The organism is Salmonella sp. SJTUF15581 (genome assembly GCF_043356775.1).
GTDB lineage: Bacteria > Pseudomonadota > Gammaproteobacteria > Enterobacterales > Enterobacteriaceae > Salmonella > Salmonella enterica.
Map to the genome: position 1 here is coordinate 115,343 of NZ_JBEUJY010000002.1, position 55,910 is coordinate 171,252.

At 50.1% G+C, this 55,910-nt stretch carries 61 protein-coding genes and 4 pseudogenes (2 of these 65 running past the window's edge); 16 read left to right on the top strand and 49 right to left on the bottom strand.

Annotation, left to right across the window (positions count from 1 at the left end; translation table 11 throughout):
* Together hilA and iagB are read left to right on the top strand one after the other, a co-directional pair.
* Positions 1–532: the 3' portion of a transcriptional regulator HilA gene (gene hilA / locus ABVN36_RS04040; protein ID WP_001120085.1), read on the top strand. It extends 1,130 nt beyond the left edge of the window; only the last 532 of its 1,662 coding nucleotides appear in the window; the start codon falls outside the window, past its left edge; it ends in the stop codon at positions 530–532.
* A gap of 17 nt (positions 533–549) precedes the next feature.
* Positions 550–1,032 (top strand): SPI-1 type III secretion system invasion protein IagB, encoded by a 483-nt coding sequence (iagB, locus tag ABVN36_RS04045; protein WP_023138963.1) that lies wholly within the window; start codon positions 550–552, stop codon positions 1,030–1,032.
* 53 nt (positions 1,033–1,085) lie between these two features.
* Here the strand turns inward: iagB and sptP are convergent, their stop codons facing one another.
* The 22 genes from sptP to invF form a co-directional block, all read right to left on the bottom strand.
* A complete protein-coding gene (gene sptP, locus ABVN36_RS04050) occupies positions 1,086–2,717 on the bottom strand; it encodes an SPI-1 type III secretion system effector GTPase-activating protein SptP (protein ID WP_033903660.1) in 1,632 nt (543 codons plus the stop codon).
* Complete coding sequence (gene sicP / locus ABVN36_RS04055) at positions 2,704–3,096, bottom strand: chaperone SicP (RefSeq protein WP_001147851.1); 393 nt, start codon at positions 3,094–3,096, stop codon at positions 2,704–2,706. Before sicP ends, sptP begins: the two co-directional genes overlap by 14 nt.
* A gap of 26 nt (positions 3,097–3,122) precedes the next feature.
* On the bottom strand, positions 3,123–3,383 hold the full coding sequence (locus ABVN36_RS04060) for a hypothetical protein (RefSeq protein ID WP_000692249.1): 261 nt from the start codon (positions 3,381–3,383) through the stop codon (positions 3,123–3,125).
* Between the two features lie 43 nt (positions 3,384–3,426).
* Positions 3,427–3,675, bottom strand: a complete 249-nt coding sequence (locus tag ABVN36_RS04065; protein ID WP_001055579.1) for an acyl carrier protein — start codon at positions 3,673–3,675, stop codon at positions 3,427–3,429.
* 18 nt (positions 3,676–3,693) lie between these two features.
* Positions 3,694–5,751 (bottom strand): SPI-1 type III secretion system effector SipA, encoded by a 2,058-nt coding sequence (gene sipA / locus ABVN36_RS04070; protein WP_023137852.1) that lies wholly within the window; start codon positions 5,749–5,751, stop codon positions 3,694–3,696.
* An 18-nt stretch (positions 5,752–5,769) separates the two neighbouring features.
* Positions 5,770–6,801 carry an SPI-1 type III secretion system needle tip complex protein SipD gene (gene sipD, locus ABVN36_RS04075; protein WP_000932245.1) on the bottom strand — a complete coding sequence of 344 codons (1,032 nt, stop codon included), beginning with the start codon at positions 6,799–6,801 and terminating at the stop codon, positions 5,770–5,772.
* A 70-nt stretch (positions 6,802–6,871) separates the two neighbouring features.
* The gene (gene sipC, locus ABVN36_RS04080) at positions 6,872–8,101 is read right to left on the bottom strand and encodes an SPI-1 type III secretion system needle tip complex protein SipC (protein WP_000909028.1); all 1,230 of its coding nucleotides are present in this window, start codon (positions 8,099–8,101) and stop codon (positions 6,872–6,874) included.
* Positions 8,102–8,128: 27 nt separating this feature from the next.
* On the bottom strand, positions 8,129–9,910 hold the full coding sequence (sipB, locus tag ABVN36_RS04085) for an SPI-1 type III secretion system needle tip complex protein SipB (protein WP_000245779.1): 1,782 nt from the start codon (positions 9,908–9,910) through the stop codon (positions 8,129–8,131).
* A gap of 2 nt (positions 9,911–9,912) precedes the next feature.
* Entirely contained in the window at positions 9,913–10,410 is a 498-nt protein-coding gene (gene sicA, locus ABVN36_RS04090; RefSeq protein WP_000386309.1) for a SycD/LcrH family type III secretion system chaperone SicA, read from the bottom strand.
* A gap of 137 nt (positions 10,411–10,547) precedes the next feature.
* The gene (gene spaS, locus ABVN36_RS04095) at positions 10,548–11,618 is read right to left on the bottom strand and encodes an SPI-1 type III secretion system export apparatus protein SpaS (RefSeq protein WP_000097721.1); all 1,071 of its coding nucleotides are present in this window, start codon (positions 11,616–11,618) and stop codon (positions 10,548–10,550) included.
* Entirely contained in the window at positions 11,605–12,396 is a 792-nt protein-coding gene (spaR, locus tag ABVN36_RS04100; RefSeq protein ID WP_000498965.1) for an SPI-1 type III secretion system export apparatus protein SpaR, read from the bottom strand. Before spaR ends, spaS begins: the two co-directional genes overlap by 14 nt.
* A 3-nt stretch (positions 12,397–12,399) precedes the next feature.
* Complete coding sequence (gene spaQ / locus ABVN36_RS04105; RefSeq protein ID WP_000342503.1) at positions 12,400–12,660, bottom strand: SPI-1 type III secretion system export apparatus protein SpaQ; 261 nt, start codon at positions 12,658–12,660, stop codon at positions 12,400–12,402.
* A gap of 25 nt (positions 12,661–12,685) precedes the next feature.
* Complete coding sequence (spaP, locus tag ABVN36_RS04110; RefSeq protein ID WP_000526016.1) at positions 12,686–13,360, bottom strand: SPI-1 type III secretion system export apparatus protein SpaP; 675 nt, start codon at positions 13,358–13,360, stop codon at positions 12,686–12,688.
* A complete protein-coding gene (gene spaO, locus ABVN36_RS04115) occupies positions 13,350–14,261 on the bottom strand; it encodes an SPI-1 type III secretion system protein SpaO (protein ID WP_000058734.1) in 912 nt (303 codons plus the stop codon). The genes spaP and spaO overlap by 11 nt, the downstream gene beginning before the upstream one ends.
* Positions 14,261–15,271, bottom strand: coding sequence for an SPI-1 type III secretion system protein SpaN (gene spaN, locus ABVN36_RS04120; RefSeq protein ID WP_023137851.1), 1,011 nt, complete (start codon positions 15,269–15,271; stop codon positions 14,261–14,263). The genes spaO and spaN overlap by 1 nt, the downstream gene beginning before the upstream one ends.
* Positions 15,271–15,714 (bottom strand): SPI-1 type III secretion system protein SpaM, encoded by a 444-nt coding sequence (gene spaM / locus ABVN36_RS04125; protein WP_001747512.1) that lies wholly within the window; start codon positions 15,712–15,714, stop codon positions 15,271–15,273. Before spaM ends, spaN begins: the two co-directional genes overlap by 1 nt.
* Positions 15,692–16,987 (bottom strand): SctN family type III secretion system ATPase InvC, encoded by a 1,296-nt coding sequence (gene invC / locus ABVN36_RS04130; protein WP_000856766.1) that lies wholly within the window; start codon positions 16,985–16,987, stop codon positions 15,692–15,694. Before invC ends, spaM begins: the two co-directional genes overlap by 23 nt.
* A complete protein-coding gene (spaK, locus tag ABVN36_RS04135; protein ID WP_001164066.1) occupies positions 16,984–17,391 on the bottom strand; it encodes an SPI-1 type III secretion system chaperone SpaK in 408 nt (135 codons plus the stop codon). Before spaK ends, invC begins: the two co-directional genes overlap by 4 nt.
* 23 nt (positions 17,392–17,414) lie before the next feature.
* Positions 17,415–19,472: a type III secretion system export apparatus protein InvA gene (gene invA, locus ABVN36_RS04140; protein ID WP_000927219.1), complete on the bottom strand. Its 2,058-nt coding sequence runs from the start codon at positions 19,470–19,472 to the stop codon at positions 17,415–17,417.
* Positions 19,473–19,496: 24 nt separating this feature from the next.
* On the bottom strand, positions 19,497–20,615 hold the full coding sequence (invE, locus tag ABVN36_RS04145) for a type III secretion system gatekeeper InvE (protein ID WP_000612171.1): 1,119 nt from the start codon (positions 20,613–20,615) through the stop codon (positions 19,497–19,499).
* Positions 20,612–22,300 carry a type III secretion system outer membrane ring protein InvG gene (gene invG, locus ABVN36_RS04150; RefSeq protein ID WP_000848101.1) on the bottom strand — a complete coding sequence of 563 codons (1,689 nt, stop codon included), beginning with the start codon at positions 22,298–22,300 and terminating at the stop codon, positions 20,612–20,614. Before invG ends, invE begins: the two co-directional genes overlap by 4 nt.
* Positions 22,297–22,947, bottom strand: a complete 651-nt coding sequence (gene invF / locus ABVN36_RS04155; protein WP_023166786.1) for a type III secretion system transcriptional activator InvF — start codon at positions 22,945–22,947, stop codon at positions 22,297–22,299. The genes invG and invF overlap by 4 nt, the downstream gene beginning before the upstream one ends.
* Before the next feature lie 456 nt (positions 22,948–23,403).
* On the opposite strand from invF, the gene invH reads away from it, so the two are divergent.
* The 3 genes from invH to ABVN36_RS04170 all read left to right on the top strand — a co-directional run bounded on the left by invH (position 23,404) and on the right by ABVN36_RS04170 (position 25,047).
* Positions 23,404–23,847 (top strand): SPI-1 type III secretion system invasion lipoprotein InvH, encoded by a 444-nt coding sequence (invH, locus tag ABVN36_RS04160; protein WP_000715096.1) that lies wholly within the window; start codon positions 23,404–23,406, stop codon positions 23,845–23,847.
* Positions 23,848–24,265: 418 nt separating this feature from the next.
* On the top strand, positions 24,266–24,715 hold the full coding sequence (locus ABVN36_RS04165) for an STM2901 family protein (protein ID WP_000381616.1): 450 nt from the start codon (positions 24,266–24,268) through the stop codon (positions 24,713–24,715).
* A complete protein-coding gene (locus tag ABVN36_RS04170; RefSeq protein ID WP_001555786.1) occupies positions 24,700–25,047 on the top strand; it encodes a DUF1493 family protein in 348 nt (115 codons plus the stop codon). The genes ABVN36_RS04165 and ABVN36_RS04170 overlap by 16 nt, the downstream gene beginning before the upstream one ends.
* Before the next feature lie 271 nt (positions 25,048–25,318).
* Here ABVN36_RS04170 and ABVN36_RS04175 read toward each other — a convergent pair whose 3' ends face one another.
* Complete coding sequence (locus ABVN36_RS04175) at positions 25,319–25,645, bottom strand: hypothetical protein (protein WP_000393297.1); 327 nt, start codon at positions 25,643–25,645, stop codon at positions 25,319–25,321.
* A 240-nt stretch (positions 25,646–25,885) separates the two neighbouring features.
* On the opposite strand from ABVN36_RS04175, the pseudogene ABVN36_RS04180 reads away from it, so the two are divergent.
* The 3 genes and pseudogenes from ABVN36_RS04180 to ABVN36_RS04190 form a co-directional block, all read left to right on the top strand.
* A pseudogene (locus ABVN36_RS04180) lies at positions 25,886–26,086 on the top strand (IS3 family transposase); the annotation flags it as partial.
* 269 nt (positions 26,087–26,355) lie between these two features.
* Positions 26,356–26,646 (top strand): DUF1778 domain-containing protein, encoded by a 291-nt coding sequence (locus ABVN36_RS04185; RefSeq protein ID WP_000855694.1) that lies wholly within the window; start codon positions 26,356–26,358, stop codon positions 26,644–26,646.
* Positions 26,643–27,170: a GNAT family N-acetyltransferase gene (locus ABVN36_RS04190; protein ID WP_000971653.1), complete on the top strand. Its 528-nt coding sequence runs from the start codon at positions 26,643–26,645 to the stop codon at positions 27,168–27,170. The genes ABVN36_RS04185 and ABVN36_RS04190 overlap by 4 nt, the downstream gene beginning before the upstream one ends.
* 72 nt (positions 27,171–27,242) lie before the next feature.
* Here ABVN36_RS04190 and ABVN36_RS04195 read toward each other — a convergent pair.
* A pseudogene (locus ABVN36_RS04195) lies at positions 27,243–27,457 on the bottom strand (IS5/IS1182 family transposase); the annotation flags it as partial.
* A 337-nt stretch (positions 27,458–27,794) separates the two neighbouring features.
* Between ABVN36_RS04195 and pphB the strand changes: the two are divergent.
* Positions 27,795–28,451 carry a protein-serine/threonine phosphatase gene (pphB, locus tag ABVN36_RS04200; RefSeq protein ID WP_000420449.1) on the top strand — a complete coding sequence of 219 codons (657 nt, stop codon included), beginning with the start codon at positions 27,795–27,797 and terminating at the stop codon, positions 28,449–28,451.
* Positions 28,452–28,695: 244 nt separating this feature from the next.
* Here pphB and ABVN36_RS04205 read toward each other — a convergent pair whose 3' ends face one another.
* From ABVN36_RS04205 to ABVN36_RS04220, 4 genes and pseudogenes are all read right to left on the bottom strand, one after another.
* Positions 28,696–29,190, bottom strand: a complete 495-nt coding sequence (locus ABVN36_RS04205) for a hypothetical protein (protein WP_000424947.1) — start codon at positions 29,188–29,190, stop codon at positions 28,696–28,698.
* Positions 29,191–29,216: 26 nt separating this feature from the next.
* A complete protein-coding gene (locus ABVN36_RS04210; RefSeq protein WP_023137848.1) occupies positions 29,217–29,885 on the bottom strand; it encodes a hypothetical protein in 669 nt (222 codons plus the stop codon).
* A 156-nt stretch (positions 29,886–30,041) separates the two neighbouring features.
* Positions 30,042–30,260, bottom strand: a pseudogene (locus ABVN36_RS04215) (hypothetical protein); the annotation flags it as partial.
* Positions 30,261–30,470: 210 nt separating this feature from the next.
* Positions 30,471–30,869, bottom strand: a pseudogene (locus ABVN36_RS04220) (cytoplasmic protein); the annotation flags it as partial.
* A 158-nt stretch (positions 30,870–31,027) separates the two neighbouring features.
* Here ABVN36_RS04220 and mutS point away from each other — a divergent pair.
* Complete coding sequence (gene mutS, locus ABVN36_RS04225) at positions 31,028–33,595, top strand: DNA mismatch repair protein MutS (RefSeq protein ID WP_001005802.1); 2,568 nt, start codon at positions 31,028–31,030, stop codon at positions 33,593–33,595.
* A 55-nt stretch (positions 33,596–33,650) separates the two neighbouring features.
* On the opposite strand, the gene ABVN36_RS04230 is transcribed toward mutS, so the two are convergent.
* Positions 33,651–34,031, bottom strand: a complete 381-nt coding sequence (locus tag ABVN36_RS04230) for a DUF4440 domain-containing protein (protein ID WP_023137846.1) — start codon at positions 34,029–34,031, stop codon at positions 33,651–33,653.
* On the bottom strand, positions 34,028–35,236 hold the full coding sequence (locus ABVN36_RS04235; RefSeq protein WP_023137845.1) for an MFS transporter: 1,209 nt from the start codon (positions 35,234–35,236) through the stop codon (positions 34,028–34,030). The genes ABVN36_RS04230 and ABVN36_RS04235 overlap by 4 nt, the downstream gene beginning before the upstream one ends.
* 87 nt (positions 35,237–35,323) lie before the next feature.
* Between ABVN36_RS04235 and ABVN36_RS04240 the strand changes: the two genes are divergently transcribed.
* A complete protein-coding gene (locus tag ABVN36_RS04240; protein WP_000216304.1) occupies positions 35,324–36,256 on the top strand; it encodes a LysR family transcriptional regulator in 933 nt (310 codons plus the stop codon).
* Between the two features lie 41 nt (positions 36,257–36,297).
* On the opposite strand, the gene ABVN36_RS04245 is transcribed toward ABVN36_RS04240, so the two are convergent.
* Genes ABVN36_RS04245 through ltnD form a run of 6 tightly spaced genes read right to left on the bottom strand, consistent with a single transcriptional unit; the run spans position 36,298 to position 42,376 of the window.
* Positions 36,298–37,794 carry a GntP family permease gene (locus ABVN36_RS04245; protein ID WP_000202725.1) on the bottom strand — a complete coding sequence of 499 codons (1,497 nt, stop codon included), beginning with the start codon at positions 37,792–37,794 and terminating at the stop codon, positions 36,298–36,300.
* Positions 37,791–38,741 carry a D-erythronate dehydrogenase gene (denD, locus tag ABVN36_RS04250; RefSeq protein WP_023137844.1) on the bottom strand — a complete coding sequence of 317 codons (951 nt, stop codon included), beginning with the start codon at positions 38,739–38,741 and terminating at the stop codon, positions 37,791–37,793. The genes ABVN36_RS04245 and denD overlap by 4 nt, the downstream gene beginning before the upstream one ends.
* A gap of 39 nt (positions 38,742–38,780) precedes the next feature.
* Positions 38,781–39,557, bottom strand: a complete 777-nt coding sequence (locus ABVN36_RS04255; protein WP_023137843.1) for an HPr family phosphocarrier protein — start codon at positions 39,555–39,557, stop codon at positions 38,781–38,783.
* Positions 39,558–39,561: 4 nt separating this feature from the next.
* A complete protein-coding gene (locus tag ABVN36_RS04260) occupies positions 39,562–40,200 on the bottom strand; it encodes an aldolase (protein ID WP_000153636.1) in 639 nt (212 codons plus the stop codon).
* Entirely contained in the window at positions 40,197–41,459 is a 1,263-nt protein-coding gene (otnK, locus tag ABVN36_RS04265; protein ID WP_001534269.1) for a 3-oxo-tetronate kinase, read from the bottom strand. The genes ABVN36_RS04260 and otnK overlap by 4 nt, the downstream gene beginning before the upstream one ends.
* Positions 41,453–42,376, bottom strand: coding sequence for an L-threonate dehydrogenase (gene ltnD / locus ABVN36_RS04270; RefSeq protein WP_000206958.1), 924 nt, complete (start codon positions 42,374–42,376; stop codon positions 41,453–41,455). The genes otnK and ltnD overlap by 7 nt, the downstream gene beginning before the upstream one ends.
* Positions 42,377–42,572: 196 nt before the next feature.
* Here ltnD and ygbI point away from each other — a divergent pair, with 196 nt between their 5' ends.
* Positions 42,573–43,337: a DNA-binding transcriptional repressor YgbI gene (gene ygbI / locus ABVN36_RS04275; protein ID WP_000613178.1), complete on the top strand. Its 765-nt coding sequence runs from the start codon at positions 42,573–42,575 to the stop codon at positions 43,335–43,337.
* An 18-nt stretch (positions 43,338–43,355) separates the two neighbouring features.
* Here the strand turns inward: ygbI and ABVN36_RS04280 are convergent, their stop codons facing one another.
* Complete coding sequence (locus ABVN36_RS04280; protein WP_000423343.1) at positions 43,356–43,760, bottom strand: MarR family winged helix-turn-helix transcriptional regulator; 405 nt, start codon at positions 43,758–43,760, stop codon at positions 43,356–43,358.
* Positions 43,761–43,930: 170 nt separating this feature from the next.
* Here ABVN36_RS04280 and ABVN36_RS04285 point away from each other — a divergent pair, with 170 nt between their 5' ends.
* From ABVN36_RS04285 to ABVN36_RS04295, 3 genes are read left to right on the top strand one after another with little or no spacing between them, the layout of a single operon-like run.
* On the top strand, positions 43,931–44,524 hold the full coding sequence (locus ABVN36_RS04285; RefSeq protein ID WP_001237180.1) for a non-oxidative hydroxyarylic acid decarboxylases subunit B: 594 nt from the start codon (positions 43,931–43,933) through the stop codon (positions 44,522–44,524).
* Positions 44,524–45,951, top strand: coding sequence for a non-oxidative hydroxyarylic acid decarboxylases subunit C (locus ABVN36_RS04290; RefSeq protein WP_000863168.1), 1,428 nt, complete (start codon positions 44,524–44,526; stop codon positions 45,949–45,951). The genes ABVN36_RS04285 and ABVN36_RS04290 overlap by 1 nt, the downstream gene beginning before the upstream one ends.
* A 10-nt stretch (positions 45,952–45,961) precedes the next feature.
* A complete protein-coding gene (locus tag ABVN36_RS04295; protein ID WP_000562964.1) occupies positions 45,962–46,198 on the top strand; it encodes a non-oxidative hydroxyarylic acid decarboxylases subunit D in 237 nt (78 codons plus the stop codon).
* A gap of 45 nt (positions 46,199–46,243) precedes the next feature.
* On the opposite strand, the gene rpoS is transcribed toward ABVN36_RS04295, so the two are convergent.
* The gene (gene rpoS / locus ABVN36_RS04300) at positions 46,244–47,236 is read right to left on the bottom strand and encodes an RNA polymerase sigma factor RpoS (RefSeq protein ID WP_000081498.1); all 993 of its coding nucleotides are present in this window, start codon (positions 47,234–47,236) and stop codon (positions 46,244–46,246) included.
* Between the two features lie 62 nt (positions 47,237–47,298).
* Entirely contained in the window at positions 47,299–48,381 is a 1,083-nt protein-coding gene (gene nlpD, locus ABVN36_RS04305; RefSeq protein ID WP_226985738.1) for a murein hydrolase activator NlpD, read from the bottom strand.
* On the opposite strand from nlpD, the gene ABVN36_RS04310 reads away from it, so the two are divergent.
* Positions 48,311–48,469 carry a peptidase gene (locus tag ABVN36_RS04310; RefSeq protein ID WP_223148970.1) on the top strand — a complete coding sequence of 53 codons (159 nt, stop codon included), beginning with the start codon at positions 48,311–48,313 and terminating at the stop codon, positions 48,467–48,469. The genes nlpD and ABVN36_RS04310 overlap by 71 nt on opposite strands.
* A gap of 138 nt (positions 48,470–48,607) precedes the next feature.
* Here the strand turns inward: ABVN36_RS04310 and ABVN36_RS04315 are convergent, their stop codons facing one another.
* From ABVN36_RS04315 to cysD, 10 genes are all read right to left on the bottom strand, one after another.
* Positions 48,608–49,234: a protein-L-isoaspartate(D-aspartate) O-methyltransferase gene (locus ABVN36_RS04315; RefSeq protein ID WP_000253545.1), complete on the bottom strand. Its 627-nt coding sequence runs from the start codon at positions 49,232–49,234 to the stop codon at positions 48,608–48,610.
* On the bottom strand, positions 49,228–49,989 hold the full coding sequence (gene surE, locus ABVN36_RS04320; protein WP_001221538.1) for a 5'/3'-nucleotidase SurE: 762 nt from the start codon (positions 49,987–49,989) through the stop codon (positions 49,228–49,230). The genes ABVN36_RS04315 and surE overlap by 7 nt, the downstream gene beginning before the upstream one ends.
* A complete protein-coding gene (truD, locus tag ABVN36_RS04325) occupies positions 49,970–51,019 on the bottom strand; it encodes a tRNA pseudouridine(13) synthase TruD (RefSeq protein WP_020899156.1) in 1,050 nt (349 codons plus the stop codon). Before truD ends, surE begins: the two co-directional genes overlap by 20 nt.
* Positions 51,016–51,495, bottom strand: coding sequence for a 2-C-methyl-D-erythritol 2,4-cyclodiphosphate synthase (gene ispF, locus ABVN36_RS04330; RefSeq protein WP_001219245.1), 480 nt, complete (start codon positions 51,493–51,495; stop codon positions 51,016–51,018). Before ispF ends, truD begins: the two co-directional genes overlap by 4 nt.
* Positions 51,495–52,205, bottom strand: coding sequence for a 2-C-methyl-D-erythritol 4-phosphate cytidylyltransferase (gene ispD / locus ABVN36_RS04335; RefSeq protein WP_000741653.1), 711 nt, complete (start codon positions 52,203–52,205; stop codon positions 51,495–51,497). Before ispD ends, ispF begins: the two co-directional genes overlap by 1 nt.
* An 18-nt stretch (positions 52,206–52,223) precedes the next feature.
* Positions 52,224–52,535, bottom strand: a complete 312-nt coding sequence (gene ftsB / locus ABVN36_RS04340) for a cell division protein FtsB (protein ID WP_000517480.1) — start codon at positions 52,533–52,535, stop codon at positions 52,224–52,226.
* A gap of 190 nt (positions 52,536–52,725) precedes the next feature.
* The gene (locus tag ABVN36_RS04345) at positions 52,726–53,049 is read right to left on the bottom strand and encodes a DUF3561 family protein (RefSeq protein WP_001537530.1); all 324 of its coding nucleotides are present in this window, start codon (positions 53,047–53,049) and stop codon (positions 52,726–52,728) included.
* Positions 53,050–53,099: 50 nt separating this feature from the next.
* A complete protein-coding gene (cysC, locus tag ABVN36_RS04350) occupies positions 53,100–53,705 on the bottom strand; it encodes an adenylyl-sulfate kinase (RefSeq protein WP_001173663.1) in 606 nt (201 codons plus the stop codon).
* Positions 53,692–55,131 (bottom strand): sulfate adenylyltransferase subunit CysN, encoded by a 1,440-nt coding sequence (gene cysN / locus ABVN36_RS04355; RefSeq protein WP_023137841.1) that lies wholly within the window; start codon positions 55,129–55,131, stop codon positions 53,692–53,694. The genes cysC and cysN overlap by 14 nt, the downstream gene beginning before the upstream one ends.
* A gap of 9 nt (positions 55,132–55,140) precedes the next feature.
* Positions 55,141–55,910, bottom strand: the 3' portion of a protein-coding gene (gene cysD, locus ABVN36_RS04360) for a sulfate adenylyltransferase subunit CysD (protein WP_000372384.1). It continues 139 nt past the right edge of the window; only the last 770 of its 909 coding nucleotides appear in the window; the start codon falls outside the window, past its right edge; it ends in the stop codon at positions 55,141–55,143.

Sequence of the window (55,910 nt, forward strand, 5' to 3'; positions counted from 1 at the left end):
TTATGGCTGGAATCTTTTCATGGCTGGTCAGTTGGAGGAGGCCTTACAAACGATTAACGAGTGTTTAAAATTGGATCCAACGCGCGCAGCCGCAGGGATCACTAAGCTGTGGATTACCTATTATCATACCGGTATTGATGATGCTATACGTTTAGGCGATGAATTACGCTCACAACACCTGCAGGATAATCCAATATTATTAAGTATGCAGGTTATGTTTCTTTCGCTTAAAGGTAAACATGAACTGGCACGAAAATTAACTAAAGAAATATCCACGCAGGAAATAACAGGGCTTATTGCTGTTAATCTTCTTTATGCTGAATACTGTCAGAATAGTGAGCGTGCCTTACCGACGATAAGAGAGTTTCTGGAAAGCGAACAGCGTATTGATAATAATCCGGGATTATTACCGTTAGTGCTGGTTGCCCACGGCGAAGCTATTGCCGAGAAAATGTGGAATAAATTTAAAAACGAAGACAATATTTGGTTCAAAAGATGGAAACAGGATCCCCGCTTGATTAAATTACGGTAAAATCTGAGAGAGGAGATATGCATTATTTTTTTATCATCGTAATCTGGTTGCTTAGCATAAATACAGCATGGGCTGATTGCTGGCTTCAGGCTGAAAAAATGTTCAATATTGAATCCGAACTACTTTACGCTATCGCCCAGCAGGAATCGGCGATGAAACCTGGCGCCATTGGTCATAACCGAGATGGTTCAACCGATCTTGGCCTGATGCAAATTAACAGCTTCCATATGAAAAGGCTGAAAAAAATGGGGATTAGTGAAAAACAGTTGTTACAGGATCCCTGCATTTCTGTCATTGTGGGCGCATCCATTTTATCAGATATGATGAAAATCTACGGTTATAGCTGGGAGGCCGTTGGCGCTTATAATGCCGGGACGTCACCGAAACGATCGGATATAAGGAAACGTTATGCTAAAAAAGTTTGGGAGAATTACAGAAAATTAAAAGGGATGTCAGCAGAAGAGAAAAACAAAAGACTTTCTATCGCGGTAAACAAATAATGAGACAGGAATAGCTTACTTTCAGATAGTTCTAAAAGTAAGCTATATTTTTATCAGCTTGCCGTCGTCATAAGCAACTGGGCTTGCATTGCTTTTAGTTGTACAAACTGTGAGGCGTCTTCCAGCATTCTATTGTTCCGTGAATCCCGGAAATCTGCACGTACCTGCTCCAGATTACTATGAGGATTATCCTTAAGTACAAGGGCCGCCGCCATCGTTCCGGTTCTTCCCACTCCGCCCAGACAATGAATCATCGGTAAATGCTTATCTGATGAACTACGCCCCGGCGCGCCATTTTGGTTACTATTTTTCACAATATCCGCCAGGTATTCTAACTGATTAGTAGACGGTAACGGCTGGTGATCTGGCCAATTTTTGACATGTAATACCGGGATTGTATACTGCTTTTCTCCGCAGGACAGTTGCATATTGTATTGGTCTACCGCACCTCCCTGACTGGCTGAGCTCACTTTTTGGCTGTTGGTATGCACCTCGCCAAAGGTGTAGCTCCCTCTGAAATAGGGTGGTAATTGTTTTGCCTGCATCTGATCTTCCGACGTTAACACCACCAGGCACGAGCATTCTTTTTCAAGAAGCATTTTCATATGCGCTTCCAGCGCATCCGGCGTATTTTTTGGGTACGAACCGGCTAATGCCACAGGCTTACCGTCAAAAGTTAACGTATTCACTGGCACAGGCATTCCATCGCTCAGTTTCACCTGGGTTTGCTGATTAATTGGAATGCTGCTGACCGCAAACCGTGCCAGGCCCAGTGTCGGTCCGCTCATCGTCTGTGGCATTGGCGCGCCGGCTTTTATTTTCTCAAGTTCAGCTGTAACGTTTTTCAGTTCTTTAGCAATAACGTGAATTTTTTTTACAGCCTGGGTTAATTCATGGGTAGAGGCTTTATCAATCCACCTCTCAACCACTCCCCCACAGGTTCCCCATTGTGAGAACCTGTCTGCTCCTATCTGAATATTTGTTAACGTTGTAACATAATCATTAAGTTGTTTAGCCTCTGGAATTTTATTTAAATTCTGTAAATTCGTCATTAATGAACGCAGCGGGCCGTTACCTGAAGCCATCTCCTGGAAGTTTTCTCGCAGGCTATTTCCATCCATTTGTTCCAGTTGCGGTAATGTTCTTTTAAGTCCCTTTAGCGCGATATCGAGTAAAGGTTGCTTACTTTCTGCTCCAACATCGTTATTTTTTTCTGCCACTTTTGTATCGCCGCCTTTTATGACTAAAGCGGCATTCCTGACACCAATATTATCCTTGCTATTAATAAGGTTTATAAACCCTTCGTCAGCAGCTTTTACACACTCCGTGATCTGCACTGCTAAACGTTGGGTAAGGGGTTTGTTCATATTTATACGGGACATTAACAGTGCGTCATTAACCGCTGTTTCCCCATATTTTTCCGTTAGTGCATGGAGAAATGTCTGTAAAATCTTTTGGTCCTGTACTCTGATATTTTCCGTATGTTTTTGCACCACTTCAGTGTTTTTAAATAACGGCATTTTTCCAAGCCAGGTTAATACTTTTGACGAAAATTTTTCAGGCGCAACATATGCCTTATCAGTATTTTCCTTAGCAATATAAAGTCGGGCATCATTCGACACACCAACTTTTGAAAACGAAGACAACGTTAAATTATTCAATTTTCTCTCCTCATACTTTAGCATATTCCTGCAGTATGTTTTTGAGCGCTTCCTGCTGATTCACAAATGACTCAAGCTGCGATATAATATGGTAAGTATTTGTCAGATCGGTAATTGCATGTATAAACAACAACGTCTCTGCAGCATCAATATACGCTAACGTACCTTCATTATTCGCAGCCAGTTCACCATTAATCACCATAATCTGCCGCCAGATAGAATCGCCACAAACAGGCGATAACGGTATAATCATACCGTTCAATAACCAGATATCATCTTTAGCTTCAATAGACGTAAAAATATCGCTATCGAGTAGTAATAAGCACTGATTGTTGTCGTCAAAAGTGAGCGGTAAACCCAATTTCTCACCAATATTAGCGATAATATCCTGGTGTGCTTGCAATTTACTTTCCTCTTGAATTATATCTTTTATAAGATTGCTTCTTCAAATTTAATCTGGTTACATGATGTTTTGATGCATTTTCGCGCCCATCGCCGGGCGCAATATTTCTCTCCTTTAATCCAGTAGAATAGCCATTCACTACGCATCGGAACACATATCAGCAGCTCCTTCGGATCATTTTCAACATGACGTAACTTGCCTTTAATAACAAAACGCGGACTGTCAGCAATATCATCATATATTGCAGCCATACCTGAACCGGGTACTACATGTGTGATGATTTTCATAACAATTAATCTTGTTCAATTGTTGTCGAGCGAGAGAAAAATACTACACCCTGGACTCAAGACTTTTTTTAACAACACGGCATATATCCGCAAAGGTCGTCATATCAGGAAGATCGTTTTCATTGCAACTAATGTCAAACTCCTCACTAAGACCAAATACAATATCAATTAAATCCAATGAGTCAGCGTAAAGATCCTCTACCAGATGGGTCTGACCATTGATACTATCAACATCAACGGCAATACAAGAGGTGATCACTTTTTTGACTCTTGCTTCAATATCCATATTCATCGCATCTTTCCCGGTTAATTAACGCTGCATGTGCAAGCCATCAACGGTAGTAATAACCCGATCCACGCCAGGTTTATTCAGGTATGACTCGTAAGCCGGGCCAGCTCGCCAGCTACCGTCTCCGATAAGGCCGTCCAGCACATTACTTAACACATAGTCAGTTTCCCCTTTTAGCCTGGTCAGCCCCGCCTCTCTGGCAAACTGCAGTGCAATCTCAGCCAGTTTTTCTTTTTGTGGATGATGAGTAATGACCTCTTTGAGAGTCTCCATTTTCGCTTTCAATTCTGGGTGCTTGTCAATATCGCTACATTGCGCTTTCAACGCTGCACTCTTTATCGTGTCATTGGGTAATATTTCCGCACGCAAGCCGTCAAACGCTCTGCGTACAGGGAACGGTGTGGAGGTATCTGGCTCCAGGGCTTTACGTATCACACCCAAAAACGTCTCACGGGCGTCGAAATGCATTGAATGCATATTCGTAACGCTCGGTACTGTTGAGAGGAAACTATTTTGCTTAAACTTCAAACCAGAAAATGGGCCAGTCTTATCTGTCTGGCTATTATCATTATCGGTCGTACCGGCTTTATTACCTGTAATTACCGTCGAGTCTGATTGTAAAGTATTGATTTTAACATTCTCGACGCCAGCCAGTTGACTGGCAAGCGGCTTCACATTCACAATCTCTGCCGTCTGGCTTTGCTTTTTATTATCATCAACGCCGTGCACCGTGGCCTGTACCGGCTTGCCGATAATGCTCTTGCTGGTTACGCTATCGACTTCATCAAAAGAGGGTGTTTCACCCGTAGTGCCCTTTTCTGACGTGACCACCTTTCCATCTTTACTTTCGGATGAAGAATTGGTCACAGCTTCTGCCGTCGCATGAGCCGTGACGTCAATTTTACCCGCGATGCCATGGTCAATTGCCCCTGTGCTGGCGCTGTGTGCCGTCTCCGTTTGATGCGTAGTCGAATCCACACGCGAATGACTATGACTTACGTTACTGCTGTTAGTCGAATGGTGTGACTCGCCATGGCGTTGGCTGTTATCAATAAATGTTCGGCTATTATCAATCGTCTTCCGGCTATTATCATGGTTGCTATTATCGATATGGCGCTGGCTATTATCGACATGGCTTCGGCTATTGTTAATATGCTTACTGTTATCCACGCTATGGCTACTGCTATCAATATTAATATTGATATTAATACCCGTAGGTTCTGCTTTTTTCCCACCATCAGGTACTGGTCCAGCCGCAGGTTCCGGAATTTTAGGGTCAGGCAGTTTATCTGCAGGAATTTGTGCAAAAACATTACGTAGCAGCAGGGGTATCAACGTTTGCGTTTCAAGGTGCCGGGCTTCCCGTCCTACGCTGGTACCCTGCTCTTGCGTTAATTTTTGGTGGCACATATCAAGCGCCTCAACCGCCTTCGCCGCCGCTTTGTCAACAAGCTGCGTAAGACTGCTGCGGGTTAACGGATCCAACGTACAGCCAAAGTTATGTTCAATGCAGCTGGCAATATAGGGCATCACCTCCTGCATAACAAGATTCGTCGATAATTTACTTAATTCACCGCCAGTGTTATTTTTGATGATATCTAACAGCTGCTTTTCCAGGTTTTCCAGCTTCGCTTCCGCTTTCTTTGTTTCTGGCAGCCATGGCCCAAAAGCTGACTTTTCTTTCAGGCCATCTTTTATGATTTGCGCGGTATACTCTGCCCCCACCTTCATCAGTAGCGTCTTCGCCGCAGGAGAATCACTGGTGGCGTTGAGCGCTGAACGAAAGAGCCCGGCAAACTCCATTATCGCTTTCTTACCGGCGACATTATTTGAATTGGTAAAAACTTCTTTTAACGCCTCAGCGTCTTTCCCGCATTTAAACAACGCATCCAGACTCGCCTGTTTGATCAGCGCGGGAAAATCTTCCAGTTGCGGGCCTCTAATTTCCCCTGACAGCGTCGCTGTGGCACTTTCTCTGACTGCGGAAAGATTCGCCGCAAGATTCGTGGCCTGCGTTTTGATCTCGGTCTGCATACCTGGCATTATGACGGGGGGCTGAGTCCTTACACTTGTAACCATTATTAATATCCTCTTCTGTTATCCTTGCAGGAAGCTTTTGGCGGTTTCCAGGCTGCTACTTATCGTACTGCTCAGCACTTTTACCAGGTTGTCGTATAATGAATTGGCATTGCTATATTTTTGCGTCAGCGTCTGTAATGTGGTTTTCAGATTTTCTTCCTGCGCTTTAAAACCCGACTGCCAGGCTTGATATTTGGCGTTATCCATTTCGAGTTTTGAATCTTTTCCCGGCGCGCCTAAACCATCAATATCCTGAACCATTTTTTGTAATGGCGTCAGATCAACGGTGACGACATAACCGGATCCATAAGATTTCAGGCAGCTATTCGGCAAATTCAATTCACTGAGCCACTGTCTCGCTTCCGCTTCAGTAGCTACTTTAACGCCGCTGCCTGACTGCGCTGGGAATAAAACGGTATTACTGTTTATTTGATTATATTTATTGACTAAACTGTTTAAATCATTTTTGAGTGAGGTAACATCTAGCTTAACGGTATTACCGTCCTTACCTGGTAATAACCAGCCTCCCATTTTGGACAGAATGTCACTGAAGGCCTGATAAAAATCGGTATAGACTGCGACAACATTTTCATAAACGCCCAGATAGCTGTCACCTATCGCCGATATATTTTGGGAAACCATATCCCAAATCTCAGCATCAGAAATGGTTGTTCTCGGCTGCGCCATAGGTGAAGCGCTAAATAAGGCCGACGTCGGCGCAGAAAACGCGCTCCGCAGGTTCTCATTTTGTTCTGCGGATAATGACACGCCAGACTTCGCCAGCGCATTCAGGCTGCTGGTCAACTGTTGGCGCGCCAGCGTGCGCTCGTCATTATTCTCTTCAGAAATCGGTAGCGTTGACTGCAGCGTCTGCTGTGCCTGCTGGATTTTAGTAGCCGCCTGCGATAATGAAATGATATCTGTGCCGCGATGTTCTGTGGTAGACGGTACCACGGCAGCCTCGACATGCTCGCTCGCCGAGGGAGTCTGCGGCCGTTCGGCAACGATCCCCGGATGAGGAGAAGCGGAATAATTTTGAATATTAAGCATAATATCCCCAGTTCGCCATCAGGAGCGCGATTAAATCACACCCCTGATGGCGTATAGATGACCTTTCAGATTAAGCGCGAATATTGCCTGCGATAGCAGCGAGTGCGGATGCTTTCGACTGGTTAATGCTCTCCATTGTTTTCAGCATTTCCTGAATCAGGCTGGTCGATTTACGTGAACTTTCACGGGCTTCGTCCGATGCGGTGCTGGCAACCCGGTTATTCACCTGGCTAATTTGCTGCTCGGAACGTTCCTGAGTAGCGGCGTACTGCCCGGACGCCCCTGCAATACCACCGACCGTGACCGAGTTCTTCATAATCAGATCGCCCGTCATCTGCATCTTGCGCGCATCAATTCGGGTCATATCCATGGTATTCTGCTCAAGACGAATATCGGATTCGACAGACTCAAGACGTTTCGACAGAATAGCCTGATGTTCAGGGGAGATTTGTTTATTACTGTCTTTAATACCCAGACTTTCCGTGGCGCTGGTTCCGGCATTAGATTTAAGCGTCGCATCATTAAGATTTTTCGTCGCATCGGTACCGGTTTTCTTCATATTTAACGATTTCAGAGAATCGACGCCTTCAGCACCGAGTTTGACGCTATTCTGCCCGTTCAGCACGTTTTTAATACTGTGGCTTTCAGTGGTCAGTTTATCGATCTTCGCGGCATTATGTTTAAGCGCGCCTCTTTCATTCTGCAGCCCCTTATATTCCAGTTTGGCGCCCACGCCAGTGATCCCCAACTGAAGCGCGCTCTGGGAAATACTACCGGACAACGCATTCATCCCTTCGCGCATCATGGAGCTTGCCGTCGTTTTAGCTGCATCAAAACTGACTAATGACAACTTACCAGACAGTTTGCTATCAGCCTGGTTCAACGTCAGCATTAACGTATTCGCGGCAGCCAACAGCGCAACGGCACTGGAAGACATTCCGCTAATATCAAAAAACTTTCCGACTTCTGCCTGCTGCTCGCGTAACTGGGTTTGCACAACCTCATTCGCTTTAGTCGTGACATTATTTGCCAGAGCATTCAAATCCTGATTCATGTCGGTATTTTGAATACTGGCTTTTAAAAAGGACGTGATCGTTCCGGGGGTTTGCGTTAATACCCCTGGCGCAGGCGCGCTCAGTGTAGGACTCAACCCCAGGTCACTGACTTTACTGCTGCTAATACCAATACTATTCAGAATATCTTTAGCGCTAACGGATTGCGAAGCTGTCTGTGAACTATTCTCAACAGAATGATTATTTAAATAAGCGGCGGGATTTACTCCCACATTACTAATTAACATATTTTTCTCCCTTTATTTTGGCAGTTTTTATGCGCGACTCTGGCGCAGAATAAAACGCGAAGCATCCGCATTTTGCTGTACCGCGGAAGACATGGCTTTTTGCAGTTCCGCCGTTACCTTCTGGTTTTCACCAAATATTTCTACGGATTGTTTAAGCCACTGCTGAATCTGATCCATGGCAAAACGGGCGAGCATAAAATCAGCAAGCGCCTCGCTGGCATTTTTAATAAATACGCCCTCGGCAACACCACCGGCTGACTGGGCTGCGGTATTCGTGACTTCCATGCCCAACGCCACTTTATTTAGGGTATTACCTACCAGCTCTTTACTTAAGGCATTCGTTTGCAGGCCCATCTTGCTACCCACATTACCCAGACCGCTAGTAATACGTTGCATCCCCTGGGTAAAGAGTTTGCTGCCGTTTTGCGCCAACTGTTTCAGCACGTTAGGCACCAACTTCTTAATCGTTTCGCCCATCATTTTGCTCAGCGCGTTACCCAGTTTCGCCGCCGCGCCTTTCCCGACAACTGCGACCACCACAATGACCGCGACCATCGCAATAGCGGCGACAATCGCACCAACAATGCTGCCGGCCATCTCTGCCGTTTTCTTATCGACGCCTAATCCTTCCAGCGCTTTGGTAATCGCCTTGCCAATCAGCTCCATTAACGGCTTCAGCACATGCTCCATAATCGGGTTTAGCGCCTGCTGAATAAACGACACCCCCGTCGCCGCCTTCACAATTTCATCGGCAACCATTACCGCAAGTCCCACCGCAGCCAGCGCCAGACTCGCCCCACCGGTAAAAACAGCGGCCACAACGCTGACAATGGTTAGCAGCGCGCCGAGGACTTTCCCGATACATCCCATAATGCGGTTCGTTTCCTCGGCTTTGCGCGTCTCTTCCTGAAATTCAGCCGATTTCTTTTCCATCTCCGCCTGACGCCCTTCCTGCAAGGCGTTGAAAAGCGCAAGATCGTTTTGCAGGCTTTCTTCCGTATTTTTGCCCACAATCTCAATAAACATGGCCATGAGCATAGTGAGGCGGGCGACATTTGACAGATTATCCTGCTCACCCTGGGAAACCTGATTCTGAGAGGCGGCATTAGCCGTTCCCTGGAATTTAGTCAGAATGTTATCCGCTTTCTCGGCTTTCGCTTTGGCGTCTGTGCCTGCTTTAACCGCCGCATCCGTGGCCTTATCTAATGCCTCTTTCGCCTCTGTCGCTTCTTTTCCTGCCTGTTCTACCGCGGCTTCAGCTTGTGCATAGCCGGGGTCAGCCGGGTCCAGCGATTGCAATTTATTTTGCGCCTGCGTCAGTTTTTTGGCCGCAGCGTCATAAACACTCTTGGCGGTATCCGTCTTTTTGATGCTGGCTTCATAGAGATCCGTCGCCTCCTGAGCCTCTCCCAGAGCCGTCTGGAATTCTTTCGATACCTGAATCCCCATCTCTTTTTGTGACTCAATCATCGCCTGCCATACCGCCAGACGAGACTCCAGTTGAGACAGCGAAACATCGCCCAGTAGGGTCATTAACTTGCCAAGCAGTAACGTCAATTGCCCTTCGCTGGAGAGTTTTTCCCGGGCGGCGTCCGTAGGCGGCTTTAGACCCACCGTATTAATAGCGCTCTCGCCGGACTTTGTTCCGGCTTTAAGGTCGCCCGCTTTCGTTGCCACCACATCTTTAAAAGCTTTATCCGCCGCTTTTAAAAAGTCCGTGTTCTTACGAACGCCCTCAAAAGCCGCCTCAGCGAGGCGCGGATTTTGGGTATATCCGCTACGGCTAATGCTACTTGCGTCATTTACCATAATTATTCCTTTTCTTGTTCACTGTGCTGCTCTGTCTCCGCCGTTTTTAGCGCCTCCAGATAGACCAACGCTTTTGCCCGCAGAGACTCATCTTCAGTACGTTCATTGACAAGTTCAAAACACTGTCTGGCTTTTGCCGCCTTACGCATTAATAATTGACACTGCCCGGTAAAAAAAACGGGGCGATAATCATTTTTAAGTAACGTAAACGCTACTGCATAAAGGTCACATGCTTTCTGAAATTGTTTTTTCAGTTGGCATACCGCCGCCAGTCCCATGGTGTAATCGGGATTGTAAAAATCATAAATGCATAAGAAACGAAAGAATGTCTCAGCTTCATCCAGTCGTCCCTGGTTATAAAACTCATAAGCATGAGCATATAAACCGTCCATCATATCTTGAGGGATCCCATGAACGTCTTTTAGCGTGGCGCCTTCACTAACGGCATCCCAAATCATTTCCGCAACACGTTCTTCGCTGACATTATTTTGATAATCCATTACTTACTCCTGTTATCTGTCACCGACTTTGTAGAACTTAACGACTGCGTTTATCTGATGCAGTTATTAAACCCCGACGGTGGTTAGTGAACATTCAAAAAACGCCCAATGAATACATCGCTACTGCTTTACGCGGCTCAATGCCGTACCTCGTTTTCTTGTGGCTGAATAACGTCTTTGCCCGCGTTTTCTACCTCTTCCAGCCAAACCAGAAGACGTAAAACTTCATCAATTTCTTCCAGACTCACCAGATCATAACGGCGATGGGTTTTGAAAAGACTGCGCGCCAGTTTGATATCGACGATCACAGGTACGCCAACCTTCTCCGCATAGGCGCGGACGGCCAGTGCGCGCTGATTCGTTTCATACACCGAGATCATCGGAATCGGCATCAGTTCGGGTTTAAAATAAATCCCGATCGTAATATGCGTGGGGTTGGCAACAATCAGGCGTGAGTTTTCAATATCAGATTTCACCTGTTCAGACAGAATTTCCATATGAACTTCACGTCTTTTAGATTTAACCTCTGGGTTCCCTTCCTGCTCCTTCATTTCACGCTTCACTTCTTCCTTATCCATTTTCATATCTTTCATGGTCAGGAAATATTCCGCAATAGCATCCAATAATAAGACAATCAATGCGCAAGCAAGGCAAGTTAATACCAATGCGAGGAGAAGTTCACGCCAAATGACGGCAATATCCACAACATTGCCATTTAACTGAGAAAAGATTTCAACCTTATATTTCTTCCAGCAAATGATGGCGGCCACCACAAAGGATGAGAGATACAGTAGGGTTTTGACCGTATCTTTAACCGTGCGCATACTAAAAAGTTTTTTCGCCCCTTCTACCGGGTTTAACGCCGATAAATTAGGTTTTAATGCTTCTGTCGCCAGCACAAAACCGGCCTGTAATAACGCCGGTAATGCGGAACACACTAAGCAGAGCAGCATAAATGGAATCAGATATTTTAACCCTATCCCAAAAACGGCCAAACTGTAATCAGCCATACTCTGATCAAAATTATCCGCAATAATGATCTTAATTATCCCCATAAACTCATTAAATGAGCCATACGACACCAGATAGGCAATTCCTCCCAGCGTCAGACAGGCGATAATGAGATCTTTACTTTTAAATGACTGGCCTTTTTTAGCGGAGTCTTCCAGCCGTTTTTTAGTCGGTTTTTCTGTTTTATTCGAGGACATGCGTCGCCCCTCGCTCGTAAAACCAACTGCTTAACCCTGTGGCCTGGAAAGAGAGTCGCAGTACATTGTCCGGTAGTACCGGAGAGAAATAAAGCAGCATAATTAAAACGGCAATGCCGCTTTTTACCGTCAGTGAAATCGCAAAGGCGTTCATTTGCGGAGCAAAGCGCGACAATAAACCCAGGAATACTTCTGACAGCAACAGCACTAATACCACCGGACTGGCCAGAACCAAGGCGTTTTGAGCCACCTGATTAATAAACGTTAATAGCGGCGGTAATGAAGGCGTGCACTCGTTCATCGGATCGCATAGCTGATAGCTTTTATTTAACACGTCAACCATCGTGACCAGACCGCCGTTTTGTAAATAAACGACAGCGGCAAACATATTCAGGAAATTAGCCATTTCCGAGGTATCAATACCGTTTGCCGGATCGATACTGCTACTTAGCGTTGCCCCTCGCTGGTTATCGATAATACAACCCAGCGCATGCATAACCCAAAAAGGCCATGACAGCAGACAGCCCAGCATGACGCCTACCGCCGCTTCTTGCAGAACTAACGGGATCATCGCCACCGATAAAAACGGCGGCGCCTCGTTCAATGCATGCGGCCATACTCCCAATGCCACCAGGATGATAATGGCGTTTCTCGGCGCGCCGCTTAATACCCCGCTATTCAAAAACGGCAGGAAGAAAAAAATCGGCGCCACGCGAGCAAACCCTAGCGCCGCAGACGCAACCAGGTGATGAATTTCAAAGTACAACGCGTAAAACATTTTTTACCCCTTAGCCAACGCCAGGAATATCACCTGACGCCCGTAAGAGAGTAAAACTTCGCCATACCAGCCAGACAGTAAAAACAAGCACAAACACACGCCAAGTAATTTAATGCCAAAAGGCAGCGTCTGTTCCTGTAATTGCGTTACCGTCTGGAATAACCCTACCAGGAGGCCGATAATCGTTGCGACAATCGTCGGCCACCCTGACAGGATCAAAACAAGATAGAGCGCCTTATTACCTGCAAACACTAAATCATCCATTTAACTATCCCGTCTCGTAATGATGTCATGTTGCAATGTCCATATACTGTAATATCAATCCCTTAGACAGTAAGGTCCAGCCATCAAGCGCGACAAAAAGCACCAGCTTAATAGGTGTAGATATCGTCACCGGACTCATCATCATCATCCCCAGCGCCAGTAGCACGCTGGATACCACCAGGTCGACGACGACAAAGGGCAAATAGAGATAAAAACCAATTTTAAACGCGCTTTTTATTTCGCTCAGCGCATAAGCAGGTAATAACGCAAATATTGAAGGTTTTTCAATTTCATCTTTGTCACGCTTTACCGTCTCGGTCTCTTCTCCATACTGACGCTTCAGTTGCGCGTTTTCAAAAAACTGAACTAACTCGCGATCTGAATATTTGATCAGATAATCGCGATAACCATCCAGACCTTCATCAACGTGTTTACTTAATGACGAAATATCATTAAAGGTGACATCTTCGTCCTCAAAATAGACGTAGGCATCATGCATTATGGGCCACATAACAAACATAGAAAGCAGCAATGCGACGCCGTTAAGCGTCATATTTGAAGGTATCTGCTGCAATCCCAGGGCGTTACGCACCATGACAAATACAATAGAAAATTTAACGAAACAGGTTCCTGACGCAATAATAAATGGCAACAGGGTGGAAAATGCCAGTAAGGCAATTAATGAGATATCATTCCCCATTACCAGACTCGCTCAGCCATTCATGGATCTCAACGCCTAAGGTGTCATTCATCTGTACCAGTTCGCCATTACCCAGCAAAACACCATTCGCCATAATTTCAACGTTAAGTTCAGCATTGGTCGGCAGTGATAATAGCTGTTGCTGCCCCATGGCTTCGAGTTCGGCGAGGGTAACGTTCTTACGATACAAAACAAATTCCAGTTTGACGGGCAATTGGTTCAAGCCAGGCAGAGTTTCTGCAGTTTCAGTTGTATTATTTTCTTCTTCGATATGTTGAATATCTAACGTTTCCACAATAATTCCCCCTTCAACACGGTTGAAATGACCTAACTTTTTCGCGTAGCAATAAACTTCCGCACGGGAAGTACGAATCAGGAGTACATCTCCGATCCCGATTCGGCCCAGCAACGAACGCTGCGTATCACTGCTACCGATTACAAAGCGCAACGGCCAACGCAGCATTTTCGGCCTGCCGCCCCCGACTGCAGGCAGTTCAGGAAGATGCTCAAACCACAGGCCCCCCCGATCGCTCATAATGTGCAACAATTTCCCTTCCGGCAGCGCGCTTCCCGGCACGGGGTTCTCTACGCATAAACGCCGACAGGACAAATGCGGCACGGGCAACTCAAACGGTCGCTCTGTCGCAGCAAGCCAGGGAACGACCAGGTGCTCAGCGCCAGCAGAAACCGCCGCCCCCGCCAGAGCGGGAGAGACATGCTCAAGCCAGTCCCCAGGTTTAATCCAGGCCGACCACCGTTTTTCTGCATCGCTCAATCGAACCCACATTCCCTGTCGCGTCGGATATTCCAGCGTAGCTTCCCGGCCATGGCGCTGGCATTCTGTCGCGGTTTGCGCCAATAGCCATTCGCGACGATCAATCTGTCTCACACGCAATGACATCAGGCGTCATCCTCCTCGCCAGATTGCTGTCTGTGCTGTTGCTGCTGCGGATTTTGTTGATCGTCTCGCGTCAGGTGCCAGCGCTGGGGATTACCGTTTTGCCATTGATCATGCAAACGATGTTCAACCTGCGTATTTGACGGTATTAACGAAAACTCCCCTGCTTGCCGCGCCTGAATATTGACGGAATAGTCATTTCCCCAGCGCTGAAAACGGTAAGTCAGCGAGCTATCCTCTCCTTTCACGCCATCGGCAGTGGGAAAAATAGTCATCATCGGCTTTGATTGCGCCGCTAAAGGCATTTTTTCATCGCCGCCGGTTAATTGGCTAAGATCGGCGATAGTGGTTGGTTGCAGCGGAAGCTGAGAAACATCTTTAACCTTTTTATGATCTTTATCGTCAGGCTTACCGGTGTTGGCTGCGGCCATTCGGGCAGGTGCGACATCCCGCGCCAGCGGCGCGCCCTCTTTACGAACGCCTTCGCCCGCGATGGCTTTATTATCTCCAGGCAATGCCTTGATATTATCGTCAGAGATTCCCGTGGCGTTATCGGCTACTTCACTAGCGGATTCCACGGCTTTTAAATCAGCAGATAATTTTTTACCGCTTACGCTTTCTAACGGCCTATTTTTAGACGATAGCAACGCTGCAGATTTATCTACTTTGGCCTCCGCAGAAATCAAACCGACAGATTTTTCAGCAGTGACTTTCAACAGTTTTTCAGCAATCCTGAGTTCGCCTTTTCCGTTATGATGCAGACCAGAAACGTTGCCATTGTGATGTTCTGATTTCGCTGGCGCGCCATGTCGCCATGCCGCCAGTAATACCGGTAAAGCCGTTTCTTTATGCATTACGAAAGCATCGCCATAGTCGCGATCTTTTTTATCACCGGAATATTCTGTCTTATGTTTCTCCACCGCTTTTTTTAATGCTTCTGATAAACCGCCGACCTCATCCTGCTGCGGCAGTAAAATGTTTCCGGATGAACTGACAGCTGACACATCGCCCATTAAATTATCTCCTCTGACTCGGCCTCTTCCTGCTGTATCTCTCGCTGGATGTAGTGTCTTTTCTGACGGATTATCCAGCGTTGATAGTTCCCTTCTTTGCGCAACCAATATTTACTTTTTTTCTGAAACTCTTCCCTTTTCTTTTCCAGCTCGCTCCGTTTTTCCTGAATTTGTATAATCTGGAGTTCTAAATCTTTTATCTGCCGGCGAACAATAGACTGCTTACGTAATAACGTATAAATTTCCTCACGACTGAGCTGTCTGTTTTCTGCACGCAGCGTATCTAATAACAATTTCAGACCCGCTATTTGTTCAAGGAGTGCCTCCTCCTCGGCCTGCAGCCCGCGATCCTCATCCTGATAGCGAAGTAATATCGACTCACACTGTGAATGAAATACCGTACAGCGCCGCTGCAATACTTTAATTCTGGTCAGCGAATGCATTCATACCGCTCAACGTGTCATCAAAGGATGAATATTGCGCTACCGGCTGGCATAACCAGGCTTTCAGGCTATCCCGCATCTGCATCGCCCGATCGTTATCGATATTTTCGCCAGGACGATATTCTCCCAAGTCAATGAAAAGCTGGAGCTCTTCCAGACGCGTCATTAATTTACGCACGGCAGATGCCTGTTCAGCATGTGTCGGCGTCGTGACTTGTCCAAAAACGCGGCTTACGCTTTTCAGTACATCGATTGCCGGGTAATGTCCCTGCCCGGCCAGCTTTCTGCTCAGATACAGGTGACCGTCAAGGATAGAGCGAATTTCATCCGCCATCGGGTCCGCCTCTTCCTCGCTTTCCAGCAGTACCGTATAAAAGGCAGTAATGCTTCCCTCGCTGGTCGCCCCGGGGCGTTCCAGCAAGCGGGGCAAATTATCGAATACGGAGGCGGGATAACCTCGACGGGCCGGACGCTCGCCCGACGCCAGTGCCACGTCTCGCAAAGCACGCGCATAACGGGTCATGGAATCGATAAAAAGCACGACCCGTTTTCCCTGGTCACGAAAATATTCCGCTACGGTTGTCGCCAGTTGCGCCGCATTGCAGCGATCGACCGAGGGGAAATCGGAAGTGGCAAAAACCAGCACGCATTTTTCTTTCTTATGCGAAGCGCGCAACATATCCACGAATTCAGTGACCTCACGGCCTCGTTCACCGATAAGACCAATAACAAAGACATCCGCCTCCGTTTGCTCGATCAGCATATGCATCAGCATGGTCTTACCGCATCCTGCGGAGGCAAAAATGCCCATTCGCTGGCCTACGCCACAGGTCAATAACCCGTCAATCGCGCGCACACCGGTAATCAGCGGTTCACGGACGCCAACGCGCGAAGCGTAAGACGGCGGTGCGACATCAATAACGCGTTCTTCGCTAATCGGCGCCACTTCAGGGGTAAAACGCTCAACGATTTTCCCTGTCGGATCCAACACCGCGCCTAATACTGAGTATCCCACCCACGCCGATAACGCACGTCCAGTGGGATAAAGCACGACATCGCGGCTCAGCCCCTGGGCATTGCCGATAAGGCTCAGCACGGTGCGTTCCCGCTGTAAGCCAACCACCTGCGCACGTGCAACAACCTGTTTTTGGTGCCAGCCACGGCGTATTTCACACAGTTCGCCAATGGCCACATCGCGCAATTCCGCCTCAATAATTGGGCCGGTTATTTTTTGTGGGTAGGCCAGATATTGCAGTAAACGAGGTGTTTTCATCTCATTAGCGACCGACTAAAAACTTCCAGATAGTTGTAAAACCCATTCAAGGCAGTAGAGAACTTTTCACCGTCAGATAAAAAATCCGGATGCACTAAGGCTTTAAGAGTTAGCTCCCCATTCTGCTCCCCCAGTAGTAATTGCCCGCCGCGGGCAAAATGGCATCCTTCCATTATGGTCATTAAGATTTCATAAGCCCGCTGTTGTAATACCACCATGCTGTCAGCACCCAATTGCGCCCAGATCCATACATCATCGTCCTTGACGCTGATACAGATACTTGGCAATGCAAATAAATCCAGAACAATTGTTGAATGGCTATCTATTCCTCCGATGAGTGAAGGATCGCAACCACTTACTTCCAGTGCGGAACGAACTAATTCAGCGATATCCAAATGTTGCATAGATCTTTTCCTTAATTAAGCCCTTATATTGTTTTTATAACATTCACTGACTTGCTATCTGCTATCTCACCGAAAGATAAAACCTCCAGATCCGGAAAACGACCTTCAATCATTTTCTTAATAAATCGACGGACATCGACAGACGTAAGGAGGACAAGATCTTTATGTGCAATCAATAAATCATCCAACTTAAGTGTAATGAGATCCATCAAATTAGCGGAGGCTTCCGGGTCAAGGCTGAGGAAGGTACTGCCAGAGGTCTGACGGATCCCTTTGCGAATAACATCCTCAACTTCAGCAGATACCATTACTGCTCGTAATTCGCCGCCATTGGCGAATTTATGGCAAATATAACGCGCCATTGCCCCACGAATATGCTCCACAAGGTTAATGACATCTTTTTCTCTTGGCGCCCACAATGCGAGCGCTTCCATAATTAATTTCATATTACGCACGGAAACACGTTCGCTTAACAAACGCTGCAAAACTTCAGATATACGTTGTACCGTGGCATGTCTGAGCACTTCTTTAAGTAAATCAGGAAATTTCGCTTCCAGTTGGTCCAGCATATGTTTTGTTTCCTGAATACCGAAATATTCATTGACGTTGCGCGCCAGCGTCACCGCCAGACAGTGGTAAAGCTCATCAAGCGCGTTCCGCAACACATAGCCAAGCTCCCGGAGTTTCTCCCCCTCTTCATGCGTTACCCAGAAATACTGACTGCTACCTTGCTGATGGATTGTTGGATTAATACCAAAGGACACGACTTCATCGGAATAATTTACCACTCGCATCAAATCAAAATAGACCGTAAATTGTTCAACACGGATCTCATTAATCAACAATACGATGCTGTTATCGTCCAGGCCCTCGCCATCGCGTAACAATACTTCCGGCAGGCGCACGCCATAATCAATAAAGAACTGACTACGTAGACGCTCCGCAAGTTGAGCTTTTTCCAGATCTTCACGCCGGCTCTTCGGCACAAGTAATATCAACGGTACAGTCTCTGTAGAGACTTTATCGAGATCGCCAATCAGTCCTAACGACGACCCTTCTTTTTCCTCAATACTAAGCGGCTGCTCGCCTTTGCTGGTTTTAGGTTTGGCGGCGCTACGTTTTGCTTCACGGAATTTAAAATAGAAGAGTACGCTTAAAACCACCGATAAAATAACAAATACCGGCAGCGGGAATCCCGGAAGAGTTCCCATTGAAATGGTCAAAATAGCCGTAACAACCAATACAAATGGGTTGTTCAACAGCTGCGTCATGATATTCCGCCCCATATTATCGCTATCGCCATTTACGCGAGTCACGATAAAACCGGCACTAATCGCAATCAACAATGCGGGGATCTGGGCGACAAGACCATCACCAATGGTCAGCATGGTATAAGTAGACAGAGCGGAGGACAAATCCATACCATGGCGGGTCATCCCCACCGAAATACCGCCAATAAAGTTCACAAAGATAATAATGATGCCGGCAATAGCGTCACCTTTGATAAACTTCATCGCACCGTCAAAGGAACCGTAAAGCTGGCTTTCCCTTTCCAGTACGCTTCGCCGTTCGCGCGCAGCATCCGCATCAATAATACCGGCCTTCAAATCGGCATCAATACTCATCTGTTTACCGGGCATACCATCCAGAGAAAATCGGGCCGCGACTTCCGCGACACGTTCTGAACCTTTGGTAATAACGATAAACTGGACCACGGTGACAATAGAGAAGACAACAAAACCCACCGCCAGGCTATCGCCAATAACGAATTGCCCGAACGTGGCGATAATTTCACCGGCATCGGCTTCAATCAAGATAAGACGGCTGGTACTGATCGATAATGCCAGACGAAAGAGCGTGGTAATTAACAGTACCGCAGGAAACGTTGAAAAACTGAGGATTCTGTCAATGTAGAACGACCCCATAAACACCAATATCGCCAGTACGATATTCAGTGCGATCAGGAAATCAACCAGATAGGTAGGTAATGGAATGACGAACATAGAAATGATCATCACCATTAGTACCAGAATCAGTAATTCAGGTCGTAAACGAGCACTGTTAAGTAGAGAAAGCAGCACTATAGGTATCCTGTTAATATTAAATTAAGACAGCTTTTCAATAGTACGACGCTGTTCTGCCATTTCATGCTTGTAGGCAATATCGGTCATACTACGTAACGCCATTAACAATTCTTCCTGCCAATATTCTTCATAAAAGAGTGAAGAGGGTATGGCTTTACATACTTGATAAAATATCTGCAAAAAGGATGCATGTTCTTTATGACTAAGCAATAACGCATTCAAACCTATAATATCGGCTAACAGCGAATCCACTTCATGTGGCTGTTGCAATAGCGAAAGCATCAGTAGTAGCCACGACGACTCCTCCGCATTAAACGCTTTGGTAAACGAATACGACAACAATGTACTCACAAACAGTAGGTCAGCGGAGCGCAACATTTTGAGTTGCGTCAGGCGTCGTAAAAGCTGGCCAAACTCCAGACGCGAACAGCTGGCGTCATTCGCGTCAATATCGGTTAATAGCGAACCCTCGATAAAATCCAGTACCACCAGTCGACGTTGATAGCCATAACTGGCTATCCAGTCAGAGTAAATCTCCACTTCATGTGATTCACTCTGGATAAATTGCCGATAGCTGGCGCGCAATAAGCCTGGTTTTAACGATAATGTTTTCCCAAAAAGCCGGGCCTTCAACGCACAATTAATCCCTGCCTTGAGGGTCTTCGGATCGGTTTGCTCTTCAACGTGCTTAAGTAACGACTCCAGCTTTTTCCGCACGATCTCTTCCAGATCTTTACGACGAAGCAATTCACGTAACACAAGGACTAAATCACTGGGGTCAGGAAATAAGCTACGCGCCTGACGTAAAAAATCTTCTAACGCGCCGCCATGTACGCTAATTAGCTTTAATATTTGCTTCGCCTTCGGTAAAGCCTCATCCTCCAGCACGCGTTCAAAACTGTTAGATAAATTACTGGATTTTTTTTCATAATCGCGACGGTTACGAAATTGCGCCAGCGCCGCTGACATTTCGTCCGTCGACTGGACAAATTTTTGTACTTCCGCCCCTGGAGACGAATCCTCCGCGGCCTGTTGTATTTCCGCCTGTTGCGCATCAGTATGCTGGGTCGCATCCTGATGAGATGTCTGCCGGGACAATATTCTGGAAAATGAAATACCGGAGGTTGAGCCAGGAATCATTTAATTGCCTCCTGACCTCTATCCAGATAAACACGAACCCATTTCTGTAACTTATCGTCCCCACTCCAGGCACCGCTTTGTTTCAGAATATTGTTTACCGATTCGCTGGCATCCGGCGTTAACGGGTCGACAATTTCTTTTGGTTCAATCATGAACACACGAACAACATTACTTTTATTCTTACTGGAATAACGGAACAGGCTACCAATAAGCGGTAATTTGCCTAAAAACGGAATACTTTGGACAGTATCGGTATTTGCATCCCGTGTATAACCACCGACCAGCAAACTTTTTCCGTGCGGAACTCTCGCAATAGTGCTAATTAACGTTCGCCCGACTTCGGGTAACGCATCTACGGAGGTGGTAGTATCGGATTGCGGCGTCTTATCGTTGCCATCTTCAATGTCCAGCGACATTTCTATCTGACCATCTGCGGAAAAACGGGGCAGCACTCGGATCATTGTTCCGTATGTTACATGCTCAAGCGCCACATTACGTTCCCCAATCAGCTTGGTGTAAAACGTTCTGTTGTTATCAAAAATAGCGGGAACATTTTCCTGAGTCAGTAATACCGGGCGCGAAACCACCGTCGCCTGTTTCTTCTCTTCTAACGCATTGACCGCGGCGATGAATCGACTGCCATCGAGGGTACTTATTGAAGACTGGTTTAATGACACGCCAAGTTTGTCCCCAATAGTTATGCTGCCGCTCCATGAAGTGCCCAAACGCTCCAGATCGCTTTTATTAAGATCGACAATCCACAGGGATAATTCTACGTGACGTTTGGCGACATCCAGCGCTTTAACCAGCATTTCGATAAAATGCACCTGCTCAGCCGTTCCCTTTACTAACAAACTGTTGGTATCCGGATAGGCCACGATTTTAATATTGCCCGCCGCGGCATTTTGCTTTAAAGCTTCCTGCAGACTCATGCCACCGGCATAATTTGCTGCTTTACCTTTTTCTCCATTCGCTGAAAATGCTGGCATCGCCGGGGGTTCGCTACTGACAATATTACCTAAGGGTTGCTCTTCTCCCTGCAATAACCTTTCAATGGCCGTAGCAATACCGGGAATAACCATTTTCTGATCGCGCAGATTGTAGGTACGATCGCCCACGAAGGTATTGTTCAGACGCATCACCCCTATTTTCTGGCGTCCCAGCTCAATACCATCGTTTTGCTTGTCCATCATGGTGGCGGCGTTGACCACCATATCAACATAGACGGGTGGCCCTGAAACATAGAATGTTCCTTTACGGTTATCGCCACGTAGCGGGTAATTTTTGTTATATAAACCTGAGCGTTTTAGAAAATTGTTGAACTCATTGAGTGAGACGTTGCGTAAAGAAACCACGGCATTGCGCATTTCACTGGCGTCATAAATATAGATAGCCTGCCCATCGAAATACCAAATCAGCCCCAGTTGTAGGGAAAGCTTCTCCAGTAATGCGTTAGGATCGTGAAACTCAAAGTTGCCCGTAATTTTTTTTCGTGCCGCCATTTTGCTAACAATGACAGGCTCCTTTAGCTGTAGCGCCATGGCATCGAAAAATGTCCGCAGGCTATCGTCTTTCGCAACAAACCCACTTCCCGTTACAGGTATTTTTTCACTAGAATAACCAGGTGCAACCAGAACAAGCGCGGCACATGCCAGCACTCTGGCCAAAAGAATATGTGTCTTCATTTGTCTGCCAATTGAATAATATTTGATAATTTCCGCGGCGAAACGCCGATCAGCTCTTTGATCTCACTAGAAAAATGTGAAGGCGATGAGTAACCATGATTAACGGCTAATTGGGTGATGTTCTCGTGGCCTTCTACACTATTCAGCAGCGATTGCGCCATACGCCAGTTTCGTAATTCACTCTTCGCTTTTCCGCCCAACGCTCTGCTGCACAAACGACGAAAATGGGTATAAGAAACGCCATAGTCTTCTCCCAGCATTCTCATCGTGTTGCCGCTGGTTGACTGAGCGAGTAAATAGCCAACCAACCAGTAACTCTCGCTTTTTCGTAACAGCGCCAGTACCTTATTGAAGGCCGGAGAAGGCGTAATAATTTGCTGCAAAAACCAGTACTCGCAGCGTTTACGATCTTGCCAAATAGCGCGAAACTCAGGACTCAGCAAAACCCATTTATCGGATTCAGCATATGTCGTGTCCACTAATCCTGCGCCATCGATAAATGCCAGTAATTTGCTGAGTACTTCAATTTTTAACGGTCGAAAAACCACGTCTCCTGATACTGGTGCGACAACGGCCTGCTCGCAAAAAAGCAGCGCGCCTTCCTGAATCAGGCAGTTTTCATTGTGTCGGCTTTCAGAAAATGACATATGCAGCTTTTGCGCGGAACACGTCTGTATAAACCATGCTTCCGGGCTGCGGATTTTCCGCTTCTCTCCTTCTTTAAGTACTTCCTGCGTATTTAGCATAGTTGTCAGCACCAGTTAAAAATCATTTTAATATGTAAACAATACCGGGAGCGGGTGGCAAAATCCTGATGCAATCATTATGAAACTGATGCCACCCGCTAATTAAATTAGCCAACTTGCACAGCACCCGCTGATTTAAAATAGAAAATCAGCTCATAGTATATAAATTCTGGCTTATTATTCTACAGCAGCAAAAATTCAGATATTGTCATCGGGATGGAGAATTAATTATTTATATCAGGAGTTTTTTTTGCTAGCATTCCTGAAACGCATTCGCCCCCTTATAACTATTGTCAGATAACGTTCTGACGGTTGTGTAAAAACATGGCGCCTCATTCTTCTGTAGTTGGAGTTAATATGAAAAAATTTTATAGCTGTCTTCCTGTCTTTTTACTGATCGGCTGTGCCCAGGTACCCCTCCCTTCCTCCGTGAGCAAACCGGTACAGCAACCTGGCGCTCAGAAAGAGCAACTGGCCAACGCAAATAGTATTGATGAGTGTCAGTCTCTTCCGTATGTGCCGTCAGACCTTGCGAAGAATAAATCATTATCAAACCAGAACGCTGATAATTCCGCATCAAAAAATAGCGCAATCAGCTCAAGCATTTTTTGCGAAAAATATAAACAAACCAAAGAGCAGGCGCTCACCTTCTTCCAGGAACATCCACAATACATGCGTTCGAAAGAAGATGAAGAGCAACTCATGACCGAATTTAAAAAAGTTTTGCTTGAACCCGGAAGTAAGAATTTAAGCATATATCAGACGTTACTTGCTGCCCATGAAAGACTGCAAGCCTTATAAGGCCATATCACCGTTGGCTGAACTCATCATGATATAATTAAGACCATATTTTGCATTGCCACTTAATATCAATATAATTATTATAGCTATGGTCACTTTTACGGTTGGCCATTTGTCTCTTACGTTGCATTTATCAATCTGCTTTTTGATACAGCAGCACCTCGCTGCTGCTTTTTTTATTTGCGATAAAGAACTGCCTCCCAGACTCGGGAAAATAGCCGAAACTTATACTGACAAACTATCGTCTCGTATATCGCGATAAACTGACATCCCCCTCTTGCCCCACATGTTGGCATTCTTACGATACCCCATCCAACGTTCTTTTTACCTGTGACAGCGTATTGACGACCAGGCTAGTATAGCGGCAGAAACGTCCCGATGTCTGGAATGAATGGCAAACAGTCTATAAGGTGATTGAATGGATACGACAGAAGAACTAAACGGAACCTACTTCTACCACGGACAATCGAACCTGTCAGCAGGTGAACTATTTGATGTAATTTTCCTTGAGCAATTTTGTGATGAACCAGGGATTGGCATTGAGTCAGGTGCTGCTATCCTCGCCGGGCAACCGTGGTTAAAAACCAGAACGAAACCGGGAGAGGCAATCAAAGGGACAAGTGTTATCTCCAGGTATGGGAGAATGCTTTTACGAAATGCACGAACTCCTTTTGGTATTAGAATTCCTACACCCGTTGGTATAAGAATGCGAAAAACAAATAATCTTGCCGCAGTCATAGCACGATATGTTCCATGGTTAGGTTGGGTTGGTCTTGTGAATTCAATTTACCAGGTATCAAGGAGAACTCAGGCAAAATACAACCTAATAGCACGCCCTAAAGATCGTATACAATGGACATCCTTTTGATGGACACAATTCAGCAAGAGGTGTTAGCACTCTTCCGTGAAGAGATTCCCGGATATTTAGACAGCAATTGGAAAGAAATCCCTTTAGAACTTGATTCTGATTTATTTGAAGCTCCAGGCGATGACCTGCATGAAGCTTTGGATAAATTTGAAAAAAAATTTAATGTAGATTTATCACAAGTTAAATGGTCGTGTTATTTTCCCTGGGAGAATACTCCACTGCTTACACGATGGTTTAAATTAAAACGGGAAGATGTAGAACGAACTCGTACACCTTTAACAATCAGAATGTTTTCTGAGTCAGCGAAAGCTGGGAAATGGCTTTATGATTAATGAAAAATATTTCGGATTAATCAGGGGTTAATTATTATGAATTTTGTTAATCGATTAAAATTAAAAGTAGTAAATTTCATATGATTTTCAAATTAAAATAGTTTGTTGTATCTACCTTTCGACCACCAGTAACTTTGACGCCATCCGTTTCAAATTGACCATTTTGTTCTGGTGTATATCGCGAGTAGACATTTCTGAACTGCTTGACTATTCACTCTTTTTTAGCCTGCATGTATGGTGGCGACGATGCTGTTACATAGGTACCGGTATATTACCAAATTGATTCTGCCAGATATCCCGCCTCACGTAGAGCATTCATAATTTTATTCGCTAATTCATACTGATATTCATACGAGGTATTCTCCATGAAAAATACTGTTAATTCATATTTATAATACAGCCAACCATCATTCACATTTATCAACTTAGGATTCCAGTCATAATTTCTTTCTATTGTAATCATTGTGTTTTCGTATCTTAAATATAATGAATTCACTTTTATTATGTCTGGAATCCCTTGGGATAAAAAATCAATTAACTCATATTTATCCAGATCAGACTCAACAACGATTGTGAACTCAGCGTTAACTTCTTCCATTATGGAACCTCAATATATGGGCCTCTATTAAACGGTGATGATCCTTTCATTACCGATATCTGTATTTTTGTTACATCATCCGGATGAAAGTGTAGGATATACATCCTCCCGTATGCCACCTTCATCACCAGGGCCTAATGCACGCCGTTGGGCCTTTGTTGATTTTTAACCATCTGATCTTACTCAGCAATAGTGGACACGCAACTAAGTGAGTAAACGCTCAAGCAAGAGGTGACTCACATGACAAAACCAGCATCAACCACCAAAAAGCTACGCAAGTAGCACACGCCTGAATTTCGTCAGCAAGCCCTGAAACTGGCGGAACGCATTGGGGTGGCCGCTGCCACCAGCGAGCTTAACCTGTATGAATCATAGCTCTACAGCTGGCGAAGCAAACAGCAAACTCAGCTCTCTTCTTCTGAACGTGAGCAGAAGATGTCCGCCGCTTAGGGTTGTGTCCCTATTACGCGGGTAGGATCAATCAAGCAGTTACGGCAAAAAAGAGAATCATGAATATATTTAGCAAACTCCCTGATGATACGTAATCAGTGAGATTAAAGTAATGCAATCGCGATAAACCGAAGTTAATCCCCTGTTTAAAGACAGTGAACGACCTTCTTGCCATGTCTGGACTATATTAGCCTCACATGTACGCCTTGAAAGCGTACAGATATGTATTATAATTGTACATATTGTTCATAAACAGGAGGATGAAAACCATGCCTCAGATAGCTATAGAATCTAACGAAAGACTGTCGTTACGTGTATCGACGGATGCCAAAAAGTTGATAGTCCGCGCTGCGGCAATCCAGCAAACCAACCTGACGGATTTTGTGGTCAGTAACGTACTACCTGTCGCACAGAAGATTGTTGATGCCGCCGAACGGGTATATCTGACGGAGCGTGATACTCAAATGATCATGGAAATTTTAGATAACCCGCCAGCGCCGAATGAAAAGCTTCTTGCTGCTGCTTTCGCCCTGCCGGACATGAAGAAATGATGTTTACAGACTGGCATGAGGCCGCGATAGGGAAAACCCACAATCGAATGAATTTTGATTGTGGGGATGCCGATCTGAACCAATTCCTGCAACGCCATGCACGACAAAATCATGAGAAAGGGACAACGAAAACCTATGTTGCGCTTGATAATTCGGATGTTACACGTATCCATGGCTTTTACTCAGTCAGTCCTGCATCACTGATATATGCACAGGTTCCCGGCGCAATAAGCAAAGGATTAGGGAGACACGATGTGCCAGTGTTTCGTCTGGGTCGTTTAGCCGTAGACAAATCTATGCAGGGGCAAGGGCTGGGAGCACAACTTTTGTTATCTGCCGGAAAGCGTTGCATACAAGCGGCTTTGCAGGTCGGTGGCGTAGCCCTGCTTATTGATGCCAAAAATAAACAGGTCTGCGACTGGTACAAAGGATTTGGCGCAGTACCATTAAACGATCAACCCCTTTCCTTGTTGCTGTCGTTTAAAACGCTTTATGCTGCTTTATCTGCATCTGGTAGGTTATGACAACATGAGGCTTTGTTGAATAATTCAGAATCGGCCAACGATAAGAATACAGGACTCCCACCGGAGCACTCGTTATACGAGCCTGACGCTGGTCGACATTGCCAACAACGTCATCCTGTTCAGCGCTTTGGCCATCGCCATCGCTTCACCCACCTGCGCACCATAGTTCCGCAGGCTCAGATGGCCGCCCAGCAAGGTTTTGATACGGAACATGACCGTTTCCGCTACTGAACGACGGTGATAGCCCACTTTCTTTTCCAGACCTCATTGCTGCCGCTCCGATGTTGATTTTAAACTTTTGCTTTGCCATGGGAACCCGATGCTGAAACGACAGTAACGATCAGATCCGCCAATCTCTTTATTCAACAAAGCCCCTTCGGGATAGAGCTTCCGCTGAGCGGGAAAGTATGCCTTTGCAATTAATCAGGAAAGTGTTGCGCGAGAAATCGTGCATCTTTCAAGCACATCGTCTACTTTAATTAACCGATTCATAAAATATATATTCTCTGTTCATTTCTAGCTTGTAGGCTATTTTAATAACGGTGTATTTTAAACAATAAAAATTAATATTACCCTACTTCTTTGTTATAATACCAGCCTCCAAAATTGTGCTATAGGAACATCATGGAATTAATCCGTTATGCTGACATCAACAGCGATCTCTATCGCCACATTTGGGTCGTTGGTGATATTCATGGATGTTACTCCTTATTGTTAACCAGACTGGCTCAATTACATTTCTCTCCTGATACCGATCTCTTGATCTCCACTGGAGATAACATTGATCGAGGAAAAGAAAATCTTGAAACACTGAGACTGTTAAATACCTCATGGTTTATTTCTGTAGTGGGTAATCATGAAGCTATGGCGCTTGACGCTTTTGAAACACAGGATGGCAATTTCTGGTATGTAAACGGTGGTTACTGGTACGACTCGGTCACCGAAAAAGACAGGCAAGAAGCCACTGAGCTATTACTAACTTTTAAGCAGCGTCCTCACATCATAGAGGTTGAAACGTCCTCAAAGAAGTACGTGATTGCCCATGCCGATTATCCAGATGACAGCTACGATTATGGGAAGCAAGTTGATATTGATAGCGTTCTATGGTCACGCGATCGTCTGCTTGGTTCGTTACAGGGGAATATCCATCCAATACGCGGTGCGGATACTTTTATCTTCGGCCATATGATTGTTGACTACACAACAACATTCGCCAATCAAATCTACATTGACACCGGTTCTTTCTGTTCAGGCAATCTGTCTTTTTTTAAAATAAAGTAATCTGGAAATAGAATTATATAATATACGCAACGATAGCGTTACTTTATTTTGTATTCTGAGGATATATATTCAAACATAGAATTCTATCATAGAATATTAACCCTCCCTGCATTATGGGCAATGATATAGCCTTCAATAAGTACCATTGCCCATTCGTAATAGCGTCTAAATTTCGCGTTTTTCTGCCCATTTCAGCATTAAGATCGCAGGCCAAAAAAACGAAGCCGTAATCCGACGCAGGTAGTTACCCGATCGCCTGAGACGAGTAAAGATCGCACATCTCAAGATACCTATCGGAAGAAAGCGCAATAACCGTGGTGGCGAAATGGATCGGCTTGCCTTCATGCAACACAATTTTAATACCGGCGGCGGCCGGGATGAAGTTAATGCTCTGTGAATGCCAGGTGTTTTCGGCGATATTTGTCCAGGCCGCGAATTTGCCATTACAGAAGCGAATACCTTCACGACTGATGGTGACTGCCGGCTTTGCCGCGCTTAAAAATGAGCGAGCCAGGCGCACAATAAATAACAGACTGCCGCAACAAATAAGTCCCATAAAGACGGCTCCGCCAGTTTTGGGCTCCTCGGGATCGGTGGCCATACTCACCGCCAGCGCAATAAAAACTCCCATCATACAAATCCAGAACACAATACCAACCAACGTTTTAGATCTGGAATAATAGATATTGAACTCCACAGGCATGTTTTGCTGGCTGGTTTTTGATACATACAGTTCCATTGATTCATCCTTGTATAAAAATGTCGTCAGGCGGGTAAACGCTGGGAAAGAAAGTTGAGCAGCAGCGGCTCATTGACGATAGTGGAGCGGTCGATTTTGCAGATCCGGCCCGTAGCGGTGCTAATCATCAGATAGCTCATTGAACTGCCAGCACCCTCCTCGCGCTGGGTGCGAATACTGGCGATCTGCGCATACGGCACCGCCCGGTTTTTGTGTTCAAGCCGATCCGCCAGCGCGGTCACTTTGCCGAATTTAAGACGTCCATCGGCGGCGAGGCGCGCACCCAGCGCAGAACCGTGTCGCCGGACAAGTTCAGCAGCCAGTTGGTCGTAAATTCCGTTGCCATCGTTCCAGAAATCAAGGTAGATGACGTACTTCTTGCCGCCACTGTGGCGCAAGATGAGTTTGTCGGATTGGTGGAGCAGACGCATTGATTCAAGCGCATCGTAATGGATAACCCGATGCCCGGCCTGCAACGCGGTTTCGGTTAACGTCATCCTGCGCGGCGTAAACAGAAACAGAACTGTGACGCTGAATTTCCAGATGATAAACAACAGGCCCACCAGTAGCGATATACCGGAAAGCCGATAATTCACGGTGGCTGTTGCTATGCTGAGAATAAAAAAACCGATCCCGATAGCAAACCATTTCAGCTCCGAAAGCGAAAGATGCCGGGTGTATTGACGACTTTCCATGATGGTATGGTATCCCTGATTTTACTGTCGGCGTATTACGTCAGGTTGAGTAAGGAAGCTATATCCGTTATGTTTTAGGTTATATACACTTCATCCTTCAGGCTGCCGGAGCAACTATTGTACGCTCCCGGAGATTAATGAGAGACATCCTGCCTCTCACCGAAGACCAACCACGAGCTTATACACCATTCGGTGTAAATGCCTTTCTCGGAAGTGAACGTCCAGGCGGCTACCGAACCCGAGCGTGATAATAAAGCGACTCGTTGTCATGAGCCAGTCCCTTAGCGACATTGTCCATTTTCGGATGTCGGCCTGAATTGCCAGTCACACGACCTTTTTCACTGACTCGTCCGTCGGAAACACCGTACGCTTTTGATAGCATGTTGGTTATCTATACCGGAAATGCGGGTCTGGTTTTTCTTCAGCAGACGATCGAACGGGCTGAGATCTTCAGGTATTTTGAGATTTTGGCCAGTGCATTAGCCAGAGCCTGCAACTGTTTTTCGTCCATAAAGCAACCAGCTTTTGATGTTGAATCGAACATATCAAAATCAGGTAATTACACAATTTTAATTACAGTCTCATTTTGAGTTCGGAAGCATCCGCTCCCCTCTTAATTTTGTTGGGATTTCTCTTTGTTGCGAGCATGGTCTGAACTAATTGCCTGGTTACTTGCCTTGTTTCGTCAATATTTGGAAAATCGAACACATTTCCAACTTTTACTTTCAAGACAGAACTTGGCTTCCTACCCTCACTGACATTACGATCTGACGAGGCTACTCTTCGCTGGATTACGTAGGTTTTTTTCGTCAAACTGGCTTTTACCCCGAAACCAGCAGGAGCTTGTCTGTGGTCATCGAAAACAATGTAGAGTTTTTGAGCTGGGTTAGCTTCGAAAACGATTTTTCCAGAGCGACTGAGTGCAGGCTTAACATTGATACTTAACTTGTTGATAATGAAAGGCTGGCTGAGAGTTGTTTTCAAAGTATCACCCCTGTTGTAGTCCAGGAATGATGAGAATGTAACCTGTCACATTTTAGGCTACAGGTGAGCTACAAATTTATGGGTTTATGTGAGTTTATAAGGGTTTTACCCGTGGCCACATGAGCACTTGAAAGAATAAAAAAACGAGTAAAATCAATATGAATGAGTCATTTGATAAGGACTTCTCCAACCACACCCCCATGATGCAGCAGTATCTCAAGCTGAAAGCCCAGCATCCGGAGATCCTGCTCTTTTATCGTATGGGAGACTTTTACGAGCTGTTTTATGACGACGCAAAGCGTGCGTCGCAGTTGCTCGATATTTCGCTGACCAAACGCGGCGCATCGGCTGGCGAACCTATCCCTATGGCGGGTATCCCGCACCACGCCGTAGAAAACTACCTCGCGAAACTGGTCAATCAGGGCGAATCCGTCGCTATTTGCGAACAGATTGGCGATCCGGCCACCAGCAAAGGTCCCGTTGAACGTAAGGTCGTGCGTATCGTTACGCCAGGCACCATCAGCGATGAAGCCCTGTTACAGGAGCGTCAGGATAACCTGCTGGCGGCTATCTGGCAGGATGGTAAAGGCTACGGTTACGCCACGCTGGATATCAGCTCCGGGCGCTTTCGTCTGAGCGAACCCGCCGACCGTGAAACGATGGCCGCAGAGCTGCAGCGCACCAATCCCGCCGAACTGTTGTATGCCGAAGATTTTGCTGAAATGGCGTTAATAGAGGGACGCCGGGGTCTGCGCCGTCGCCCGTTGTGGGAGTTTGAGATTGATACCGCCCGCCAGCAGTTAAATCTGCAATTCGGTACGCGGGATCTGGTCGGTTTCGGCGTCGAAAATGCCTCGCGTGGATTATGTGCGGCAGGCTGCCTGTTACAGTACGCAAAAGATACCCAGCGCACCTCCCTGCCGCATATTCGTTCCATTACGATGGAACGCCAGCAGGACAGCATCATTATGGATGCCGCGACCCGCCGCAATCTGGAAATTACCCAAAACCTGGCCGGTGGTGTCGAAAATACCCTCGCCGCGGTGCTTGACTGTACCGTGACGCCAATGGGTAGCCGAATGCTTAAACGCTGGCTGCATATGCCGGTACGAAATACCGACATATTGCGTGAACGCCAGCAGACCATCGGCGCCTTGCAGGACACCGTCAGCGAACTGCAACCGGTGCTGCGTCAGGTCGGCGATTTGGAGCGCATCCTTGCGCGTCTGGCGCTGCGCACCGCGCGTCCGCGCGATCTCGCCCGAATGCGTCACGCCTTCCAGCAACTGCCGGAATTGCACGCTCAGCTTGAAACCGTTGACAGCGCGCCGGTACAGGCGTTGCGTAAAAAAATGGGCGATTTCGCCGAGCTGCGCGACCTCCTGGAACGCGCCATTATTGACGCGCCGCCGGTACTGGTCCGCGACGGCGGCGTTATTGCGCCCGGCTACCATGAAGAGCTGGATGAATGGCGCGCGCTGGCGGACGGCGCCACCGATTATCTCGATCGTCTGGAAATTCGCGAACGCGAGCGTACCGGGCTGGATACGCTGAAAGTCGGCTATAACGCGGTACATGGTTATTACATTCAGATTAGCCGTGGTCAAAGCCATCTGGCACCCATCAATTATGTGCGTCGCCAGACGCTGAAAAATGCCGAACGCTACATTATTCCTGAGCTTAAAGAGTACGAAGATAAAGTTCTGACCTCGAAAGGCAAAGCGCTGGCGCTGGAAAAACAGCTATATGACGAATTGTTTGATCTGCTGTTGCCGCATCTGGCCGATTTACAGCAGAGCGCCAACGCGCTGGCGGAGCTGGATGTGCTGGTTAACCTGGCCGAACGCGCCTGGACGCTGAATTACACCTGCCCGACATTTACCGATAAACCCGGTATCCGTATTACCGAAGGTCGCCACCCGGTGGTTGAACAGGTACTGAATGAGCCGTTTATCGCTAACCCGCTCAACCTGTCGCCGCAGCGCCGGATGTTGATCATTACCGGCCCCAATATGGGCGGTAAAAGTACCTATATGCGGCAAACGGCATTGATCGCCCTGCTGGCCTATATCGGCAGTTACGTTCCGGCGCAAAACGTGGAAATCGGCCCCATCGACCGTATTTTTACCCGCGTCGGCGCAGCGGATGACCTGGCCTCCGGGCGTTCGACCTTTATGGTGGAGATGACCGAAACCGCGAACATTCTGCATAATGCCACGGAAAACAGTCTGGTATTGATGGATGAAATCGGGCGCGGTACCTCCACGTATGACGGGCTGTCGTTGGCCTGGGCCTGCGCGGAGAATCTCGCGAATAAGATTAAAGCGTTAACGCTGTTCGCTACCCACTACTTCGAGCTGACCCAATTACCGGAGAAAATGGAAGGCGTGGCGAACGTCCACCTGGATGCGCTGGAACACGGCGATACTATCGCGTTTATGCACAGCGTGCAGGACGGCGCGGCAAGTAAGAGCTATGGCCTGGCGGTCGCGGCGCTTGCGGGCGTCCCTAAAGAAGTCATCAAACGCGCGCGCCAGAAACTCCGCGAGCTGGAAAGCATCTCGCCCAATGCGGCGGCAACGCAGGTGGACGGCACGCAAATGTCGTTGCTTGCCGCCCCGGAGGAGACATCGCCTGCCGTTGAAGCGCTGGAGAATCTCGATCCGGACTCCCTGACGCCACGCCAGGCGCTGGAGTGGATCTATCGGCTGAAAAGTCTAGTGTAAACGTGTCAGACCCGATAGCACCGCGCTATCGGGTCTGCGCGCCGGAACAGGCTTTTCAGGCTGTGACTGTCGTTTCGTGTAAATGACGCCAGACTATCCGTCTTCTTTCCCTTTTTAAAATAACCGTCGACCAGCGTACCGTCTCAGCCTGGCCCGGCAGTTGCTGGCGCTCACGATAACGCAGCGCGGCGCCTTCCGGCCACTCCGCCACAAGGTCAATGTGCTCAACCACGATAACCAGCCCCGGGCGACACGCGCGCTGCGCCTGGAAAAAAGCGCCCAGCGCCGGATAATCCAGACAAATACCTCCTGGCGTTATCATCGTAAAATCAACAGCGAAACGCGCTATCAACGCCTCCAGGCTACCCATCCCCTTACTAAGCCAGTTCTCAATCGCCGCATGGGCGTGAATAATTTCTTCTTTATATGGATTCATGATCTTTCCTTTTTCAGGCACAGAAGCGCCTGTCTATTGTTTAGACAGACAGCGTAAATAAGGGGCAGCAGGGTGATACCGGCGGCGGCAATAAAGGTCCAGCGATAAGCAACCTCAAGCGACATAACGCGCTGGAGCGCATTTAACAGCAGCGTCAACAGCGTCGCGCCAAGGAAAAAGCTGATCTGACGATTAAGATTCCATAGCGCGCTGGCGTCAGGCATGTCCCGGCGAGCAATAGTCAGGAAAGCGCCACTCTGCGCGGTACTGCTGCACAAACTGCCGCCAGCGCCCATTAAGGCGAATATCATCATCAGTACACGGTGCGATGTCGCAGGCGTAACGTTAGTTAAAAGCAGTATCCCTGCGGCCTGAAGAAGACAGCCGACGATAATCAGCGGACGCGGCCCAAGCCGATTGAAGTAACGTCCGGTAAGCATAATGGCGACAAATGAAGCGATCGACCAGGGAAGCATCAGCGACCCCGCCGCCACAGGCGATAGCTGCGCGACGTTCTGTAGATAAAACATCCCGACCACGCTGATACCAATGAACATACCCGGTACGCACAGATAGACGATCATGGCAAAACGCAGCAGCCTGTCCGTCAACAACGGCAGATGGAGCAATCTTGCTGACGCCATTGTCGTCGACGCGGCGTTCAGCCAACGATAAGCGAGCAATAAAGTGAGAACGGCCACCGGCAGAGTGGCAAAGAATATCCAGCGCCAGCCGCACGTTTCCACCAGCAGCCCGCCAATCGCAGGCGAACATGCCGGCGCCAGTAGCGCCACCATCATGACAACCGATGACACGCCAGCGCGTTCATGCGGTTTAAACTGTTGCCAGGTTAACGCCTGACCAACCGGGATCAATAAGCCACCGCCCGCCCCCTGCACAATACGCCAGAAAACAAGGCTGTGTAATGAATCGGCAAAACCTGCGGCAGCGGCGGCAACGCTAAACAGAATGAGCGAAAATATGATCAGCCGTCGTGCGCCGAGATAACGCGAAAGAAACGCGCTAAACGGAACGATCAGCGTTAATCCTGCGATATAACCGTTACTCACCCATGCCAGCGCCGATATGGACGTATGCAGATCCACGGACATCGCAGGAAAAGCCACGCTGGCAATAAACAGATTAATCAGATCAAGAAAGAAGCCGAGCAGGTAAACCACTGCCACTTTACTGCGATACGTCATTATGCATCCTCCGTCAGAGGCGCTAATGTAGCCGTCCGGAGAAAGCCAGATAAGTCCGCGCTTCAACGATATACTGTCAAAATAATTTTGACAGTAAAGGAGCTCGCCATGCTCAATTTGCAGCGTATGTCGCTGTTTATCGCCGTGGTAGATAGCGGCAGCTTCACGGCCGCCGCCGCCGCATCGGGCCAAACAAAAGCGGTAGTGAGTTTTAATATTCGGCAGCTTGAAAAAGAGCTTGGCGTAACGTTACTGCTACGTTCCACCCGACGACTGACGCTCACAGACGCCGGCGTCCTCTTTTACCAAAAAGGCGTGAATTTACTCAATGCAGCGAAAAATTTGCAGGATGAAGTGCGTGCCAGCCATAGTGGGCTGGGCGGCGAGTTACGTATTACCACTACGCCCGAGTTTGGCGAACAGGTGGTCATTCCGGTACTGGCGCAGTTTAGTCAGCGCCATCCCGATCTCCGTATTCGGCATATGTCCTCATCACATCATGCCGATTTAATTGCCGAGCGCTTTGATGTGGCGATTCGGCTTGGCTCGCTGGCCGACTCCCGCTATCGCGCCGCGCTGATATCCCGCTTTACCATTCTGCCGGTCGCCGCGCCGCAGTGGCTCGCCCGCCACCCCGTGTCGTCGCTGGAGTCGTTGGCTCAGGCGGAATGGATTATTCATGAGCGATTACCTACGCCGCTACGGTGGACAGTAACGAATAATCATGGCCAACACTCACGCCTGGAGATAAGCAAAGCCGGCAAAATTTCTGTCGACAGCGCGCGCTCGCTGATGGCCTTCGCTCTCGCAGGAAGCGGCGTCGCATTACTGCCGCAATGGTTAGTCAACACCGCACTGGAGGATGGAACGTTAATTCACCTGTTACCCGACTATCATTTTCCCCGTCAGGGCATTTATGCCGTTTATCCGGACGCCCGCCATGTATCGACAAAAGTACGCACATTTATTGATTTTTTACGTTCGCAATGGGATTGCGGGGAGCACGCCCCATCATTGTAGCCAGTCCGGGAGCATTGCGCTCCCGGACGGATAATACCGTCTTAATCCTTAACTACCAGCTTGTCTTTGATCCCCTGCGCCTGCCAACGCACCCACAGCATAATTGCCGCCAGAACGACAATCGGCAGTAACGGATCGAGCCAACTGCCGCCGGAACCGAACAGCAGGTTAATCAGCGCCACGCCGGTGCCGCCAATCGCCCAGGCAATGGTCGTCGGTACAGACCAAACCACCATCTGCTGTTTGACATCAGAGACGCCCATCATGCGGTTAACCACCCAGAACAGGCTGTCGTTGAAGTAGCCGAAAAACAGCGACCCCATCGTTGCGGCCTGAGCGGCAAGCAACATATTGATGCCGGGGATCTGCGCCAGGATCGGCGCGGAAATCGAGGCGGCAGTGATCATCGCCACCGTCCCCGATCCCTGAATCAGGCGTACCAGCGTCGCCACGATAAACGGGATCAGGATCGGCGAGATCGGCAGGTTGGCAACCTGCTCCGCCAGCTGTTGTCCCGCGCCGCTGTCGCGCAGGATCGCGCCCAACGCGCCGCCAGCGCCCGTGACCAGTAAGATAATCCCGGCGCTTTGCAAGCCCTCTTCCAGACGCTCTGCGGTGGTATGTTTATCCATGCGCGGCACCAGCGTATACACCGCCAGCAGAACGCTGATGGCCAACGCGATCACTGGGCTTCCCACAAAGTTGATTGCCTGTACCACCGGATGCGTCGCCAGGCCGGACCATCCTTCTACAGTGGCGAGGGTGGAACAGATAGCCTTCAGGAAGATCAGCACGATCGGCACCACAATAGGCAGCAGAGAGAGCGTCAGGCTCGGCAGATCCTTTTGCTCTTTCTCTTTATTGTACTGCTCCAGCGCGGCATTGACTTCATCGGCGTTCAGCGTACGCGGCACGAAATCAGGGTAGCGTTTATCCAGCCACTGCGCATAGAACACAATGCCGATCACACAGGGCACCGCCAGCGCCATCCCGGTCAATAACATTGCGCCGATGTCGACGTTAAAAATCCCGGCTACCCCCAGCGGGCCTGGAGTCGGAGGTACCGTATGGTGAGTGACCACCAGCCCGCCCGCCAGCGCGACGCCCAGCGTCAGTAGCGAACGCTTACCGCTTTTCGCCAGCGCTTTCGCCACCGGATAAAGAATGACAAAAGCGGAATCGACGAAAATGGGGATGCTGACAATATAACCCGTGATCGCCAGCGCCCACTCTTCACGGCGTTTCCCCAGCCATTTGATAAAGCTCCAGGCGATACGCTCCGCCGCGCCGGAAACCTCCAGCAAGCGCCCCATCATTACGCCGAGACCAATCACCAGGCCAATGCTGCCCAGCGTCGTACCGAATCCGCTGGTGATGACAGAGAGCGTTTTATCAATGCCCATTCCCCCCAACAGACCGGCGATACAGGCCGCCGCCAGCATCGCGATCAGCGCATGAACACGGGTGCGTAACACCAGCCATACCAGCACGAAAACGGCAACGATCAGGCCGATAATTGGGGTCGGTAAACTTGTCATGACCTCCCCTCCATATCATCTTGTCGAAAGCGTTCAATAATGTCATCGAAGCGTTTATCGGCGACAAAACCTAACGCCAGCGCACGCTGGTTATCGATACGTCCCGGCCAGGAGGCGACAATTTTCTCGACGCCTTCGTCGCGCTGATGCGCAACCCGATCGCGCGCCGCCTGGCCGCCCGCCTGACGCAACGTTTCCAGCATCTCGCCCACGGTTACGCTGATCCCCGGTAAGTTGATGCTGCTCGCCTCGCCAGGCGCGGGTAACGTTGCGGCCAGCGACAGGTTATGGATCACCGTCGCCGGGCTGGAAATCCACAGCCGCAAACTTTCCGATACCGGGCAGACGGTCGTCTCGCCCTGCAACGGTTCACGAATAATCGCGCTGACAAAAGAAGAAGCGGCGCGGTTTGGTTTACCCGGGCGAACACAGATCGTCGGCAAACGCAGCGCCAGCCCATCCACATAGCCTTTGCGGGTATAGTCGTTGACCAACAGTTCACAGGCGGCCTTCTGCGCGCCATAAGACGAGCGCGGCGTGAGCGCGGTGGTATCGGTGACGCATTCCGGCAGCGTACCGCCATAAACGGCAAGCGAGCTGGAGAAGACAAAACGAATTTTCTGCGGTTGCCGACGACACGCCTCAAGTAACTGGCGGGTAAGATCCAGGTTAACTTTCCATCCCAGATCGAAATCGTCTTCCGCATGACTGCTGACAATCGCAGCGAGATGATAAACAACAGAGGTATTAGCGGTAATCACATTCTCCAGCACGCCCGGCTGGGTTAAGTCAGCTTCCAGGCAGCGTAAACGAGGGGAATCTGATAACCGTGCAGGCATTTTTAAATCAACAAGAAGCAGTTCGTTAAACGCCAGCGATGAGTTTAATAAGGCGCTTGCGAGTTTCTGGCCTAAAAAGCCGCCCCCGCCGGTAATGATAATCTGCATCCGGATGTCCTCTTTATTGTTGTGTAGGGTAGTTCAGGGTTAGCGCCAGGCGTTAAACCAGCCAAGCCCGTCCTGAGTGGTATTCCGTGGTTGGTATTCGCAGCCTATCCAGCCGCGATAACCTACGTCATCGAACAGCCGGAACAGCCACGGGTAGTTGATCTCGCCATCATCCGGTTCATGTCTGTCCGGTAGCGAGGCGATTTGTACATGGGCATAGCGGCCCGCGTACTCGCGAATCAGGTGACTCAAATTGCCATCCACTTTTTGCGCGTGGAAAGTGTCGAGCTGGATGAATACATTCGGGCGGTCAACCTCTTCTGCGATGCCCAGCGCCTGATATTGGCTGGAAAAGAGGTAGCCGGGTTTAACGCCGGGACTCAGCGCTTCGATCAAAATACGTTTATCGTGGGCGGCAAACCGGTCGGCGGCATAACGCAAATTATCGATAAACGTGGCGCGATAACGTGCGCCATCAGCGCCATCCGGCACTACGCCCGCCATGATGTGAACCTGCTCGCATTCCAGCGCCAGAGCGTATTCCAGAGCCAGATCAATATCGGCGCGCGCGTCGTGTTCGCGCCCCGGTAGCGCGGCACGTCCCCACTCGCCCGCCGCGGTATCGCCCGCCGAAGTATTAAACAGCGCCAGCGTCAGATCATGACGCGATAGCTGGGCTTTAATCTCGCTGGCGGCAAAGCCGTAGGGGAACAGAAACTCAACGGCCTGAAAACCGGCTGCGGCAGCAGCGGCAAAACGCTCGATAAACGGCACTTCGGTAAACATCATCGACAAATTGGCGGCAAAACGCGGCATCGGGTTATCTCCTTAACTGCGCAATTTCTTCGGTGGTTAAATAACGAATCGGGCGTTCGCCAAGGATAAAAATCAGCTTTGCCGTCTCTTCCAGCTCCTCGGTATTATTAGCGGCTTCCTGCAAATTCTCCCCGCACACGACCGGCCCATGATTAGCCAGTAAAAAGGCCTGATGCCGGGCCGCCAGCGCAGCCAAATCGCGAGCAATTCGGTCATCCCCCGGGCGATAGTAGGGAACCAGCGGAATGTCTCCCATCCGCATCACCACATAGGGGGTAAACGGGCGAATCACATTTTGCGGGTCCAGCCCTTCGAGACAGGAAAGCGCCGTTGACCAGGTGCTGTGCAGATGTACCACGGCCTTGCAGCAAGGGTTATTGCGATACAACGCCAGATGAAAACGCACCTCTTTAGACGGTTTATCGCCGCTGAGCCATTCGCCCTGCGGGTCCACTTTGGATAGCCGCTGCGGGTCGAGATTACCCAGACACGAACCGGTGGGCGTCGCCAGAATATTGCCGTCCGGCAGTAACAGCGAGAGGTTGCCTGCCGAGCCGGTGGCATAGCCGCGCTGGAAAAACGAGGCGGCTATCCTGACCATCTCTTCTCGCAAAGCGTGCTCTTCTTTTGCCAGTATCGTCATACCTGAAACTCCCTTTGAGCGCGGATGAAAAAGGATTCATCGCCAAAATTACCTGACTTTAGCGCCAGCGAGACTGGCGCATGGAGCGCGTTGACCCACGGCACGCCGGGTGAAATGCACGGTCCGATGTGAAAACCGGTAATACCGAGGCTTTGCGTCACCACGCCCGAAGTTTCGCCGCCCGCCACGATAAACCGGGTGATACCGCCTTCCGCTAAGCGAGCGGCCAGCAGGGAAAAAAGCGCCTCTACCGCATGGCTGGCTTCAGTAGCGCCATATTGCTGCTGGATGGCGGCCAGCGCCTGCGTGGAGGCGGTGGCGCTAATCATTGGCGCCAGTTCGCTGTCCTGACTGAGCACCCACTGCGCCAGCGCTTCAGCGTAGGCCTCGCGCGTCTCGGATGACAGGCAGCGCGCCACATCAACGTCGCGTGTGGGAGCATGTTGTCGATAGAAGGCCACCTGCTGATTCGTCATTTGCGAACAGGAACCGGAAAGCACCACCGCGCGACCGCTCAGCGGATAGCCTGCGGAACGGGCCTGAGAAACGCCGTGCTTCGCCCACTGACGCGCCAGCCCCATTGCCATCCCGGAACCGCCGGTCACCAGCAGGGCATCACGCAAAACCTCGCCCTGAATTTCCAGGTGCCGCTCATTGAGCGCGTCAAGTACCGCGTAGCGATATCCTTCCTGCTGTAAACGCGACAGCGCCGCACGGGTCGCGGCAACGCCTTCATCAAGCGTCTGAGCCGGAATAACGCCGCAGCGCCCTTGCGCCTGCGCTTCCATCAGACGCGGCAGGTAGCTGTCGGTCATCGGATTGATAGGGTGGTGGCGCATACCGGACTCCGCCAGCAAGTGGTTCATGACAAACAGATAGCCCTGATAAACCGTGCGTCCGTTAACCGGCAGCGCGGGAGAAATCACGGTAAATGAGGTATCCAGCGCCACCATCAGCGCATCGGTGACCGGGCCGATATTGCCTTCGGCGGTACTATCGAAAGTCGAGCAATATTTGAAATAGACTTGCTGGCAGCCCTGTTTTTTCAGCCATACCAGCGCCGCCAGCGATTGTTTTATCGCCTCTTGCGCCGGGCATGAGCGGGTTTTCAGGCTGATAACCACCGCGTCGCACCCTTCCGGTTGCGTCCCGGTTGGGACATCATTGATCTGCACTGTCGGCATCCCGTTTTCGACCAGAAAACTGGCGATGTCAGTCGCGCCGGTAAAATCGTCGGCAATGACGCCAATTTTTAACATGACGGCTCCTCAGGCGTGACGCCAGGCAGAGTAATCCCTGAGAAAATTTTGATCACAGCGCTGTCATCCTCTTTGCCATAACCGGCGTTACTGGCGCTGGTGAACATATTTAACGCCGTAGAGGCCAGCGGTAAGGGGAAGCGCAGCGCTTTCGCCGTGTCGGCAACCAGCCCCAAATCTTTGACAAAAATGTCGACGGCCGAACGCGGGGTATAGTCGCCGTCAACGACATGCTGCATACGGTTTTCGAACATCCAGGAGTTTCCGGCGGCATGGGTCACGACGTCATACATCACGTCCAGAGGAATACCGGCCCGCGCGGCCAGCGCCATCGCTTCGGCCGCCGCCGCAATATGCACGCCAGCCAGCAGCTGATGAATGATTTTGACAGTTGAGCCTGCGCCCGGCGTATCGCTGATGCGATAAACGTTGCTGGCAACGGCGTCCAGCACAGGCTTCAGGCGGGTAAACGCCGCCTCGCTCCCGGAGGCCATCACCGTCATTTCGCCCTGCGCCGCTTTTACCGCGCCGCCGGAAACCGGCGCATCCAGCATGTTAAGATTCAATGCCGTCAACGCCGCGGCGATCTCTTGGGCGTCGGCGCTTGAGATCGTAGACGAAACCATCACCGCGCTTCCGGGTTTCATCAGATGGGCGACGCCATCCTCACCGAATAACACCTGTCTGACCTGGGCGGCATTGACGACCAGAATGACTAACGCATCCACGACGCCGGCGAACTCCCTGGCGCTGGCGGCAGCCCCACAAGCCCCTTCAGCAAGAAGATTCGCGCACGCTTGCGGGTTAAGATCGGCCCCCCATGTGGAAAGCCCGGCGCGCAGGCATGAACGCGCAGCGCCCATTCCCATTGAGCCAAGCCCCACAATGCCGACATGAAAATCGGTTCCTGTTGTCATTATCACTCCATGTTAATTTACGTGATATTATGTTTTGTTATGTGAATATAGGCGTTTTTGTAAACAATTGCGGTGAGTTGTTTCACAAAAAATAACAAAATGTGTTATTTTTTGTGAAGGCAATCCTCATAGAACTTCACACGCTGTGACGAGAAATCGCGTAAAATCGCGACAGGACTAAAGAAAGGAGCAGACGTTGATACCTACTGAGCGTCGACAAATCATTCTTGATATGGTGGCGGAGAAAGGCATCGTCAGTATCGCTGAACTGACCGAGCGCATGCATGTATCCCACATGACTATCCGCCGTGATTTACAAAAACTGGAGCAGCAAGGCGCGGTAATCCAGGTCTCTGGCGGCGTGCAATCATCGACTCGCGTGGCGCACGAACCCTCGCATCAGATCAAAACCGAACTGGCGACGCCGCAGAAAGCGGCGATTGGCAAACTGGCCGCCAGCCTGGTACAGCCAGAAAGCTGTATCTACCTTGATGCAGGTACGACCACGCTGGCGATCGCCAGGCAGCTGGTTACGATGAATAAACTTACGGTGGTGACGAATGATTTCGTTATCGCCGATTACCTGATGGACAACAGCGATTGCACAATTATTCACACTGGCGGGGCGGTATGCCGGGAAAACCGGTCGTGCGTCGGTGAAGCCGCGGCGACGCTTTTGCGCGGGCTGATGATTGACCAGGCCTTTATTTCCGCCTCGTCCTGGAGCGTGCGCGGTATTTCAACGCCGGCAGAAGATAAAGTCACGGTGAAACGGGCCGTCGCCAGCGCCAGCCGCCAAAAAATTCTGGTGTGCGACGCGACCAAATACGGCCAGGTCGCGACGTGGCTGGCGTTACCGCTGGCGGAATTCAACCAAATCGTCACCGATGACGGCCTGCCGGAAAGCGCAATTCGGGCGCTGGCCAAAGTGGATATCTCACTGCTGATGGCCAAAAAATAGCGGAGCGGCGCAAGCCGCTTACGTCATCATCTTGCGTACCAGTTGCGTAAACTGTTCGCGTTCTTCAGCGCTCAGTCGCCCCAAAAATTCATCGTCAACGCGATCCCCCAGTGGTATCGAGGCGGCGAGCAACGTTTGGCCCTGAACGGTGAGATAGACAAAACGCCGACGTTTATCCAGCGGATCGTTTTCTCGCTTTACCAGCCCACGATTTTCCATCCGGCTTAACATCTCCGCCAGCGTCGCTTTAGTGCTGACCGCCGCTTCGGTCAGATCGACCTGTTCAATACCCGGATGTTCAGCAATAACGCGCATCACCGCATATTGAGGTTTGGTGAGCTCCGGTAGTTCATGCTGCCAGCGTGCGGTATGTTGCTGAAAAAGTTGGCGTAACAGATGAAACGCGGTGTTTCGTAACTCCATGAGCGCTCCGGATAAATTAACTTTTTCTATCATAACGACTTATGCACGGTTTTTTAATGACGAATGCTTTAGCTAAACGTGCGCAGGCGTCGGGAGCGATCTTGTCGCAAAGGCCGTGTGGGCGTATTTTGATCAAAATGTTCGTATACGAACGATATTTGAGGTAAGAAATGAGATTGATTGTGGGGATGACCGGTGCGACCGGCGCGCCGCTTGGCGTCGAGCTACTCCAGGCATTGCGGGCGATACCTGATGTTGAAACGCATCTGGTAATGTCAAAGTGGGCGAAAACCACTATTGAACTGGAGACGCCCTACACGCCCGCTGAGGTAGCCGCCCTGGCAGATTATTGTCATAGCCCGGCCGATCAGGCGGCGACCATTTCCTCCGGCTCATTTCGTACCGACGGCATGATTATTATCCCCTGCAGTATGAAAACACTGGCGGGGGTTCGCGCCGGCTATGCCGAGGGGCTGGTGGGACGCGCTGCCGATGTCGTGTTGAAAGAGGGTCGCAAGCTGGTGCTTGTACCGCGGGAAATGCCGCTCAGCACGATTCATCTGGAAAACATGCTTGCGCTTTCTCGTATGGGGGTGGCGATAGTGCCGCCCATGCCCGCGTTCTACAACCTGCCGCAAACCGTTGACGATATTATCCAGCACATCGTAGCGCGCGTTCTCGACCAGTTTGGTCTGGAGCATACGCGCGCGCGTCGCTGGCAAGGACTGCGACAGGCAGCAAATTTTTCACAGGAGAATGGATAATGGCATTTGATGATTTGCGCAGTTTTTTACATGCGCTGGATCAGCAGGGACAACTGCTGAAAATCAGCGAGGAAGTGAATGCGGAGCCGGATCTCGCCGCCGCTGCCAACGCAACGGGACGCATCGGCGATGGCGCGCCCGCGCTGTGGTTTGACAATATTCGTGGTTTTACCGACGCCCGCGTGGCGATGAATACCATCGGTTCCTGGCAGAACCATGCCATCTCACTGGGTTTGCCGCCTAACACGCCGGTTAAAAAACAGATCGATGAATTTATTCGCCGCTGGGACAATTTTCCGGTAGCGCCGGAACGACGGGCGAATCCGGGCTGGGCGGAAAATACCGTCGACGGCGACGCGATCAACCTGTTTGATATCCTGCCGCTGTTTCGTCTGAACGACGGCGACGGTGGATTCTATCTGGATAAAGCCTGTGTGGTATCACGCGATCCGCTCGATCCCGATAACTTCGGCAAGCAGAATGTCGGCATCTACCGTATGGAAGTTAAAGGCAAGCGTAAGCTGGGTCTGCAACCAGTGCCGATGCATGATATCGCATTGCACCTGCACAAAGCCGAAGAGCGTGGGGAAGATCTGCCGATTGCGATCACGCTGGGTAACGATCCGATCATTACCCTGATGGGCGCAACGCCGCTGAAATACGATCAGTCAGAGTATGAAATGGCAGGCGCGCTGCGTGAAAGCCCCTATCCTATCGCCACCGCGCCGTTGACCGGTTTTGATGTGCCGTGGGGATCTGAAGTCATTCTTGAAGGGGTCATCGAAAGCCGTAAACGTGAAATTGAAGGACCGTTCGGCGAATTTACCGGCCACTATTCCGGCGGTCGCAACATGACCGTGGTGCGTATCGATAAGGTCTCTTACCGCAGCAAACCCATTTTTGAATCGCTCTATTTGGGGATGCCGTGGACGGAAATCGACTACCTGATGGGGCCGGCGACCTGCGTGCCACTGTATCAACAGCTGAAAGCCGAATTTCCGGAAGTGCAGGCGGTAAACGCCATGTACACCCACGGCCTGCTGGCCATCATCTCGACCAAAAAACGCTACGGCGGCTTTGCCCGCGCGGTGGGCCTGCGAGCGATGACGACGCCGCATGGTCTGGGATATGTGAAGATGGTGATCATGGTCGATGAAGATGTCGATCCATTCAATCTGCCACAGGTGATGTGGGCGTTGTCGTCGAAAGTGAATCCGGCAGGCGATCTGGTACAGCTACCGAATATGTCCGTCCTGGAACTGGATCCGGGCTCAAGCCCGGCGGGGATTACCGACAAGCTGATCATTGACGCCACCACGCCGGTTGCGCCAGATAACCGTGGTCACTATAGCCAGCCGGTTGTTGATTTACCGGAAACTAAAGCCTGGGCTGAAAAGCTGACCGCCATGCTGGCCAACCGTAAATAAGGAGCAACCGATGATTTGTCCACGCTGTGCCGATGCACATATTGAACTCATGGCGACTTCGCCGGTAAAAGGAGTCTGGACGGTATATCAGTGTCAGCATTGTCTGTATACCTGGCGCGATACCGAACCGTTACGCCGTACCAGCCGCGAACACTATCCACAAGCGTTTCGCATGACGCAAAAAGATATTGATGACGCGCCAATGGTGCCGAGTATCCCGCCGCTGCTGGCAGAAGACAAACGGTAAAAAAAAAGGCCAGTCTGTCGACTGGCCTTTTTTTGACAAGGGTACTTACTCGCGGAACAGCGCTTCGATATTCAGCCCCTGCGTCTGCAGAATTTCGCGCAGACGGCGCAGGCCTTCAACCTGAATCTGACGAACACGTTCACGCGTAAGACCGATTTCACGGCCTACATCTTCCAGTGTCGCAGCTTCATATCCCAGCAGACCGAAACGGCGCGCCAGCACTTCACGCTGTTTGGCGTTCAGTTCGAACAACCATTTGACGATGCTCTGTTTCATATCGTCATCTTGCGTGGTGTCTTCCGGACCGTTCTCTTTTTCATCGGCCAGGATGTCCAGCAACGCTTTTTCGGAATCACCGCCCAGCGGGGTGTCTACCGAGGTAATGCGCTCGTTGAGACGAAGCATACGGCTGACGTCATCAACCGGTTTATCCAGTTGCTCTGCAATTTCTTCCGCACTCGGTTCGTGGTCCAGTTTATGCGACAACTCACGTGCGGTGCGCAGGTATACGTTCAGCTCTTTAACAATGTGAATCGGCAAGCGAATCGTACGGGTTTGGTTCATAATCGCCCGTTCGATTGTCTGGCGAATCCACCAGGTTGCGTATGTTGAGAAGCGGAACCCGCGTTCCGGGTCAAACTTCTCGACTGCACGGATAAGCCCCAGGTTGCCCTCTTCAATCAGGTCCAGCAACGCCAGTCCACGATTGCCATAACGGCGGGCAATTTTTACCACCAGACGCAGGTTACTCTCAATCATGCGACGGCGAGAAGCGACATCTCCACGCAGTGCGCGACGCGCAAAATAGACTTCTTCTTCGGCTGTTAACAGTGGTGAATACCCAATCTCACCAAGGTAAAGCTGAGTCGCGTCCAACACACGCTGTGTGGCCCCTTGCGATAACAGCTCTTCTTCAGCCAGGTCGTTATCACTGGGTTCCTCTTCACTCAAGGCTTTTTCGTCAAAAGCCTCTACTCCGTTCTCATCAAATTCCGCGTCTTCATTTAAATCATGAACTTTCAGCGTATTCTGACTCATAAGGTGGCTCCTACCCGTGATCCCTTGACGGAACTAGCAAGTCAAAGCCTGGTTCCGCCGCTTTATCGCTGCGGTAAATAACGCAGCGGGTTTACGGATTTCCCCTTGTAACGAATTTCAAAATGCAAGCGTGTAGAGCTGGTGCCGGTGCTACCCATAGTAGCGATTTTTTGCCCCGCCTTAACTTCCTGTTGTTCCCGGACCAGCATCGTATCATTATGGGCGTAGGCACTCAGGTAATCATCGTTATGTTTGATGATAATAAGATTACCGTAACCACGCAGTGCGTTACCGGCATATACGACGCGCCCATCAGCGGTTGCGACGATAGCCTGTCCCTTACTGCCTGCAATGTCGATCCCTTTATTGCCCCCTTCGGAAGCGCCAAAGTTTTCGATCACTTTGCCATCCGTCGGCCAGCGCCATGCGGAAATCGGCGCGCTGGTTGACGTACTGCTTGCATTTGGTTCGGTCGTGCTTACCGTTGGTGCCGTTACAGGCCCTGTGACAACCGTCCCAGCAGGCTTGTTGTTTGGCAACATTTTGTTAGCACTTTGTTCACCTGAGCCCTCAGAATACGTAATTGTTGGTTGAGACGCAACTGCAACGGTGGAATTTTGTGCAGACCTGGTCACAACTCCTTGCTGTGCTGCATCCGCCTGGGTGATCGCATTTCCGCCAGTAATTGGCGTGCCGGATGCGTTACCAACTTGCAAAGTTTGCCCTACATTCAGGCTATACGGGGCAGAAATACTGTTTCTCTGGGCCAGATCGCGGAAATCGTTCCCGGTAATCCAGGCGATGTAAAAAAGCGTATCACCCTTTTTCACGGTGTAAGTACTGCCACCCGTATAGCTACCTTTCGGAATATTCCCATACTGGCGATTGTATACGATTCGCCCATTTTCCATCTGCACGGGTTGTTCCGTGACCGGTTGAGTTTGCATGGGCTGCGTTACAGGACGCTGAACGGGTTGAATTTGCGGCGCTTGTTGCGGCGTTTGTTGCGGCGTCGCGCCCATTTTTGGCGGCGGTGTGATCAACATCCCGGAATTGGTATTTGATGACGAACCACTGTCCACAGACGTGACCGGCGCCGGAGGGTTTGACGAACTGGTACAACCTGCCAGCCATAGTGAAACCAGTGATAGTGCCGCAATGCGACTAACGGTGAATTTTGGGCTTCCCGCGCTCATTTATCCCCCAGGAAAAAATTTGGTTAACAACCAGTGACGTAAGAACCGTGCAACGCATTAAGTGAACACGGGAAAATGTGTTCACGATACGCTTAACCCACCGGGAATAACCAGGAAAACTCCAGGTATTCGTTTCGGCTTCATCAGGCGTAAGAGTGGGTGTTTGCAGAGCAAACTAGGCCAGCTCTCCCTTGACTAACGGGACGAAGCGAACGGCCTCCACGGTATCGATAATAAATTCGCCGCCCCGGCGACGCACGCGTTTCAAAAACTGCTGCTCATCGCCCACAGGCAGAACAAGAATGCCGCCTTCATCCAACTGTGCCATGAGCGCGGTAGGAATTTCCGGCGGCGCGGCCGTCACAATGATAGCGTCAAACGGCGCACGCGCCTGCCAGCCTTGCCAGCCATCGCCATGACGGGTAGAAACATTATGTAAATCGAGCTGCTTCAGGCGGCGGCGCGCCTGCCATTGCAGCCCCTTAATCCGCTCAACGGAGCAAACGTGATGTACCAGATGCGCCAGAATCGCCGTCTGATAGCCGGAACCAGTGCCAATTTCCAACACCCTGGATTGCGGCGTCAGTTCGAGCAGTTCCGTCATTCGCGCCACCATATAGGGCTGCGAAATCGTCTGACCCTGGCCTATCGGCAAAGCGATATTTTCCCAGGCCTTATGTTCAAACGCTTCATCAATAAATTTCTCGCGCGGCACTGCGGCAAGCGCATTAAGCACCTGCTCATCTCTGATGCCCTGCGCGCGCAATTGTTCAAGAAGAGCCTGTACACGTCCACTTACCATTGCGTGCCAACTCCCACGCTGTCTAACCAGTCTGAAACCACATCATGCGCGCTGTGCGCGGTTAAATCCACATGCAACGGCGTGACGGAGACGTAGCCTTCATCCACCGCCGCGAAATCGGTATCCGGCCCGGCATCGTATTTATCGCCCGGCGGGCCAATCCAGTACAATGTATTACCGCGCGGATCTTCCTGCGGGATTACTTTATCCGCTGGATGGCGGCTACCACAGCGAGTCACGCGGATGCCTTTAACCTGCGCTAACGGTAGATCCGGGACATTCACGTTGAGAATACGCCCGGTACGCAACGGCTCCCGGCTTAACCCTCGCAAAAGCGCGCAAGTCACGGCTGCAGCCGTATCATAATGCTGATAGCCGTTAAGGGAGACCGCTAATGCCGGAAAGCCGAGATGACGACCTTCCATCGCCGCGGCGACAGTACCGGAATAGATCACATCATCGCCCAGATTCGGACCCGCGTTAATACCGGAAACGACAATATCCGGACGCGGACGCATTAAGGCATTAACGCCCAGATAGACGCAATCGGTCGGCGTCCCCATCTGTACGGCGATATCGCCATTATCAAAGGTAAAAGTACGAAGCGAAGATTCCAGCGTGAGGGAATTAGACGCGCCGCTGCGGTTACGATCCGGGGCTACGACCTGTACATCAGCAAACTCACGCAGCGCTTTCGCCAGCGTTTGTATACCGGGCGCGTGAACCCCGTCATCGTTACTCAGCAATATGCGCATAATCACCCATTGTGTTGATCAGTTCCCTTACTACGCTGGTGGCAAAACTGCCTGCGGGCAGCCAGAAACGTAACTCGACGGTAACGTCATCCCACCAGTTCCAGCTTAATTGTTGCGGATAAAGCAGCATCGCTCTGCGCGACGCTTCTACTTTTTCGCGCAGCAACAGCGATTGCAACACCGTTTCCTGGGCAATGGCATCTTGCTCAAACGCCAGCGCCGCACGCTGTGTTCCCCACTCTCCGCTGCCCGGTAACGACGCTGTAATCATCAGCTCTTTTTCGTCTACCCGGCGCTGCAATTCAGGCAGTTCTTCAGATGTCGCGACGAACCAGCTTCCACGCCCCGCTAATTGTAGCGCATCGCCGTCAACAACTTGATTAAAGTCTGGTTTCTTCAGCCGCTGGTGAACAATTTGATTAAACAACGCGCTACGTGCCGCCGACAACCAAAAACTGCGTTTATTGCGATCGCGCACCGGCGCGTTACTTTGCGCCCAGCGCAGCGCGCCCTGCAAGTTGCTGCCGCCAATGCCGAATCGCTGTGCGCCGAAATAGTTCGGCACGCCGCCATCGCGAATCGCCTGCAATCGTGTTTCGACATCGCGGCGATCGCTTATTTCACGCAACACCAGCGTAAAGGCATTGCCTTTCAGCGCGCCTAAACGCAGCTTACGCTTGTGACGCGCGTATTCCAGCACTTTACAACCTTCCAGCTGAAAGGCGCTGAAATCGGGCATCTCTTTCCCCGGCACGCGCGCGCACAGCCACTGCTCGGTAACGGCGTGTTTATCTTTTTGCCCGGCAAAGCTCACTTCGCGAGTGTGAATTTTCAGGAATTTCGCCAGCGCGTCAGCGACAAAACGGGTATTGCAACCGTTTTTCAAAATACGCAGCAGAATGTGCTCGCCTTCACCATCCGGCGTAAAGCCTAAATCTTCAACCACCACAAAATCTTCCGGATTCGCTTTCAGCAATCCGCTACCTTGTGGTTTTCCGTGCAGCCAGGTGAGATTGTCAAACTCTGTCATTTCGCCGCCTTCATCAGCAGCGCGACCGCTTCGCAGGCAATGCCTTCTCCGCGTCCGGTAAATCCGAGCTTTTCCGTCGTCGTCGCCTTCACGTTAACCTCATCCATATGGCAGCCGAGATCTTCGGCGATAAAGACGCGCATTTGCGGAATATGCGGCAGCATTTTCGGCGCCTGCGCAATAATGGTGACATCTACGTTGCCGAGGGTGTACCCCTTCGCCTGAATACGACGCCAGGCTTCACGCAGTAGTTCGCGGCTATCCGCTCCCTTAAATGCCGGATCGGTATCCGGGAAGAGCTTGCCGATATCGCCAAGCGCCGCCGCACCCAGCAGCGCATCGGTCAGCGCATGTAACGCCACATCGCCATCGGAATGCGCCAATAGCCCTTTTTCATAAGGGATACGCACGCCGCCAATAATAATCGGCCCTTCTCCGCCAAACGCGTGTACGTCAAAACCGTGTCCAATTCGCATTATGCTTTCTCCTGGTGGATGGTTCGGGTCAGATAAAATTCCGCCAGCGCCAGATCTTCCGGACGGGTGACCTTGATGTTATCCGCGCGACCTTCTACCAGCGCCGGATGAAAACCACAATATTCCAGCGCTGACGCTTCGTCGGTGATGGTCGCGCCTTCATTCAGCGCACGCGTCAGACAATCGTGCAAGAGTTCGCGGGGGAAAAACTGCGGGGTGAGCGCGTGCCATAAATCGGCGCGCTCTACGGTATGGGCAATAGCGTTCTTCCCCGGTTCGCCGCGTTTCATGGTGTCGCGCACCGGACTGGCGAGGATACCGCCGACCCGGCTGTTTTCGCTGATGGTCAGCAACCGCGCAAGGTCATCCTGATGCAAACAGGGTCTTGCCGCGTCGTGCACCAGCACCCACTGCGCCTTTGCAACGGCCTGTAACCCGGCCAAAACGGAATCAGCGCGTTCGTTGCCGCCATCCACAACGGTGATTTGCGGATGATTCGCCAGCGGAAGTTGGGCAAAGCGATGATCGCCAGGGCTGATAGCAATAACAACGCGTGTCACCCGAGGATGCGCCAGCAGCGCATGAACTGAGTGCTCCAGAATGGTTTTATTACCGATTGAGAGATACTGCTTAGGACATTCTGTTTGCATTCGGCGGCCAAATCCGGCAGCCGGCACCACGGCGCAAACGTCCAATAAAGTGGCTGCCATGTTAAATCCCTGGATGGTTTATCGATGAGTTTGCCCCGCCGTTGCCGCGCGTTTTGAGGCGTCAGGCACCAGACGATAGAAGGTTTCGCCCGGTTTGGTCATGCTAAGTTCGTTGCGCGCGCGCTCCTCAATCGCTTCCTGGCCGCCATTGAGATCGTCAATTTCGGCAAAAAGCTGATCGTTACGCGCTTTAAGTTTGGCGTTTGTCGCCTGCTGCGCGACCACATCATCGTTGACGCGGCTATAGTCATGTATGCCGTTCTTACCGAACCACAGCGAGTACTGTAGCCAGACCAGTAAAGCCAGCAACAGCAGCGTTAGTTTACCCATCCTGCCCCCTGAAAAACGGCATCATCATCCCATAACGTCCTCTGTGACTCCACATTAAGGACGGGATTGCCGCGACAACGCCGGCAAATGTACCACATTTGCCGGATGTTACGTATACCCGAGTAAGGAGAACATAATCTCATTGTTGGTTACGGTTTGAATTATGACCGGAGGCGCAGTGATAACCCGTCTACCCTAATAGCCATATGAATAACGCGCCGAACAGCGCGCCTACGGCCAGTAGAGTAAACATGATGCTAAAAAGTATTTTGCCCTTTACCAACAGATGCAACGCAATGCCGATAATCACCGATACCGGCATTAACGCGAGGAAAAAGGGCCAGGTATAGAGGAAAAAAAACAGCGTGTTAGGGCCATAAAGCAGAAAAGGGATCCCCAACGCCAGCAGCCATGACACAAAGCCGACCACCGCCCCCGGAAATGCACTGGTGGCGTCATCGTCGACCATGAAGGCGTCTGACCTTGTGAAAGTAATGTTATGGCTATTACGCATATTAAATCCTGTAACCTTGACCATACCGGGCATACAAGCCCGGTGGTGTCTCAGGATCTGATAATATCGCGCCGTCTCAGCAGGTCTAATAATTGGGAAACCAAATTTGTTACTAATTGTTCACCATTAAGATGAACCTGTGGCGAGTCAGGCGCTTCGTAAATGGCGTCGATGCCGGTAAAGTTACGCAACTCGCCCGCACGCGCTTTTTTATACAACCCTTTAGGATCGCGCTGTTCACAGATAGCCAGCGGCGTATTGACATAAATCTCGATAAAACGATCGTGGCCGACGCGCTCTTTTACCAGTTGCCGCTCGGCGCGGTGCGGAGAAATAAATGCCGTCAAAACAATCAGGCCGGCGTCCGCCATCAGGCTGGCCACTTCGCCTACCCGCCGGATATTCTCCTGGCGATCGGCATCGCTAAAGCCTAAATCACGGCACAAACCGTGGCGCACATTATCGCCATCCAACAGGTAGGTACTGACGCCACGCTGATGTAACGCCTCTTCCAGCGCGCCGGCCACCGTTGATTTTCCCGAACCGGAGAGTCCGGTAAACCACAGCACCACGCCACGGTGGCCGTGGAGCTGTTCACGGGCGGCGACAGTAACGGGATGAGAGTGCCAGACCACGTTCTCATCATGCAGCGCCATGTTTATCTCCCAGCAAATCTCGGGCGTCCCAGTGCGGAAAATGACGGCGTACCAGCGCATTCAGCTCCAGCTCAAACGCACTGTATTCCACGGGCGGCGTCGCTCCGCGTTCGTCCAGTTCCCGCACCATGCCAGCGCCCACGGTAACGTTAGAAAGCCGGTCGATAAAAATCAGTCCGCCCGTCACCGGATTTTGCTGATAAATATCCAGCGCGAGCGGCTCATCGAATGTCATCTCTACCAGACCAATACCGTTTAACGGCAGGCTCTCGACGTCTCGTTGGGTCAGATTGTTGATATCAATCTGATAGCGAATAGCCTCGATACGCGCGCGGGTTTTCTTACCCGCGAGTTTAACGTCGTAGCTTTGGCCCGGCGCCAGCGGCTGTTCCGCCATCCATACCACGTCGATCGCGGCGTGCCGCGCAGGTGCCAGCGTCTCGTTTGCCGCCAGCAGCAGATCGCCGCGGCTAATATCAATGTCGTCGTTGAGTACCAGGGTAATGGCTTCGCCCGCACAGGCTTCTTCTTTATCGCCATCAAAAGTGACGATACGCGCCACGCTGGATTCCACGCCAGACGGCAGCACTTTAATGCGCTCTCCGACTTTGACGCTACCAGACGCCAGAGTGCCGGCATACCCCCGAAAATCAAGATTCGGGCGATTGACGTATTGTACCGGAAAGCGCATCGGCTGACGGTCTATCGCACGCTGTATGTCTACCGTTTCCAGGACTTCCAGCAGCGTCGGACCGCTGTACCAGCGCATATTCGCGCTCTGCGCGGCGACATTATCCCCTTCCAGCGCCGAAAGCGGGACAAAGCGAATATCCAGATCGCCCGGCAACTGTTCAGCAAAGGTCAGGTAATCTTCACGAATACGGGCGAAGGTCTCTTCGCGGTAGTCAACGAGATCCATTTTGTTGATTGCCACCACCAGGTGTTTGATCCCCAACAGAGTGGAGATAAAGCTATGACGACGCGTCTGATCCAGCACGCCTTTACGCGCGTCGATCAGTAGGATCGCCAGATCGCAGGTGGACGCTCCGGTCGCCATATTACGAGTATATTGTTCATGGCCCGGCGTGTCGGCGATAATAAATTTTCGTTTTTCCGTGGAGAAATAGCGGTACGCGACGTCAATAGTAATGCCCTGCTCACGCTCGGCCTGCAGCCCATCTACCAGCAGCGCCAGATCGAGTTTTTCTCCCTGCGTGCCATGACGTTTACTGTCATTATGCAGAGAAGAGAGCTGATCTTCGTAAATTTGCAGGGTATCGTGCAGCAAACGACCTATCAGCGTACTTTTACCGTCATCAACGCTGCCACAGGTTAAAAAACGCAGCAGGCTTTTGTGTTGTTGGGCAATCATCCAGGCTTCGACGCCGCCTTCATTGGCGATTTGTTGTGCAAGTATGGTGTTCATGGCGACTCCTTAGAAATACCCCTGACGTTTTTTAAGCTCCATCGACCCCGCCTGATCGCGGTCAATCATCCTCCCCTGGCGCTCGCTGGTGGTAGAAACCAGCATCTCTTCGATAATTTCCGGCAGCGTTTGCGCGTGGGATTCCACCGCCCCGGTGAGCGGCCAACAGCCAAGTGTACGGAAGCGCACCATCCTTTTTTTGATGACTTCGCCAGGCTGGAGATCGATACGATCGTCATCCACCATCATCAACATGCCGTCACGTTCCAGAACCGGGCGTTCAGCAGCCAAATACAGCGGCACGATGTCGATGTTTTCCAGCCAGATGTATTGCCAGATATCCTGCTCTGTCCAGTTGGAGAGCGGGAAGACGCGTATACTTTCGCCTTTATTAATCTGACCGTTATAGTTACGCCACAACTCTGGCCGCTGATTTTTCGGGTCCCAGCGATGGAAACGGTCACGAAAGGAGTAAATACGTTCTTTCGCGCGGGATTTTTCCTCATCGCGCCGTGCGCCGCCGAACGCGGCATCAAAACCGTACTTATTCAGCGCCTGCTTTAACCCTTCGGTTTTCATAATGTCGGTGTGTTTAGCGCTACCGTGAACGAACGGATTGATACCCATCGCCACGCCTTCCGGATTTTTATGTACCAGCAATTCGCAGCCGTATGCGTTGGCGGTACGATCGCGAAAGGCGTACATCTCACGGAATTTCCAACCGGTATCAACGTGCAATAGCGGGAACGGTAACGTACCCGGATAAAACGCCTTACGCG

Bases quoted from the DNA above. Each gene is read 5' to 3' on its own strand.
- iagB (WP_023138963.1), top strand. From the start codon at position 550: ATGCATTATTTTTTTATCATCGTAATCTGGTTGCTTAGCATAAATACA.
- sptP (WP_033903660.1), bottom strand. From the start codon at position 2,717: ATGCTAAAGTATGAGGAGAGAAAATTGAATAATTTAACGTTGTCTTCG.
- ABVN36_RS04060 (WP_000692249.1), bottom strand. From the start codon at position 3,383: ATGAAAATCATCACACATGTAGTACCCGGTTCAGGTATGGCTGCAATA.
- ABVN36_RS04065 (WP_001055579.1), bottom strand. From the start codon at position 3,675: ATGAATATGGATATTGAAGCAAGAGTCAAAAAAGTGATCACCTCTTGT.
- sipA (WP_023137852.1), bottom strand. From the start codon at position 5,751: ATGGTTACAAGTGTAAGGACTCAGCCCCCCGTCATAATGCCAGGTATG.
- sipD (WP_000932245.1), bottom strand. From the start codon at position 6,801: ATGCTTAATATTCAAAATTATTCCGCTTCTCCTCATCCGGGGATCGTT.
- sipC (WP_000909028.1), bottom strand. From the start codon at position 8,101: ATGTTAATTAGTAATGTGGGAGTAAATCCCGCCGCTTATTTAAATAAT.
- sipB (WP_000245779.1), bottom strand. From the start codon at position 9,910: ATGGTAAATGACGCAAGTAGCATTAGCCGTAGCGGATATACCCAAAAT.
- sicA (WP_000386309.1), bottom strand. From the start codon at position 10,410: ATGGATTATCAAAATAATGTCAGCGAAGAACGTGTTGCGGAAATGATT.
- spaS (WP_000097721.1), bottom strand. From the start codon at position 11,618: ATGTCCTCGAATAAAACAGAAAAACCGACTAAAAAACGGCTGGAAGAC.
- spaR (WP_000498965.1), bottom strand. From the start codon at position 12,396: ATGTTTTACGCGTTGTACTTTGAAATTCATCACCTGGTTGCGTCTGCG.
- spaQ (WP_000342503.1), bottom strand. From the start codon at position 12,660: ATGGATGATTTAGTGTTTGCAGGTAATAAGGCGCTCTATCTTGTTTTG.
- spaP (WP_000526016.1), bottom strand. From the start codon at position 13,360: ATGGGGAATGATATCTCATTAATTGCCTTACTGGCATTTTCCACCCTG.
- spaO (WP_000058734.1), bottom strand. From the start codon at position 14,261: ATGTCATTGCGTGTGAGACAGATTGATCGTCGCGAATGGCTATTGGCG.
- spaN (WP_023137851.1), bottom strand. From the start codon at position 15,271: ATGGGCGATGTGTCAGCTGTCAGTTCATCCGGAAACATTTTACTGCCG.
- spaM (WP_001747512.1), bottom strand. From the start codon at position 15,714: ATGCATTCGCTGACCAGAATTAAAGTATTGCAGCGGCGCTGTACGGTA.
- invC (WP_000856766.1), bottom strand. From the start codon at position 16,987: ATGAAAACACCTCGTTTACTGCAATATCTGGCCTACCCACAAAAAATA.
- spaK (WP_001164066.1), bottom strand. From the start codon at position 17,391: ATGCAACATTTGGATATCGCTGAATTAGTTCGTTCCGCACTGGAAGTA.
- invE (WP_000612171.1), bottom strand. From the start codon at position 20,615: ATGATTCCTGGCTCAACCTCCGGTATTTCATTTTCCAGAATATTGTCC.
- invG (WP_000848101.1), bottom strand. From the start codon at position 22,300: ATGAAGACACATATTCTTTTGGCCAGAGTGCTGGCATGTGCCGCGCTT.
- invF (WP_023166786.1), bottom strand. From the start codon at position 22,947: ATGTCATTTTCTGAAAGCCGACACAATGAAAACTGCCTGATTCAGGAA.
- invH (WP_000715096.1), top strand. From the start codon at position 23,404: ATGAAAAAATTTTATAGCTGTCTTCCTGTCTTTTTACTGATCGGCTGT.
- ABVN36_RS04165 (WP_000381616.1), top strand. From the start codon at position 24,266: ATGGATACGACAGAAGAACTAAACGGAACCTACTTCTACCACGGACAA.
- ABVN36_RS04170 (WP_001555786.1), top strand. From the start codon at position 24,700: ATGGACATCCTTTTGATGGACACAATTCAGCAAGAGGTGTTAGCACTC.
- ABVN36_RS04175 (WP_000393297.1), bottom strand. From the start codon at position 25,645: ATGGAAGAAGTTAACGCTGAGTTCACAATCGTTGTTGAGTCTGATCTG.
- ABVN36_RS04185 (WP_000855694.1), top strand. From the start codon at position 26,356: ATGAAAACCATGCCTCAGATAGCTATAGAATCTAACGAAAGACTGTCG.
- ABVN36_RS04190 (WP_000971653.1), top strand. From the start codon at position 26,643: ATGATGTTTACAGACTGGCATGAGGCCGCGATAGGGAAAACCCACAAT.
- pphB (WP_000420449.1), top strand. From the start codon at position 27,795: ATGGAATTAATCCGTTATGCTGACATCAACAGCGATCTCTATCGCCAC.
- ABVN36_RS04205 (WP_000424947.1), bottom strand. From the start codon at position 29,190: ATGGAACTGTATGTATCAAAAACCAGCCAGCAAAACATGCCTGTGGAG.
- ABVN36_RS04210 (WP_023137848.1), bottom strand. From the start codon at position 29,885: ATGGAAAGTCGTCAATACACCCGGCATCTTTCGCTTTCGGAGCTGAAA.
- mutS (WP_001005802.1), top strand. From the start codon at position 31,028: ATGAATGAGTCATTTGATAAGGACTTCTCCAACCACACCCCCATGATG.
- ABVN36_RS04230 (WP_023137846.1), bottom strand. From the start codon at position 34,031: ATGAATCCATATAAAGAAGAAATTATTCACGCCCATGCGGCGATTGAG.
- ABVN36_RS04235 (WP_023137845.1), bottom strand. From the start codon at position 35,236: ATGACGTATCGCAGTAAAGTGGCAGTGGTTTACCTGCTCGGCTTCTTT.
- ABVN36_RS04245 (WP_000202725.1), bottom strand. From the start codon at position 37,794: ATGACAAGTTTACCGACCCCAATTATCGGCCTGATCGTTGCCGTTTTC.
- denD (WP_023137844.1), bottom strand. From the start codon at position 38,741: ATGCAGATTATCATTACCGGCGGGGGCGGCTTTTTAGGCCAGAAACTC.
- ABVN36_RS04255 (WP_023137843.1), bottom strand. From the start codon at position 39,557: ATGCCGCGTTTTGCCGCCAATTTGTCGATGATGTTTACCGAAGTGCCG.
- ABVN36_RS04260 (WP_000153636.1), bottom strand. From the start codon at position 40,200: ATGACGATACTGGCAAAAGAAGAGCACGCTTTGCGAGAAGAGATGGTC.
- otnK (WP_001534269.1), bottom strand. From the start codon at position 41,459: ATGTTAAAAATTGGCGTCATTGCCGACGATTTTACCGGCGCGACTGAC.
- ltnD (WP_000206958.1), bottom strand. From the start codon at position 42,376: ATGACAACAGGAACCGATTTTCATGTCGGCATTGTGGGGCTTGGCTCA.
- ABVN36_RS04280 (WP_000423343.1), bottom strand. From the start codon at position 43,760: ATGGAGTTACGAAACACCGCGTTTCATCTGTTACGCCAACTTTTTCAG.
- ABVN36_RS04285 (WP_001237180.1), top strand. From the start codon at position 43,931: ATGAGATTGATTGTGGGGATGACCGGTGCGACCGGCGCGCCGCTTGGC.
- ABVN36_RS04290 (WP_000863168.1), top strand. From the start codon at position 44,524: ATGGCATTTGATGATTTGCGCAGTTTTTTACATGCGCTGGATCAGCAG.
- ABVN36_RS04295 (WP_000562964.1), top strand. From the start codon at position 45,962: ATGATTTGTCCACGCTGTGCCGATGCACATATTGAACTCATGGCGACT.
- rpoS (WP_000081498.1), bottom strand. From the start codon at position 47,236: ATGAGTCAGAATACGCTGAAAGTTCATGATTTAAATGAAGACGCGGAA.
- ABVN36_RS04315 (WP_000253545.1), bottom strand. From the start codon at position 49,234: ATGGTAAGTGGACGTGTACAGGCTCTTCTTGAACAATTGCGCGCGCAG.
- surE (WP_001221538.1), bottom strand. From the start codon at position 49,989: ATGCGCATATTGCTGAGTAACGATGACGGGGTTCACGCGCCCGGTATA.
- truD (WP_020899156.1), bottom strand. From the start codon at position 51,019: ATGACAGAGTTTGACAATCTCACCTGGCTGCACGGAAAACCACAAGGT.
- ispF (WP_001219245.1), bottom strand. From the start codon at position 51,495: ATGCGAATTGGACACGGTTTTGACGTACACGCGTTTGGCGGAGAAGGG.
- ispD (WP_000741653.1), bottom strand. From the start codon at position 52,205: ATGGCAGCCACTTTATTGGACGTTTGCGCCGTGGTGCCGGCTGCCGGA.
- ftsB (WP_000517480.1), bottom strand. From the start codon at position 52,535: ATGGGTAAACTAACGCTGCTGTTGCTGGCTTTACTGGTCTGGCTACAG.
- ABVN36_RS04345 (WP_001537530.1), bottom strand. From the start codon at position 53,049: ATGCGTAATAGCCATAACATTACTTTCACAAGGTCAGACGCCTTCATG.
- cysC (WP_001173663.1), bottom strand. From the start codon at position 53,705: ATGGCGCTGCATGATGAGAACGTGGTCTGGCACTCTCATCCCGTTACT.
- cysN (WP_023137841.1), bottom strand. From the start codon at position 55,131: ATGAACACCATACTTGCACAACAAATCGCCAATGAAGGCGGCGTCGAA.